The 57671-nt window shown below is 47.0% G+C and carries 51 protein-coding genes (2 of these 51 running past the window's edge); 44 read left to right on the plus strand and 7 right to left on the minus strand.

Annotated features, from left to right (window positions below):
- The 18 genes from SGRA_RS14615 to SGRA_RS14710 form a co-directional block, all read left to right on the plus strand.
- A protein-coding gene (locus tag SGRA_RS14615) for an STAS domain-containing protein (protein WP_002657047.1) crosses the window boundary here: on the plus strand, positions 1–292 show its 3' portion. 68 nt of this gene lie to the left of the window's left edge; 292 of the gene's 360 nt are visible here — the last part of the coding sequence; the start codon falls outside the window, past its left edge; its stop codon occupies positions 290–292.
- Complete coding sequence (locus SGRA_RS14620) at positions 292–690, plus strand: anti-sigma regulatory factor (protein ID WP_015693536.1); 399 nt, start codon at positions 292–294, stop codon at positions 688–690. Before SGRA_RS14615 ends, SGRA_RS14620 begins: the two co-directional genes overlap by 1 nt.
- Positions 687–1289 (plus strand): SpoIIE family protein phosphatase, encoded by a 603-nt coding sequence (locus tag SGRA_RS14625; RefSeq protein WP_015693537.1) that lies wholly within the window; start codon positions 687–689, stop codon positions 1287–1289. Before SGRA_RS14620 ends, SGRA_RS14625 begins: the two co-directional genes overlap by 4 nt.
- 7 nt (positions 1290–1296) lie before the next feature.
- Complete coding sequence (locus SGRA_RS14630; protein ID WP_015693538.1) at positions 1297–2925, plus strand: ATP-binding SpoIIE family protein phosphatase; 1629 nt, start codon at positions 1297–1299, stop codon at positions 2923–2925.
- Positions 2926–3418: 493 nt separating this feature from the next.
- Positions 3419–5668 (plus strand): SulP family inorganic anion transporter, encoded by a 2250-nt coding sequence (locus SGRA_RS14640; protein ID WP_015693540.1) that lies wholly within the window; start codon positions 3419–3421, stop codon positions 5666–5668.
- A gap of 4 nt (positions 5669–5672) precedes the next feature.
- Entirely contained in the window at positions 5673–6473 is an 801-nt protein-coding gene (locus SGRA_RS14645) for a queuosine precursor transporter (RefSeq protein WP_015693541.1), read from the plus strand.
- A 28-nt stretch (positions 6474–6501) separates the two neighbouring features.
- The gene (locus SGRA_RS14650) at positions 6502–7239 is read left to right on the plus strand and encodes a chromophore lyase CpcT/CpeT (protein ID WP_015693542.1); all 738 of its coding nucleotides are present in this window, start codon (positions 6502–6504) and stop codon (positions 7237–7239) included.
- 283 nt (positions 7240–7522) lie between these two features.
- Positions 7523–9796, plus strand: coding sequence for a methyl-accepting chemotaxis protein (locus SGRA_RS14655; RefSeq protein WP_015693543.1), 2274 nt, complete (start codon positions 7523–7525; stop codon positions 9794–9796).
- A gap of 1 nt (position 9797) precedes the next feature.
- Positions 9798–10301, plus strand: coding sequence for a chemotaxis protein CheW (locus SGRA_RS14660; protein WP_015693544.1), 504 nt, complete (start codon positions 9798–9800; stop codon positions 10299–10301).
- A 324-nt stretch (positions 10302–10625) separates the two neighbouring features.
- Positions 10626–11009 (plus strand): response regulator, encoded by a 384-nt coding sequence (locus SGRA_RS14670; protein WP_015693546.1) that lies wholly within the window; start codon positions 10626–10628, stop codon positions 11007–11009.
- Positions 10990–12039 carry a chemotaxis-specific protein-glutamate methyltransferase CheB gene (cheB, locus tag SGRA_RS14675; RefSeq protein WP_015693547.1) on the plus strand — a complete coding sequence of 350 codons (1050 nt, stop codon included), beginning with the start codon at positions 10990–10992 and terminating at the stop codon, positions 12037–12039. The genes SGRA_RS14670 and cheB overlap by 20 nt, the downstream gene beginning before the upstream one ends.
- 179 nt (positions 12040–12218) lie before the next feature.
- Positions 12219–13874 carry a chemotaxis protein CheA gene (locus tag SGRA_RS14680; RefSeq protein WP_015693548.1) on the plus strand — a complete coding sequence of 552 codons (1656 nt, stop codon included), beginning with the start codon at positions 12219–12221 and terminating at the stop codon, positions 13872–13874.
- Positions 13867–14355, plus strand: a complete 489-nt coding sequence (locus SGRA_RS14685; RefSeq protein ID WP_015693549.1) for a hypothetical protein — start codon at positions 13867–13869, stop codon at positions 14353–14355. The genes SGRA_RS14680 and SGRA_RS14685 overlap by 8 nt, the downstream gene beginning before the upstream one ends.
- Positions 14356–14358: 3 nt before the next feature.
- Positions 14359–15201: a CheR family methyltransferase gene (locus tag SGRA_RS14690; protein WP_015693550.1), complete on the plus strand. Its 843-nt coding sequence runs from the start codon at positions 14359–14361 to the stop codon at positions 15199–15201.
- On the plus strand, positions 15198–15980 hold the full coding sequence (locus tag SGRA_RS14695; RefSeq protein WP_015693551.1) for a CheR family methyltransferase: 783 nt from the start codon (positions 15198–15200) through the stop codon (positions 15978–15980). Before SGRA_RS14690 ends, SGRA_RS14695 begins: the two co-directional genes overlap by 4 nt.
- A 351-nt stretch (positions 15981–16331) precedes the next feature.
- Positions 16332–18965 (plus strand): TonB-dependent receptor, encoded by a 2634-nt coding sequence (locus tag SGRA_RS14700; protein ID WP_015693552.1) that lies wholly within the window; start codon positions 16332–16334, stop codon positions 18963–18965.
- Between the two features lie 377 nt (positions 18966–19342).
- Positions 19343–19732, plus strand: a complete 390-nt coding sequence (locus SGRA_RS23845; RefSeq protein ID WP_015693553.1) for an RIP homotypic interaction motif-containing protein — start codon at positions 19343–19345, stop codon at positions 19730–19732.
- Positions 19733–20051: 319 nt separating this feature from the next.
- Complete coding sequence (locus SGRA_RS14710) at positions 20052–23327, plus strand: UvrD-helicase domain-containing protein (protein WP_015693554.1); 3276 nt, start codon at positions 20052–20054, stop codon at positions 23325–23327.
- Here the strand turns inward: SGRA_RS14710 and SGRA_RS14715 are convergent.
- Entirely contained in the window at positions 23324–24778 is a 1455-nt protein-coding gene (locus SGRA_RS14715; RefSeq protein ID WP_015693555.1) for a toxin-antitoxin system YwqK family antitoxin, read from the minus strand. The genes SGRA_RS14710 and SGRA_RS14715 overlap by 4 nt on opposite strands.
- Before the next feature lie 264 nt (positions 24779–25042).
- Here SGRA_RS14715 and SGRA_RS14720 point away from each other — a divergent pair, with 264 nt between their 5' ends.
- The 12 genes from SGRA_RS14720 to SGRA_RS14775 all read left to right on the plus strand — a co-directional run bounded on the left by SGRA_RS14720 (position 25043) and on the right by SGRA_RS14775 (position 33951).
- On the plus strand, positions 25043–25603 hold the full coding sequence (locus tag SGRA_RS14720; protein ID WP_015693557.1) for an RNA 2'-phosphotransferase: 561 nt from the start codon (positions 25043–25045) through the stop codon (positions 25601–25603).
- Positions 25604–25785: 182 nt separating this feature from the next.
- Positions 25786–26256 carry a DUF2452 domain-containing protein gene (locus tag SGRA_RS14725; protein WP_015693558.1) on the plus strand — a complete coding sequence of 157 codons (471 nt, stop codon included), beginning with the start codon at positions 25786–25788 and terminating at the stop codon, positions 26254–26256.
- Position 26257: 1 nt separating this feature from the next.
- Positions 26258–26986, plus strand: a complete 729-nt coding sequence (locus tag SGRA_RS14730; protein ID WP_015693559.1) for a DUF5672 family protein — start codon at positions 26258–26260, stop codon at positions 26984–26986.
- Positions 26983–27801, plus strand: coding sequence for a hypothetical protein (locus SGRA_RS14735; protein WP_015693560.1), 819 nt, complete (start codon positions 26983–26985; stop codon positions 27799–27801). Before SGRA_RS14730 ends, SGRA_RS14735 begins: the two co-directional genes overlap by 4 nt.
- 3 nt (positions 27802–27804) lie before the next feature.
- Entirely contained in the window at positions 27805–28278 is a 474-nt protein-coding gene (gene rlmH, locus SGRA_RS14740; protein WP_002657003.1) for a 23S rRNA (pseudouridine(1915)-N(3))-methyltransferase RlmH, read from the plus strand.
- An 8-nt stretch (positions 28279–28286) separates the two neighbouring features.
- Positions 28287–28958, plus strand: coding sequence for a rhomboid family intramembrane serine protease (locus SGRA_RS14745; protein WP_015693561.1), 672 nt, complete (start codon positions 28287–28289; stop codon positions 28956–28958).
- 193 nt (positions 28959–29151) lie between these two features.
- Complete coding sequence (locus SGRA_RS14750) at positions 29152–29925, plus strand: hypothetical protein (RefSeq protein WP_015693562.1); 774 nt, start codon at positions 29152–29154, stop codon at positions 29923–29925.
- 46 nt (positions 29926–29971) lie between these two features.
- On the plus strand, positions 29972–30730 hold the full coding sequence (locus tag SGRA_RS14755; RefSeq protein ID WP_015693563.1) for an aminotransferase class IV: 759 nt from the start codon (positions 29972–29974) through the stop codon (positions 30728–30730).
- A gap of 363 nt (positions 30731–31093) precedes the next feature.
- Entirely contained in the window at positions 31094–31735 is a 642-nt protein-coding gene (locus SGRA_RS14760; RefSeq protein ID WP_015693564.1) for a hypothetical protein, read from the plus strand.
- A 6-nt stretch (positions 31736–31741) separates the two neighbouring features.
- On the plus strand, positions 31742–32332 hold the full coding sequence (locus SGRA_RS14765; protein ID WP_015693565.1) for a hypothetical protein: 591 nt from the start codon (positions 31742–31744) through the stop codon (positions 32330–32332).
- A gap of 81 nt (positions 32333–32413) precedes the next feature.
- On the plus strand, positions 32414–33631 hold the full coding sequence (locus SGRA_RS14770) for an exonuclease SbcCD subunit D C-terminal domain-containing protein (RefSeq protein WP_015693566.1): 1218 nt from the start codon (positions 32414–32416) through the stop codon (positions 33629–33631).
- An 11-nt stretch (positions 33632–33642) separates the two neighbouring features.
- A complete protein-coding gene (locus tag SGRA_RS14775) occupies positions 33643–33951 on the plus strand; it encodes a hypothetical protein (RefSeq protein WP_015693567.1) in 309 nt (102 codons plus the stop codon).
- A 39-nt stretch (positions 33952–33990) separates the two neighbouring features.
- Here the strand turns inward: SGRA_RS14775 and rpoN are convergent, their stop codons facing one another.
- From rpoN to SGRA_RS14810, 5 genes are all read right to left on the minus strand, one after another.
- Positions 33991–35514: an RNA polymerase factor sigma-54 gene (rpoN, locus tag SGRA_RS14780; protein WP_041329945.1), complete on the minus strand. Its 1524-nt coding sequence runs from the start codon at positions 35512–35514 to the stop codon at positions 33991–33993.
- A gap of 544 nt (positions 35515–36058) precedes the next feature.
- Positions 36059–36958, minus strand: coding sequence for a UbiA family prenyltransferase (locus tag SGRA_RS14790; protein ID WP_015693570.1), 900 nt, complete (start codon positions 36956–36958; stop codon positions 36059–36061).
- Between the two features lie 615 nt (positions 36959–37573).
- Entirely contained in the window at positions 37574–39550 is a 1977-nt protein-coding gene (gene gyrB / locus SGRA_RS14795) for a DNA topoisomerase (ATP-hydrolyzing) subunit B (RefSeq protein ID WP_015693571.1), read from the minus strand.
- Between the two features lie 269 nt (positions 39551–39819).
- On the minus strand, positions 39820–41004 hold the full coding sequence (locus SGRA_RS14805) for a sensor histidine kinase (RefSeq protein WP_015693573.1): 1185 nt from the start codon (positions 41002–41004) through the stop codon (positions 39820–39822).
- Positions 41005–41187: 183 nt separating this feature from the next.
- Positions 41188–42840: an amidohydrolase family protein gene (locus SGRA_RS14810; protein WP_015693574.1), complete on the minus strand. Its 1653-nt coding sequence runs from the start codon at positions 42838–42840 to the stop codon at positions 41188–41190.
- A gap of 161 nt (positions 42841–43001) precedes the next feature.
- Between SGRA_RS14810 and SGRA_RS14815 the strand changes: the two genes are divergently transcribed.
- From SGRA_RS14815 to SGRA_RS14845, 6 genes are all read left to right on the plus strand, one after another.
- Positions 43002–43967 carry a hypothetical protein gene (locus SGRA_RS14815; RefSeq protein WP_015693575.1) on the plus strand — a complete coding sequence of 322 codons (966 nt, stop codon included), beginning with the start codon at positions 43002–43004 and terminating at the stop codon, positions 43965–43967.
- A 365-nt stretch (positions 43968–44332) separates the two neighbouring features.
- Complete coding sequence (locus tag SGRA_RS14825; protein WP_015693577.1) at positions 44333–45787, plus strand: nicotinate phosphoribosyltransferase; 1455 nt, start codon at positions 44333–44335, stop codon at positions 45785–45787.
- 12 nt (positions 45788–45799) lie between these two features.
- On the plus strand, positions 45800–46522 hold the full coding sequence (locus tag SGRA_RS14830; RefSeq protein WP_015693578.1) for an NUDIX hydrolase: 723 nt from the start codon (positions 45800–45802) through the stop codon (positions 46520–46522).
- Between the two features lie 12 nt (positions 46523–46534).
- Positions 46535–47158: a bifunctional nicotinamidase/pyrazinamidase gene (gene pncA, locus SGRA_RS14835; protein ID WP_015693579.1), complete on the plus strand. Its 624-nt coding sequence runs from the start codon at positions 46535–46537 to the stop codon at positions 47156–47158.
- Between the two features lie 306 nt (positions 47159–47464).
- Positions 47465–48580: an AAA family ATPase gene (locus tag SGRA_RS14840; protein WP_015693580.1), complete on the plus strand. Its 1116-nt coding sequence runs from the start codon at positions 47465–47467 to the stop codon at positions 48578–48580.
- 2 nt (positions 48581–48582) lie between these two features.
- A complete protein-coding gene (locus SGRA_RS14845) occupies positions 48583–49269 on the plus strand; it encodes a hypothetical protein (RefSeq protein ID WP_015693581.1) in 687 nt (228 codons plus the stop codon).
- Positions 49270–49289: 20 nt separating this feature from the next.
- On the opposite strand, the gene SGRA_RS14850 is transcribed toward SGRA_RS14845, so the two are convergent.
- Positions 49290–49880 (minus strand): START domain-containing protein, encoded by a 591-nt coding sequence (locus SGRA_RS14850; RefSeq protein WP_015693582.1) that lies wholly within the window; start codon positions 49878–49880, stop codon positions 49290–49292.
- A 754-nt stretch (positions 49881–50634) separates the two neighbouring features.
- Here SGRA_RS14850 and SGRA_RS14860 point away from each other — a divergent pair.
- The 8 genes from SGRA_RS14860 to SGRA_RS14905 all read left to right on the plus strand — a co-directional run.
- Complete coding sequence (locus SGRA_RS14860) at positions 50635–51273, plus strand: TetR/AcrR family transcriptional regulator (protein WP_015693584.1); 639 nt, start codon at positions 50635–50637, stop codon at positions 51271–51273.
- An 8-nt stretch (positions 51274–51281) separates the two neighbouring features.
- Entirely contained in the window at positions 51282–52385 is a 1104-nt protein-coding gene (locus SGRA_RS14865) for a ferredoxin--NADP reductase (protein WP_015693585.1), read from the plus strand.
- A 3-nt stretch (positions 52386–52388) separates the two neighbouring features.
- Positions 52389–53459, plus strand: a complete 1071-nt coding sequence (holA, locus tag SGRA_RS14870; RefSeq protein WP_015693586.1) for a DNA polymerase III subunit delta — start codon at positions 52389–52391, stop codon at positions 53457–53459.
- A 4-nt stretch (positions 53460–53463) separates the two neighbouring features.
- Complete coding sequence (locus SGRA_RS14875) at positions 53464–54081, plus strand: hypothetical protein (RefSeq protein WP_015693587.1); 618 nt, start codon at positions 53464–53466, stop codon at positions 54079–54081.
- Between the two features lie 326 nt (positions 54082–54407).
- Positions 54408–54971 (plus strand): L-threonylcarbamoyladenylate synthase, encoded by a 564-nt coding sequence (locus SGRA_RS14885; protein ID WP_015693589.1) that lies wholly within the window; start codon positions 54408–54410, stop codon positions 54969–54971.
- Positions 54972–55042: 71 nt separating this feature from the next.
- Complete coding sequence (locus SGRA_RS14890) at positions 55043–56473, plus strand: CCA tRNA nucleotidyltransferase (RefSeq protein ID WP_015693590.1); 1431 nt, start codon at positions 55043–55045, stop codon at positions 56471–56473.
- A gap of 6 nt (positions 56474–56479) precedes the next feature.
- Complete coding sequence (locus SGRA_RS14895; RefSeq protein WP_015693591.1) at positions 56480–56941, plus strand: hypothetical protein; 462 nt, start codon at positions 56480–56482, stop codon at positions 56939–56941.
- Between the two features lie 409 nt (positions 56942–57350).
- Positions 57351–57671 carry the start of a YHYH protein gene (locus SGRA_RS14905; protein WP_015693593.1) on the plus strand. 669 nt of this gene lie beyond the right edge of the window, so the window shows 321 of its 990 coding nt (coding positions 1–321); the start codon lies at positions 57351–57353; its stop codon lies off the right edge, out of view.

Raw genomic sequence — 57671 nt, forward strand, 5'->3', positions numbered from 1 at the left:
GCTAACAGCTCCTGCCTTGAACGCCTTAAAAGATCGCCTTTTTAATCAGATCCAAGGCCAAAACTACAAGGGGGTAGCTTTTGACCTCTCTGGTTTGGAGCTCATCGATGCAGAAGAACTAGAAAGTCTGCTGCAACTGATGCGAACGCTCAAAATTGTAGGTTTGGTCCCTGTGCTTTGTGGCCTCTCTCCTGGTCTAACCGCCACTATTGTCGGTCTAGACATTTCTTTTGATGCCCTAGCCGTAGAGGCAGATCTTAAATTGGCCCTAGAATACTTATCTAAGTTATAATGGAACTTGTTTTTAGACAACATATTCGTACAGAGATGGACCTACATCTCACGATCCATAAAACAAGCAATTTGCTTAAGGATCTAGGCTTTCCTACTATTGCAGTAGCTAAGCTCAGTACTTCTGTGTCTGAACTGGGCTATAATATTTTGAAGTATGCCAAAGAAGGCTATTTTAATGTAGAAAAGATCAACTATCCCCGCCTAGGCGTAAGGGTGGTGGCCATAGATCAAGGACCAGGAATTGAAGATATTGAGGCCGCACTACAAGATAGTTTTAGTACTTCCGGAACCCTAGGCCTTGGCCTTCCTGGCGTTCGCCGAATGATGGATGAATTTAACATCAAAAGCGAGTTTGGTAAGGGAACCGAGGTGAGCATCGTAATTTATAAATCATGAGTTGGGTCAGACGATATGAGGACGAATACTTCCAGTTGCACTATTCTTGGCGAAATTGCCGAGGAGAGCAGTGCTGTGGAGATGCAGTACTGGTCCACAGAGAAGAAAGTTCTATCTTCTTGGCCCTGATTGATAGCCTTGGCCATGGCCCAAAAGCCGCAGAAATGTCAGATAAGCTTAAAGACTATCTGAAAAAATATCACTATCTTCCGCTAGACGAATTGCTCCAAAAGGCTCACCGCCACTTTGAAGCAAGCCGAGGCGCAGCCCTAGCGGTTTGCCGCCTGCATGAAGATGGTCGCTTAGAGTATATCGGACTGGGCAATGTCGTGGTCCGAATTCTCGAACACCAACAAGAACAATTGCTGGTGTCTAAGGATGGCGTGCTGGGCCAAAGAGCCCGGCAGTTCCAAATCACTGAACATCAATTGCTGCCAGGATATGCCCTGATGATGTATTCGGATGGTATTAAAGGACGCCCCCTTTACCGTAAGAGTTGGCCCCTCAGAGGAACGCCCGAACTCTTATCAGATATTATCGAAAACTATGGACGTAGCTATGATGATCTCTCTATAGTCTACCTTAACCTCCTGAAATAACCTGCTTATGTTCTTGCACACTAGCCATATTCGAATACAAGCCATAGAAGATATTTACCACTTCAGACATAAAGTCTTTAGTGTGGCAGAGTTGCTGACTGTAGACGCTATTACAGTCACTACCCTAAGTAATTCTATCTCTTCCTATTTGCGCAAATTGCCCTACCCCCAAGAGGTAGAGGTGCAGCTCAAAGGCGATGGAGAAAAAATTACACTCAGCGTTCAGGTGCAAAGATCGGCTAAGGAAGAACGCCTCTTGGCTGCTTTCTTTGACGAAATCCAACCCACCAATAATAGTAGCGAGCTCTTGCTAATCAAGCATTTTCGCCTCAGAGAAGATTTTGAAGGAAAGTTCCGCGCCGCCTCTAATATCCTAGACCTAAAAACAAAGGAGGAGCTGGCCCAAGAATTACTAGAGTCTTCAGAAAATCTCCGTAAGGCTACTTTGGCCAAAGCACGGATGGAAAACGAGCTGAATGTAGCCCGCGATATCCAACTCAGTATGCTGCCGCTTAGCTTTCCCGCTTTTCCCAATAAAGATGAAATTGAGGTCTTTGCCCAACTTATCCCCGCCCGAGAAGTAGGAGGCGATTTCTACGATTTTTATTTCCTCGATGATCGCCACCTCGCTATCGTTGTCGGAGACGTTTCTGGTAAAGGCGTTCCCGCCGCCCTCATGATGGCGGTCTGTAAAACGCTGCTCAAATCAAGAGCAAGTACAGAGCAATCTACCGCTAGTATTCTCACTTATGTGAATACCGAAATGGCTAAGGATAACCCCAAGTCGATGTTCGTGACGCTCTTTATGGGCATTCTCGATGTGCAAACTGGGCAGTTTACTTATTCTAATGCGGGACACAACCCCACTTATATCCGCCGAGCCGATGGCGAACTCGAACGCCTGAGCAAATTGCATGGCCCCGTTTTGGCCGCTATGGAGGGCCTCGTCTATCGAGAGTCTACCATAGAACTCAAAACCGATGATCTGGTTTTTGCCTATACCGACGGAATTACAGAGGCCCACAATGAAGCTAATGAGCTCTTTTCGGATGAGCGCCTACAACAGTTGCTCAAACAATATCCCGATGAACAGGCCCAGCCTACCGTAGAACGCATTGTTCAGGCTACCCAAATTTTTAAGGGAGAACGAGAGCAGTTTGATGATATTACAGCCATCGCCCTGAGCTTCTTAGGTAAGGGCCAAGCCGTGGCCACCTACGATAAGGAGTTCTGTATCAAGAACGAAATCTCTGAGGTCCAACGAGCCATGATTATCTTTGAGGAGTTTGCCCATGAGCACCGCATCCCTATGCCGGTTATGCTCAAGGTCAATATTGTCCTCGATGAACTATTATCTAATATTATTAAGTATGGCTTTGAGGATGAGGATCGCCTCCAACTCATCGACATTAAAATAGAGTTGCAAGCCGGCAAGCTATTACTCGAAATTTCGGATCGTGGCCTGCCTTTTAACCCCTTCCAAAAAACGCCGCCCGATTTGAGCAAGTCGATTGAAGAGCGCGAAATTGGTGGCTTGGGGATCCATTTGGTCCGCAAACTGATGGATGAGCACTCTTATAAACGCAAAATTGATCAGAATGTCGTACTCATGATTAAGTACAATATTTTTGAGTAATTTTTGGGGCCTCCGCAGCTTCGCTGCGGCACTCCCTTGCGGGGCTCGCAGGTCTGCTCGGCCCTGCGGCGGCTTTGCCGCCTTGGTCTGCCGCTATGCGGCACCCCTACAGGCAGCTAGGCCTGCGGGCGCTAAAGCGCCCTGTAGACTGCTCCTCCCTTCGGTCGTCGAAGTAGGGCAGTCTTTCCCTATTTTAGCCCCTAGCGTTTTCTATAGCTTCCTCCCCCCCAATATTCTGGCTTTTGGGCCAGAGGCAGGGCGGCGGCTATTGGCTGAGGGATGGAAAGTGGTGCGGCGAAGCCGCAGACCCAAGTTTTTGAGCGCAGCGAAAAAACTGCAGGGCCGAGCAGACCTGCGAGCCACGACAGAGCCCGACCCAAGGCCGTAGGCCGCAGGGGCAGCCCCAAAAAAAACAAAAAACAAAGAAGAACAAGCAGTCTGCAAAACGCAAGCTGATGCAAAGACCCCATTATTCGCAGTATGGAAAGCAGATATGATAGGACAAAAATTTAGGCAAGAATGGCGTAGCAACTGGCTGCAGGCCAAACCTTCCTGGCAAGAGGATGGCGTGGCTGCATTTAGTATGGCTATGGTCACCATACCGCTTTGCCTAGGGATTGCCCTAGCTTCGGGAGTTCCGCCCATGGCCGGTTTATTTTCGGCTATTATGGGTGGGTTGATTGCCACTCTTTTTCGGAGTAGCCAATTGACCATGAATGGCCCCGCAGCTAGTTTAATTGTAGTCACCCTGAGTTGTATAGAGCTCTTGGGCGATGGCAATGCCTTGGCGGGATTTCGGTATTTTTTAGCGGCCACAGTAGTAGCTGGAGTGTTTTTGATGCTCTTCGGCCTTCTTCGTTTGGGCCGTTATGGAGATATATTTTCTAGATCGGTTATTTATGGTGTTTTAGGCGCTATTGGGCTGATCATTTTGGGTAAACAGATGCCGGTGGCCTTAGGCGCCGAGAGCTGGGCCCTAACGCCCATGGAGAGCTTGGAGGAGATTCCAGAGCTCTTTTTGCGCCAAAACCCTATTGTGGGGCTGATTACCTTGGGCTCGGTGGCCCTTTTGGTTTTGCAGGCCTATACCAAAAACCGTTGGATACAGATGATTCCGGGCCCAGTTTGGGTTATTGGTTTTAGTATGATTATGGCTTATCTGCTCAATTTGGATGAGCCGCATACGGTGGAGGCTATGGGCCAAAGTTTTGCTTTGGGCCCAGATTTATTGGTCAATTTACCTGAGGACATTTGGGAAAATGTGGTCTATCCCGACTTCTCAAAGTGGGACCATTTTTACTTCTGGCAGATTGTGGTCACCATTACCCTGATTGTGTCTATTGAGACCGTGATTTCGGCCAAGGCCATGGATAAAATTGATCCTTTGGGTCGACAAACCAATCTGAATAAGGATCTCTTTGCTTGTGGATTGAGCAGTATTTTTTCGGCCTGTGTTGGTGGCCTGCCCGTGATTACGGCCGTGCCTATGTATTATGGGGCAAAAACCAAATGGGCCAATTTATTTCAGGCCTTGATGTTGGTTGTTTTTGTGCTCTTTTTGCCTGTATTTGCTCGGGGGGTGCCCTTGGCTGCACTGGCCACCTTGCTTATTTTTACGGCCTATAAATTGGCCTCTCCAAAAATCTTTAAGGATACTTTTCGCCTAGGTTTAGAGCAGTTTGTGGTCCTTATTTCGACCCTGCTCATGATTCTATTTAACGGCTTACTTTGGGGAATTGCCTTTGGTTTTGCCGTGACTATTTTCTTGCAGTATAGCCAATCTAATTTAGAGTTTAAGCAGTTTTGGCGTTACCTTTTGCGCCCCGATATTCAGGTAGAAGAGCGGGCCGATGGGCAGATTTATGTGGCCATTAAGGGCGTCATCAACTTCATCAATATTTTACAGCTAAAAAATACGCTGCGTTCGGCCAACAAAAAGGACCTCTTGATTTTGGACCTTTCTAATACTCGTTTGGTAGACTCGGCGGTTTTGGAGTACCTCAATGAGGAGGTAGAGCGCTATGATTTGCCCAACCTCAACTTTGATATTATTGGTTTAGATGCGCATGAAACCTCTTCGCGTCACCCCAATGCCATGCACGTATTGCCCGAAAACAAAAAGCCACAGCTGACCAAAAGGCAGCAGGCTTTGGGCGAATTGGCAGAGGCAAAAAGCGGGCAATTTTGGCCCGAGCTGAGTTGGGAGGTGAATATGCTCAAGCAGTTTAGTTTTTTCCAGACTCGGCCCATTGAATATAAGCTCAATATGGCTAAGGGGAACTACCAACTCTTTTTTGAATGGGAGAGTTGTGATTTGACCTTTGCCCAGGGGGCGCTTTTCAATGCGCAGGCCTATCATAGTAGTATTATCTTGTTGCACCTTCCCTTTAATGCACCGCTTTTTGTTTTGGAGGCCGAAAAAGGTCCCACTAAAATAGGCGCGCAATTATCGGTTTATAAGGATGTCAACTTTAGATCCCATCCCCAATTTTCGCATCGCTACCTCTTGCGTGGCCCCAGCGAAAAAGATATGCGTGAGTTTTTTGATACGGATTTGCTCGACTTTTTGGAGAGCCAGCCCACGCACTATATCGAATCGAACGGAACCATGATTTTCATAATGCACCAGTTGCGCTTTGCCTCTTTACAAGAAATGCGAGAAATGCACAATTTTGCAGAGGAACTCTCTAAAAAGCTCATGTTGAGCTGGCGCAAACAAACTCAAGCACAATTAAAATCTTAGGAACATGAATCATATTATTCAATATAAGGCCAACCGTTTATTTTTGGTCCTAGGAGGTTTCTTTATTGCCAATGCAATTATTGCAGAATTCATTGGCGTGAAAATCTTTTCTCTAGAGGCTAGCGGTGGTTTTGACCCCCTAGGATTGATGATTCTAGGCTATGAACTCAATTTAGATCTTACGGCTGGTGTTTTACTTTGGCCCGTTGTTTTCATTATGACCGATGTCATCAATGAGTATTTTGGCGCCAAAGGGGTGCGCTTCCTCTCGCAGGGGGCCGTGGTCCTTATTCTCTACGCCTTCTTAATGGTCTTTCTGAGTATTGCACTGGTGCCCGCTAGTTGGTGGCCAGGCAGCCGAGCAGGCAATGGAGGACCAGAAGATATGCAAATAGCATTTCAAGCTATTTTTGGACAAGGACTCTGGATTATCGTGGGCTCGCTCACCGCCTTTTTAGTGGGCCAAATTGTAGATGTAATCGTTTTTCAACGCATCAAAAGAGCAACCGGAGAAAGCCGCATCTGGATGAGAGCAACCGGCTCTACCCTGGTATCTCAACTCATTGATAGCTTTGTAGTCCTTTATATCGCTTTTGGCCTAGGCGCCGATTGGACCTTTGACCGCATCATTGCTGTAGGAACCGTTAATTATATTTATAAATTTACTGTGGCCATCCTCCTAACGCCTTTGCTTTATTGGATGCACCACATTATTGATAACTATTTGGGCAAGAAATTAGCTGATGAACTTAAACATACAGCACTTCTCCCAGCCAAGGAATCATCTTCAAAAGAAGGAGAGTAGTCTCCATCAATAACCGATCATCAATCTTATGCAGAAAAAACAGCTATGGGCGATCTTGCTCTTGGTATTTGCTTTGGCCGCTTGTACTGGCGGTAAAAAAGCAGGCAGTTCACTTTATGAAAAGTCAAGCAAAACTCCAGAGGAGATCTCCAAAATATTTAACAAATTTGACCGCCTAAAATCACAGCTAGTAGGCCACTTTAGTAATCGTCAACAACTTTTAGAAGAAAATAGCGCCGAACCCCCCCAAGAGTTTGTGGTGGTTCCCATTTTTCAATATGACCGCCCAGGAGAGTTTTGGGTCTATCTCGAACTATTTTCTCCCGATATGAAAGAAAGCCCACTCGATCAACGCATCGAACAATATGTGCAAATTGATCGCGATAGCTTCCGCCAAGAGGTGTATTACCTCAAAGAACCCGAAAAGTATATCAATGCCTGGAAAAAAAGCAAGTTCCCTAAACTCGATATCCGTAAGGACCTGATCAAAAACCCCGCCTGCGACCTGACAATCATTCATCAGGAACACAAAAAAGGAAGCTTCAAAACCCTAATGCCGGATGAGGTAACCTGCGAAATGCTTACTTCTACTACGGCTGCCCGCTATGTCGACCTCATGTATGAAACTACCGATGAGGGCTATACCATGTGGTTTACTTTCTATGATAAGAATAAACAAAAACTCAAGGCTACAGAAGGCCCCGGCCTGTCTTTCCTCCGCCTTAATCCTGGCGATGAAGGCTATATTAAAGTAGGGAAGAATTAGTCTAAACCATTTGAAAGTCTAATTGTTTTTGCTTATTATTAAATGAGCATTCAAAAGATACAAAGGCCTCGCTCTGCGAGGCCTTTGCTATTTCTGCCTCCCCAGATACTTTATGTATGAAGTCTTGCTAGCCCTTTTGTCTAAAGAGAAATTTACTGGCAGAATAATGCGAGTAAAGAGCACCCCTTTAGCTCATTTTCTCGTTAAACAAATAGAATGTATTCCCCCATTCCCGCCTCTAAAGAAGCACTTACTTTTTTAGAGAGATATAGAAAAAATTAGCATGAACTATCAACAAATTTATGAGCAGCTCCCTACGCCTGCAATTATCCTATCCGAAGACCTTCGGATAGCGCTAGTAAATCAAGCTGCTACAGAATTATTAAAGCAGGAGGCAAGCCAACTCATTGGCGAGTATAGCAGCATTTGCCTGCCTTTTGTGCCGCAGGCCCTACAAGCTTACCGCAAAGGAGAACGGCAAGCAAAAGTCTATGAGCTTTATGGCTTATTTGAAGGCGTATCTCATTTGCGCGTCCATATTCAAGAACTGAAAAATGAGGCAGAAACTAAACGCTATCTGCTTTTCCTCGAAGACCAAAGCGAACAGGCCCAAATGCAAGCCGGCTCTCAAGCCCTGCAATTGACCATCGATAAGTCTTTTGGCCGTATTGAGTTTGACCCTCTCGGAAATATCCTCTATCTCAATGATAATTTTGCCCAACTCATGGGCTTTAATTCTGCCCAAGAGGTCATCGGTAAACATCACTCTATTTTTGTGAGCGATAGCTACAAAAAATCTATAGCGTACCAACAGTTTTGGCAGTCTTTGGCCCTAGGCCAAACCCAAGAAGGGGAGTTTAAACGCCAAAATATCAAGGGCGAAGATGTCTGGATCCAAGCCGCTTATACCCCAGTCAAAAACCAAGAGGGAAAGGTGAGCAAGATTGTTAAAATTGCCCTAGATATCACAAAACAAAAAGCTATTTCACTCAATGCAGAGGCCCTCCGAGAAACTATAGATAGCTCTTTTGGCCGAATTGAGTTTGATCCAAATGGAAATATCCTAGATGTTAATGATAATTTTGTCCAACTAATGGGCTATCACCATAAACGAGAGTTACTCGGCCATCATCATTCTATGCTGGTGGACCCCGACTACCGAAATAGTGATAAATATCAGCAGTTTTGGGCCGACCTCTCTATGGGCCAAAAACAAGAAGGGGAGTTCCGCCGCATCTCTAAAACAGGAAAAGATGTTTTTATCCTAGCGGCCTATACTCCCGTAGAAGATGAATCGGGCCGAGTGACTAAGGTGGTCAAAATCGCTAATGATATTAGCCGCCAAAAAGAGGTGGTCCTAGAAGTCAATCGTGTGGTGGCCGCCGCAGGCCAAGAAGGTAATCTGGGCGCCCGACTCAAGCTAGAAAATGCAAGTGGCGACTGGCTAATGCTGGTCGATTCTGTCAATATGCTGCTCGAATCTGTCTCTACACCCATCGGCCAACTTGGCAAAATTATCGACCAATTGGCTGAGGGCGACCTCACTGGCCAATTCGATATCGAAGTCCAAGGCGATATCCGCAATCTTAGCGAAGGAATCAACCAAGCTATCCTTAGCCTCAATGGCCTGCTCACGAATACGGCCCAAATTGCTGATCTGCTGGCCACTGCCTCAGAAGAAATGCTGACCAAAGGCGAGGAAATGCAAAGTACAACCAAAGAAGCCGCTTCCGCAACTCAACAAATGGCCCAAGGAGCCCAACAACAGGCGCAACAAACCGATGAGGCCAGCAAACAAATGGATGAGCTGCTCAAGGCCGCTAACCTGATGAAACAAAAGGCCGAGCTGATTAACCAAGCCGCTCATAAGGGCCAAAGTTCTTCCTCAGAAGGCCTGGCTACCCTAAAACTTATGGTCGATAATATGGAGTCGATCCGCCAATCTGCCCAAAGTACAGCCCAGTCTATTTCGGTGCTCTCCAACCGCTCCGAGGAAATTGCAAGCACGCTCAGCATTATTACCGATATCGCCTCGCAAACCAATTTACTGGCCCTAAATGCCGCTATCGAAGCCGCTAGAGCCGGTGAAGCCGGCCGAGGTTTTGCCGTGGTCGCCGAGGAAATTCGCAAACTGGCCGAGGGCTCCCGCCGCTCTGCCGTCAATATCGAACGCATCATCCGAGAGGTCCAAAAGGATATCTATGCCGCTAGCCGAGCTATCGAGCTGATGGAGGAAAATGTGAAGTCGGGCGGAGAAGCTTCTAAAGAGGCTGAAGAGGTCTTTAAGGATATTCAAGAGTCTAATAACCAAACGTTTAGCCTCTCGGAAAGTATCGTCTATTCTAGCAACCAACAAAAGGAGGCTATTGATGCTACGGTCCGAAATATCGAGAAAATTGTCGTGGTCGCCGAGGAAACTGCCTACGGTACCGAACAGGTCGCCAATTCTACCCGAGTGCTCAGCCAAGGGATGAATGAGGTTTCGGCAACCAGTAAGGACCTGGCCGAAGTGGCTACCCAACTCCAAGAGAATATTCTGAAATTTAAATTGAGATAATATGCCCAAAGAGGAAAATCAACAGGCCTATATCTCGCTGGATGAACTGCAACAGGCCGCCCAAGAGGAACGCAAAAAAATGACCGACACAACCAAAGGTCCGCAAATCCAATTGGTGAGCTTTGAGCTTGGAGAAACAACCTACGCCCTCCCCATTTCGGCCGCTAAAGAAGTGCTGCCCTGCCCCCCTATGGCCAAAATTCCCAAGGCGCAGGCCCATATCCAAGGGGTGGTCAATGTCCGTGGAGAGATCCTTGCAGCCATCAATATCTTTAACTTGCTCGACCAAAAAATAGGGGCCGAACAAAAGGCGGATTTCTTTCTGGTCCTCCAACAAAAGGATAAAAAACAAGGCCTACTCATCCCCAAACTGCCCGAAACCCTCAAGGTGAATCTCCAAGATCTCCAAAAAGCAGATGGGCTCTTCCAAAATAATCCTTATATCAAAGCCCTTTTTCAAAGCCCAAAAGGAATTGCGGTGCTTCTAGATATTGATAAAATTTAAGCTGCTGTTTTGGGGCCTCCCGCCTTCGGCGGGCGGTTACTCCCTTCGGTCGTCGAACTGCGGCCTAAAGGCCTTGTTGTCGCTCCGCAGCTCGCTGCTGTTTTGGGGCCTCCGCAGCAAAGCTGCGGCGCTACGTTTCGCAGCTCGCTATTCGCTCGGCCCTGCGCCAGCAAGCTGGCTGGGTCTGGCCCCTCGGGCCACTGCTGCACATCGCTAGGCCAATACAAAGGGCCTTTGGCCAAAAAACTCGCCAAGGCTCGCCAAAAAATAAAGGGCTAGCCCCTAAATTCATTTTTAATTATCCACCCTCCTCAAAAATCCATTATGAAAAAGAAAGTCTTAATTGTAGACGATTCGCTCTATATGCGTAGCCTGATCCTCAAGTCTTTTCAGGCTGCAGAAGAAGAATATGAAGTGGTCGGCCAAGCCGCCAATGGCGAACAAGCTATTGATTTGGCCATGGTCCTAGAACCCGACCTCATTACCCTAGATAATATCTTGCCCGATATGATCGGTAGCGATATTCTAGAGGTCTTCCAAGCCGAAGAACTAAACGCCAAAGTCATTATGATTAGCGCCGTAGGCCAAGAGTCTGTTATTCAAGATTGCCTCAAATTGGGGGCCTCTGCCTATTTGGTCAAACCCTTTACCCCAGAAGAATTACTCGATACCGCAAATAAATGCCTCAATGACCAAATTACCGAATAAGCCCAAACGCATCTTATTGGCCGAAGATTCGGCTGTGATGCGCCAGCTGATTCGTTCTTGGTTGGGCAATAATCGAGGCTATGATATTGTGGGCCAAGCCAGAGATGGTAAGGAGGCCGCAGAAATGGCCGCCAAATTTCAACCTGATTTGGTCCTGATGGACCTTTTTATGGGCGATTACGACGGCCTTTATGGGGTAGAGCAAATTATGAAATCAAATTGCCCTTGTCCCATTTTGTTGCTCTCTGCAGCCAGCCAAGGCGAAGAGCTTTTGCTCAAAGCCTTGGCGGCTGGGGCCACCGATGTACTGGCCAAGCCCTCTTTGCGCGATGGCAATTTGCAGCATTTTGGTCTAGAGTTGGACCAAAAAATTAAGGCGGCCCTAGCCACTAATTTGGCCCAAAAACCACAGGCTTTTGCTAGCCAAGCCAAACACTCTTTTTCAACAGATTTGCCCTACGAAATGCTATTGTTGGGCGCTTCTACTGGCGGTCCCGCCACCCTAGAGTTTATTTTGGCCCAATTGCCCGAAAATTGGCCGCTGCCTATTGTTATTGCCCAGCATATGCCGCAGGCCTTTTTGCCCGCTTTTGCCAGCCGCCTACAAAAGTTGTCGAAACTAAAGGTGAGTCTGGCCCAAAATGGAGAACGCCCAAAACCCAATCAGGTCTATTTGGCCCCTGGAGATCATCATTTGCTCTTGCGGGGAATTCCTAATGACTACCTTTTTGCTTGGAGCCAAAGAACGCATCCTTCCTATAATTACCCTTCTGTAGACGCCCTTTTTGAGTCGGCCGCAGAGGTGATTGGAAAAACTCTTTTGGGGGTTTTGCTCACGGGAATGGGGTCCGATGGGGCCAAAGGCTTATTGGCCATTAAGGAGGCTGGCGGCTTTACGATCAACCAAGATGAAGCTAGCTCTAGCATTTATGGAATGCCCCGAGCGGCTCAAGAAATAGGCGCCAGCCGAAGGGAGTTGTCTCTCTCGGCTATTCCGCCCTTTTTGGTCCAATTACTAGATATGGAGTAGGCGGCAAAGCCGCCTTGGCCGCAGGCCAACTGGCCTAGCGATGTGCAGCAGTGGCCGTTAGGCCAGACCCAGCCGCCGCAGGCGGCGCAGGGCCGAGCGAAGAGCGAGCTGCGAAACGTAGCGCCCGCCGAAGGCGGGAGGCCCCAAAAAAACAGTTAAACTCAGTAAAAGCAAAACAGTTGGAAACAGGAGATGAGTACAAGGCGATATTTTTAGCAGAAGCAGAACAGCAGCAGGCGGAACTAGAAGCCTTGTTTTTGCAGCTAGAAGCTAGTCCCGAGCGCAAAGACCTCTGGGCCCCTATTTTTAGGTTGACGCACACCCTAAAGGGGAATGCTATGGGCCTAGGTTATGAGGGCATTGCGGCGGTGAGTCATCTTTTGGAAGATTATTTTAAGGCCCTACAGGCTGGAGAATTTCCGCTTTGGCCCGATGATATTGCGCTTTTTTTGCGAAGCAGTGACCTACTTTCTGATTTAATTGCGGCCATTCGGACGGAAGAAAAACTAGCCTATAAAGGCTTTAGCACCAAGCTAAAAGTAGCTTTGCGAAAGGCCAAAAAGCGGGAAAATAGGGTGGAGGCGCTGCCTACCTCTGAAGAAAAAGAAGCGCCTAAAGAACCCGCCGAAAACCTATCGGCTCCTCGAGATATTCGGCTTTCGGACCATTTGAAAGTGCCCGTAGAACGGCTAACGCAGCTGCTCAATTTGGTGGGAGAGCTCAGTATAGAAAAGGACCGATTGATGTTGGAAGATCAGCAGGAAAAAGGCAATGATTATCGCTTTTTGACCCTACATCGGCTGAGTACAGAGCTGCAATACCAGATTATGCAACTGCGGATGTCTGAGTTGCAGTTGCTCTTTGCCAAATATCCGAGAATCTTGAGCGACTTGTGTCGACAAACGGGCAAAAAGGCCCGCCTAGAGATTCGGGGAGGACAGACGGAGATTGACCGCAACCTTTTGCCCGTTATTGCCGATGCCTTACAACATTTATTGCGCAATGCGATGAGTCATGGCATAGAAAAGCCCGAGGAACGCCTATTGGCGGGCAAAGAGGAAGTAGGGACATTATTGTTGCAGGCAAGGACCAATAAGGACCAGGTTGTTATTGAGTTAACTGATGATGGAGCGGGCGTAGACCGTAAAAAAATTGAGCAAAAACTCATTGAATTAGGTTGGCTAACTGCGGCCCAGCTGGCCAAATTGAGTGATGAAGAATGCTTTGAATACCTCTTTAAATCGGGTTTTTCTTCGGCCAGTGAATTGACTGATTTGGCGGGTAGGGGAGTGGGCCTAGATGCGGTTCGGAATGCCCTACAATCTTTGGGGGGCAAACTGAGTTTGTCCACCGTTTTAGGCAAAGGAAGTACCTTTTGTTTACAAATGCCTTACTCTATGGCCATGCGCACCGTGCTTCTTTTTGAGCAAGGCGGACAAAGCTTTGCCCTGCCTATTGATATGGCGGATTTAGTGCTGAGCATTAGGCGCAAATCTTTAGAGTGGGTGGGCCAGAACTGGATGTGCAACTATGAGGGCGACTTTTATCCGATTCGGGCTTTGGCCCAGGTATTTGGGCAAAAAAAAGAAGGCATCGCCGAGCTAGATGCAGAGGCGGAGCTTCAGCTCTTACTTTTGCATTATGGAGATCAGCGAATGGCCCTTTGGGTAGATCGTTTGCAGCAACAAAAAGAGATTTTTGAACGCAAATTAGCTCCTCCCTTAGACCAACATCCTTTGTTTAGGCGAGCTGCGATTTTGGGCAATGGCGAAGTTTGTTTGCTATTGACCATAGACACACTATTTGAGGACTTCAAGCGAGAACGGGATGCGTAAACAAGAAGAATTTAGTCAGTTGCTATTGGCTGCTGTACCAAAAATGCTCGAGCTTTTGCAGAGCTATAGTGGGAAAAAGGTAAACTACTTGGGCATAGACTGTCTGGACCAACTTCCGAAGGAGGGGAGTTGTTGGCAAACCCAGCTGAAAGGCCCAATTGTAGGCGCATCTTTTTTGCTCATTCCTCAGGCTTGGAAACAAGCAATTTTGGCCCAAGCAGGAGCGGCTGTCTCTGCCGAAATGGAAGAAGCCTTTTTTATCGAACTGGACAACATCCTTTCGGGGAACTTTTTGGCCAGCTTTGCGGACCATTATGAGGGCTTAATTTATGGTTTACCCCCAGTATTTAAAAACTGGAAAGAGATAAGCGCGGAGAGTTGGTCTTTTCGCTTATCTTTTAGCGCAGTGGGCCTCCCCAAGCCAGTCTGTATTTATTGGACCGTAGCTGGGGAACAGCTACCCAAAAATAGGATAAAATAAGCCATGAAGTTTTCTACACCTGCTACAGCTAGCGATGAAGAACTAGCAGCTTTTATTTCTGCAGTTAAACAGCGTTTTGGTATGGATTTTAGCGGATATGAAGCAAAATCTTTAAAACGAGGACTTTCTCGCCTGATGCTGCGTTATGATTATACCCTACTCACACAGCTTTGGGGACATATTTTGAAGGACCGCCAGATGATTCAGCATTATGTAGATGAATTGATGGTCAATTTAACGGCCTTCTTCAGAAATCCAGAGCTCTGGCGAGGATTAAGAGATGAACTCTTGCCAGAGTTTAAGTCTAGAAGGTCCATGAAAGTTTGGCATGCAGGCTGTTCCTCTGGCGAAGAAGCCTACAGTATGGCGATTTTGCTCAAAGAGAGCTACTTTTTGCAACAGGCCGAAATTTGGGCCTCTGATCTTAGCCAGAAAATGCTGGATCGAGCAAAAAAGGGCTGCTATTATAGCAATAGCCAAGGCCGCTTTTTTAAAAACTATGAAGAGTTTAGCCCTCGCAATAGGGCCAAAGCTTACGTTACTTTAACAGAAGACCAAAAGGACTTCTGTATGCACCCTAACTTGAAGAAGAAGATTAACTTTTTTCAACACAATCTTGTCCAAGACGATTACCCCCAAGACTTCGACTTGATTTTGTGCCGCAATGTCATGATTTACTTTGACGAGCGGCTCAAAATGAACAGCCTCAAGCGTTTTCATCAAAGCCTTAAGCCAAATGGCTATTTGATTATTGGCTACTATGATGTACTCCCCAAAGCTGGACAAGATTATTTTGAACCCTATTGCTTGAGCCGTCGAATTTATAAAAAGAAGGAATTATTATGATGGTAAGAACCGAAGAAATTGACTCTCTGCTTTCTGGTTTGGCCAATAAATTTGGTGCAGACTTTAAAGGCTATTCCCCCAGTTTTCTAAATGAAAGAGTAGAGTTGCTGATGGAAGAAGAACAGATTAACTCTATTTTTTCGCTTTGGAGCCAAATTTTGCGCAATGCCGATTTGGGCCAAAGAACGATTCGCTTTTTGCAGGCTAGAGATAATAGCTTTTTTCACCCCCTTTCTCAATGGCGACACTTTAAGCAGTTGCTAGAAGAAAAAGCAAGCGGAAACCTATGCATTTTATATATGCAAGTAGGAAGAGGCGAGGGCCTGCACAGTTTGGTCCTTTTGCTAGAGGAAATGGGGCTGTCGGCTAAGATTGAGGCCACAGATGCAGACCCTAGCCTTTTGAAAATTGCCAAAAAAGCAGAATACCCCAATTTACAAAAGGAATTGACAATTAAGTTTCGTTTGCTTTTCCCTCAGGGCGATTATAAAAAGTACCTGAGTAGCTCTAGCCCCAACCGCCTTAGCTCGCGCTATCAGAAAAACTTGAGCTATAGCAGCCGAAATTTCTGCAAGATGGTCCCTAGCCGAAATAAATATGATCTCATTATTTGTTCGGAGGTGATTAAACGCTATGATGAACAAAACCGAAAAAAGATTTTAGACCATTGCTATACGGGCCTGAAAAAAAATGGCCTGCTTTGCTTAGGTCCCCAAGATGAAATTACGGATGAAGCGGATTTTATGCCTTTGGGCATGGGGATCTTTCAAGCGAAGTAATTGGTCCAAAAGGAGCAGGCGCAGCCGCCAAGGAATTTTTCCTTGGCGGCTTTTTTTGTGCTGGGCCGAGCGAAGCGAGGCCTTGCCGCGCCCAAAGGGCGCAGCCGGCCTAGGGGCCTGTAAGGGTGCCCCAAAGGGGCAGACCGACTTTTGAGCGAAGCGAAAAAGGAGGGCCGAGCAAGCCTGCGAGCCCTGCAAGGGCCCGGCCGCCGAAGGCGGCAGGCCCCAAAAAATCAAAACAGAAAAAGGGACAAAGAAAAACAGTTCTGTATCTTGCGAACTAGGCCCTAGCTACGTTGATCAAAAGTATGGGCCGCCAATGCGCTCTTTCTCTCTGCACAAAAATAAATTATGTCTCGCTTAATATTTTTCTTTTTCTTCTTGGCTTCGCTCCCCTTATTGGCCCAAAAAGGCCGACTCATCGGCCAGCTAACCGATGCGCAAACAGGAGAGCCGCTGCCCTCGGCTTCTATTAGTGTGTACCTCAATGATGAACTGCTCATTGGGCTGGTGACGGATATGGATGGCCGATATGACCTGAGTTTGCCCGCTGGTCCTCGGCTCAAACTCATGGCTAGTTATCTGGGTTTTCAACGTTATGAGAAGCGAGGCCTGCGCCTAAAAGAGGAGGAAGTTTTGCGCCTAGATATTGCCCTGCAAACCCTAGATGATGCCGTTCCAGAGGTGATCGTAGAGTCGTTTTCGGATAAGGAAGCGGATGCTTTGCGGGTATCTAGAGAGGATATTCAGAATATTCCAACGACGACCATGAGCCTAGAATCGGTGCTTTTATATACTGCGGTAGGGGTGGCCAACCGCAACGAATTTTCTTCTCAATACTCGGTGCGAGGGGGGAATTATGACGAAAATCTGGTCTATGTCAATGGTTTTGAGATTTATCGCCCGCTGCTCATTCGGTCGGGTCAACAGGAGGGCCTGAGCTTTCCCAATCCCGATATGCTCGATGAATTGGCTTTTTCTTCTGGGGGCTTTAAGGCCGAGTATGGCGAAAAAATGTCTTCGGTCTTAGATGTCCGCTATCGCCGCCCTAGCCGTTTTGAGGCCAGAGCAAGCGGGAGTTTATTGGGTGGATCGCTCTATTTGGGCGGCCGAACAGAGGGGAATAACGCCCTGACCTATACGGTGGGCGCCCGCTATAAAACGACCCAGTATTTATTGTCGAGCCTAGATATTAAGGGGGAGTATGTACCCCGATTTTTAGACCTGCAGACCGATTTGATCTATGATTTGGGCAAAAACTGGCAAATAGAAGCTATTGGAAATTATAATACGGCCCAATTTCAACTGATTCCCGAAGAATCGGCCAGCACAAGCGGCTTATACAATTATGCAATACGCCTCAGCTCGCTTTTTGAGGGCCAAGAAATTTCTAGCTTTAATACCTATATGATGGGCACGGCCCTAGCCTATAGCGGAGAGCTGAAGGTCAAAACGATTCCAGAAAAAAAGCTGACGATTCAAGAAAATAGCCGCCACCGCATCTTGTTTTCCAACTACCAATCGCAAGAGGATGAACGCATTGATGTGATCAATAATTATCGCTTGGAGGAGGTAGAAACGGGCCTGGGTGCCGATAACTTTGGCGATGTGGTGGGCACTTTGGCCTATGGCGAAACCCATCAGTATGCCCGAAATTACCTGACCGCCAATGTGATTCAGGCCAAATATGTGGGCGCTTATAGCCATGAGCGCTTCAATGACTCGACTTTTACCGAAAGCAAACAGCTCTTAAAATGGGGCTTGACCTATAAAAATGAGTTTATCCGCGATGACTTGAAAGAGTGGACCAGCTTCGATTCTTTGGGCTATACGCTCCCTTTTGATACGACGGCCATGCCTATTTTTGAATACATTCGGACCGATACGCAGCTGTTGACGCATCGCTTTTCGGGCTTTCTACAAAATACTTGGGAGTATAAAAATGATCAGCACTTTTTGCGGACCACCCTCGGCCTGAGGGCCAGTTATTGGAGCCTGAACGAAGAGTTTTTGCTGGCTCCCCGCTTTCAGCTCTACTATAGCCCGCTTTCGCAGCATCATGCCATGAGCGATACAGCCCATTGGAGCAAGGATTTGACCTTTAAATTGGCCGCCGGGGCCTATCATCAACCGCCTTTTTATCGGGAGCTGAGGAATTTGGAGGGTGAAATCAATACTTCGGTCCGCGCACAGAAATCCGTGCATATTTTGGGCGGTCTCGTTTGGGATTTTAGCTGGTATAAGCGCAAATTTAAGCTGATTTCAGAGCTTTATTATAAGCATCAATGGGACCTAATTCCCTATGATGTGGACAATGTTCGGATTCGCTATTATGGCGATAATTTGGCCAAGGGCTATGTTACGGGCTGGGATTTTCGCCTCAATGGAGAGTTGGTTAAAGGCCTAGAATCTTGGGTCAATTTCTCTTTGTTGCGCGCCCGCGAAAGCTTTGATGGCGTAGCGCATAAGGTCTATACCCTAGAGGGCCAAACTGTCGATACTAGCAGTGTGGATTATGTCTCTAAACCCACCGATCAGCTCTTCATCTTCTCCATGTATTTTCAAGATGAGCTGCCCGGCGCCGAGTGGTTCAAGGTCAATATGGCCTTTACCTTGGGCAGCGGCATGCACTATGGGGTGCCCAAAGACAATATTGTGGCCCGAAATCTCTACCGCTATTCGCCCTATCATCGCATCGATATTGGCTTTAGTCTCGCGCTTTGGGACCGCGCCAAAAAGGCCCAAGAAGCCTATAAAGACAAGAATTTATCTATGGCCATGGCCGAACAAGCCCTCAAAAAAGATAGCAAAAATCCCTTCCGTTATCTGCGCTCGGCCTGGCTCAGCCTAGAGGTCTTCAACCTGATGGCGGTGGGCAATGTGGCCTCCAATACCTGGGTCAAGGATTTTACAAATACCAGCTATGCTATCCCCAATTATCTCTCTTCTCGCCGCGTGAACCTGCGCTTTCGTCTAGATTTTTAATGGGTTTTGGGGCGTTACTCCTTTCAGTCGTCGAACTGCGGACTAAAGTCCTTGTTGTCGCAGCTCGCTGCTGTTTTGGGGCCTCCGCTGCGGCTTCGCCTTGCGGCGCTACGTTTCGCAGCTCGCAGGTCTGCTCGGCCCTTCGCCGCCTAGGGCGGCTTGGTCTGGCCCTGCGGGCCACTGCTGCACATCGCTAGGCCGCTCAACAGTTATGTTTTAGCTGGCTCTCCTGCTTCGGCCCCCCAAAAGGCGCAAAACTTAGGTTTTGCGCCTTTTTTTAGGGCTATGGCAGAGGCCATTCTTTATATTACTAAAGGTTTTGTTAAAGTTATTTACAACTGAACTTATTCAAAGAGCTAGGAAATGACCTTTTTAGTATGGTTAATAATGCAGTAGACATCATTAACCATAGCTCAGAGGTCATTGATGATCTACCAGCTATCATTAACTATAGCTCAGAGGTCATTGATGATCTACCAGCTATCATTAACCATAGCTCAGAGGTTGTTAATGATCTGCCAGCTATCATTAACTATAGCTCAGAGGTCATTGATGATCTACCAGCTATCATTAACCATAGCTCAGAGGTTGTTAATGATCTGCCAGCTATCATTAACCATAGCTCAGAGGTTGTTAATGATCTGCCAGCTATCATTAACCATAGCTCAGAGGTCATTAATGATCTGCCAGCTATCATTAACCATAGCTCAGCGGTTATTGAGCGACCGTTCAGGATTTTGTGGTTTCTATGGCCTAGCGATGTGTAGGGGTGGCCGAAGGCCAGACCAAGGAGCCGAAGGCGACGCAGGGCCGAGCAGACCTGCGAGCCCCGAAACGTAGCGCCGACGACCGAAGGGAGGCGGAGGCCCCAAAACATCTGCGAGCTGCGACAACCAGCCCCTACAGGGGCGCCAGTTCGACGACTGAAAGGAGTAACGCCCCAAATAAAAATAAAAGAGACAACAGTTGCAAAACCCCAAAATAAGGGATAACTTTATTGCGTATAAAAAACCTAAGTTTTCGCAAAAAAGAAACAGAAGGATAAGGACCTAGCGGTTTATAACTGCTAAAGAAGACAGATGAGCTATGCAAGAAAAAATGCAACTGAAAATTATATCGGCTGGAGCGGGTAGTGGAAAGACCTACACCCTTACTCAACAAATGGCCGAACTGCTGATCCCCAAAGATGGACAGCCCGCCGAAGTGCGGGCCTCGGGGATTTTGGCCACCACCTTTACCAATAAGGCTGCTGCTGAGTTGAAAGAGCGGGTGCGGGTCAAATTATTGGAGGAAGGCATGAGCCAAGAAGCCGATGAATTGGGCCAAGCCATGATTGGGACCGTGCATGCGGTGGGCGTACAGTTGCTCAAGCGCTTTGCCTTTGAGGCGGGGCTTTCTCCCGAAATGGACATCATTGCCGAAGGGGAGCAATCGCAGATTTTTAACCAATCGCTATCGACAATTTTGACCGAAGAGCGCAGCCTGCAAATGGAAATGCTGAGCAAGCGTCTAGGTTATGAAGAGCAGGGCTTTTATGGCCGAGATTGGCGCAGCGATATCCTCCAACTGACCGATTTGGCCCGAAGCAACAACCTAGATGCGGCAGCTTTGGAAGAAAGTGCTACGGCTTCTGTACGTAGTCTTTTGGCCCTTTTGCCTAGCCGAAGCGCCAAGACCGCAGCGGCCTTAGATCAGCAGTTGCGCAGCTATTTGGAAAATACTTTGGCGGCCGTTTTAGAAATAGAAGATGGGACCAAATCTAGACAAACCCTCATCTCCAAACTGCGAAGTTTTCAGAATAAACTTCGCGCTCGGGGCTATCTGCATTGGTCGGAATGGGTGGCCTTGGGCAAAGCCTGTGGTAAGGCCCCAAAAAAATGTAAGGAGGCCGTAGAAGAGCTCAAAGAATTGACCGATGGGCATGAATCTCATCCCCAGTTTCAGGAAGACCTCAGTCAATATATCGAGCAGCTTTTTAGCTTGGCGCAGGCGGCTATAGATGAATACGAAACCTACAAAACGAGTCGAGGCCTAATTGACTACACAGATATGGAGGTCTATATCCTCAAACTTTTAGAACAGCCCTTGGTGCGGGAAGTGCTAGAGGAAGAACTAGACCTTTTATTAGTCGATGAGTTTCAGGATACCAACCCCATTCAGCTCAAAATCTTTTTGGACCTCAGCCGTTTGGCCAAGCGATCAATTTGGGTGGGCGACCCCAAGCAGTCGATTTATGGCTTTAGAGGGGCCGCCCCCGAGCTCATGCAGGCCGTCGTAGAACAGGCCAGTGAAATGCAGGTATTGGGGAACTCTTGGCGCTCTCGGCAGGATTTGGTCCACTTTACCAATGGGCTTTTCTGCAAAGCGTTTCCAGATTTAGGGGAAGAGCGGGTCGCCTTAGAGGTAGCTCCGCCCTTTAAGAAAGAGCTAGAGCCTCAGGGCTTGGGCCATGCCTTAGAGCATTGGGTCATTGATTTTAAGGAAGGCAAAAGACGGCCCGGAAAACCTTGGCCGCATCGGGCCTTGGCGCATGCTATTGCCCAACTCTTAAAAGAGGGGCGGATGATTCGGCCCAGAGGGAAGGGCCAAATGCGGCCATTAGAGGCGGGCGATATTGCCGTACTTTGCCGCTCCAACCAAACTTGTCAGGACCTCGCCGAGCAACTGGCCGAAGAAGGCCTAAAAGCCTCCATTGCCCGAAAGGGCTTGCTCAAAACGCCAGAAGCCAGTTTGTTGCATGCCTGCCTAAAGTTTATTCTCAATCCGCAAGATAGCTTATCGGTAGCCGAGCTCAAACTCCTCTTAGAGGCGCAAAGCTTGGAGGAAATCGTCAAGGATCGCCTAAAGTATTTGGAGCGAGAGCAGGAGCAGAAAAAGTATAAACTTTGGGGGGAGTCGGGACAAATTAAGCGCTTATTGCATTTGGCCCAACAACTGCCCGAAATGTCTGCCACCGAAATTGTCAATCTGGTCATCGAAAAGATGAACCTCCGCAATGTAGTGGCTCGCTGGGGAAATGCCAATCAGCGCTTTGCCAATTTGGATGCCCTACGCAGCAAGGCCCTAGAATATGAAGAAAACTGCAACCGTTTGCATAATGCGGCCACCTTGGGGGGCTTTCTCTTGTGGTTGGACCATTTGGAGCGGGAGGGCTTGGATGCGCAGGCCTCTAGCCAAAGCCAAGATGCCGTCAATGTATTGACTTATCATAAAAGTAAGGGCTTAGAATGGCCTTTTGTGGTTTGCTATGAGCTAGAGAAATCGCTGCGGGAAAACTACTTTGGCTTTCAGCTGATTTCAACCCAAGAAGAGGTCGATTTGAAAAACCCTTTGGCCAACCGCCTGATTTCTTTTTGGCCCAATCCCTACGGCAAACAGAGTCAGAAAACCAATTTGGTCGAGAATATCAAGGCCTTGCCACAGACCGCCCTGCGCAAAAAGGCGCAGTTGCAGGAGGAATCCCGCTTGCTTTATGTGGGGGTAACCCGTGCCCGAGATTATCTGGCCTTACCCATCTTTTTGCAGCAAAAGAATTGGGGCCTCAATTGGCTCAACCGCAGCTTTCATCTGGGCGATGAGGAAATGCAAACCGTAGATCCCGATAGCGATTTTTGCATTTGGGATTGGAAGGGCAATGCCCTGCCCGTTCAGCGGATGCAATTGGAGCTCTTTAAGGAGATTGATCCCTTGGAACTGGAGCGAGAAGAGGAGGTTTTCCCTTATTTGCAAGCCTTTAAGGGGGAACAGGACCATTTGGCGGCCCAGCCCGAAACGGCAGAGCAGCTGATGGGCGAAATTGAAATGCCAATTTTTGGAGAGTACCCCTATGTACCTGGTTTGCCCATAGAAGATATTAGCGAAGAGGAGGAAGAGCGTTTGGGCCAATTGCTACAGCTCTATTTGCGGGCCGATCAATTGGATTATGCCCTGAGCTTGAGAGAACAAACCGCCCAACAACTGCTAGAAGATTTTGAGCTCAAGCATCAGCTCAATAGCTTGCAATTGATGCGCTTGAGTCAGCAGTTTCATCAGAGCCTAAGGGCTTTTGGACCTATGCAGCTGCATCGGGCCAGAAGGTTCCGCTTTCAGCAAGACCGACAGGTTTTTAGGGGGCAGGTAGACTACTACTTCTTTTCTGAAGAGGAGGAGCGGCAAATCTTAATGCTGGATGTTTTGTATACTTATGAGGGCTGGAAACAAAAAAGCCACCGCATCAGAGAAGCGGCAGCTAAATTGTATGCAGCCAAAAACGCCTTGGCCCAAGCGGGCTATAGCGCTAGCTGCTATTTACATTTTCCTCTTTCGGGCCTCTACGTAGAAGTAGCGCCTAGTTTAGTAGGAGAGGAGGAAGAACCCTTTTAGTCTTCCAATTCCTTAAAGGTATAAGGGTCGATTTTTCGGCCCTTATTATTTTCCATACGGACCAAAACCCCATCTTTGAAAAAATACTTGAAACGCAGATAACCAACGGGGTCATTTTCAACCCATTCGCCAGTTTTGGCATAGCTGCGTTCTTTGCGGCCCGTTAAAGGATTATACTCAATGATGAGTTTGGGCAGGTATTTCCCCTTAATATGTTCTTTGCCATTGATATGGTACTGCACATACTCCCCAATCCGAACGCTATATTGTTTGCGAGGAGTTAGTTTTTTGATGCGGAATTCCTTGGCCAAGCCATAGCTGAGGTACTCTTGCCAGCGTTCTTCCAAACTATCGGCAGAAACCGAATAATCTACTTTGTCAATCCATTGGATGGCGTTATAATTCAGGCGCTCAAAATCTTGGTCCACCAATTTGAATTTATATTCATAAGGAAGCTCAATCTTATAAAAGAGGGTATCCATATCTTTTTGGTCCTTCAAAATCGTATGTGCGCCCTTGGCCCTAATTTCTCCACTTTCATAATAGCTGGTAAAAAAGCCCAGTTCTAGGCCATCCTCATAGGCAGTGCTATACTTGGGCGTACCATCATCATAGTAAGTCTTAAAGACTCCTTGGCGTTTGCCGTCATTAAAGGTTTCTTGTCGGAAGGGTTCGGCATCCAAAGTAGTTTTCCAAAGGCCTGTTCTTCGGCCTTCGCCATCATAGTAGCCGGTGGCCACTAGTTCGCCCCCATTGAGGCCTCTTTTGTATTCAATCCAGCGGCCTTCACGTAGGCCATTGAGAAAAGAGCCCGTTCCGACCAGCAATTCTTCGGTTCCAAAACGGGGGTGTCGGTCCACCTTATAGTATTCCATTTTTCCGCTGGCCCGTTCTTGGCCAAAGTCAAATTCTCCTTTAATGTGGACATTTCCCTTATCAATATAATAGTCATATTGCCAGCGGCCCGTTTTTTGGCCATTGCTATAGCGGCCTTTGGCCATTAGGCGGTCATCCTTAAACAGCAGCCATTCGTCTTGTCGGATGCCATTGAGGTATTTACCGGCCGCTAGTTTATCGTCTAAGTGGTTATAGATAATCCAGACGCCATTCATGCTGTCGTTAGTAAATTTGCCTTTCATTTTGACCTTTGTTCGGGAGTCTACTAGCTCCCAGCGGCCATTTTTTACGCCATTTTCATATTGGCCCACCACATCGGGTTCATCGGCATATCGGCCAATTGGAGAGATGTAAAAGCGCCAGCGGCCTTCTTTTTCGCCATTTTCGTTATAGCGGCCTTTGGCCAATGGTTTCCCATCTTTTCCCTTGATAATCCAGTAGCCAATTCTTTGGCCCTCGGCATTGATTTGGTTGTATTTGGGCCGTTTTTTTTGGGCCTCTACACTGCTCATACAGAAAAGGCAGGCAAGGCAGAACATGATGGTTAATCGCATAGATGAAATAGTTTCTTAATATATTTTTTTGGGGCTGCCCCTTCGGCCCTTTGGGCCTGCGGGTCGGGCTGTGCCGCAGCTCGCTGCTCGCTCGGCCCTGCGGCGGCTTCGCCGCCTGGGTCTGGCCCTTCGGGCCACTGCTATCCATCCCAGGCCACTAGGCCGGGCTTTGGGGCAAGCGCTAGGCAGTTTGTTGTAAAAAAGAGCCTTAGTGGGGGAACGTTTTGGGCAAAATTCTTCATTATCAGCGCAAAAAAACGAAAAATGAATAGAAGATTAGTAAAAACCTCTAAGTTCCTAAGTTTAATTCTGCGTCATCGTCCCGAGCTATTGGGGCTAAGCCTAGAAGCTGGCGGCTGGCTCGATGTGGAGCAGCTTTTAGCAGCGGCCAAGGCCCATAATAAGGAATTAGATAGGGAGTTGCTGGAAGAAGTGGTCTGCAAAAATAACAAAAAGCGCTTTGCTTTTAATGCAGAAAAAACCAAGATTCGAGCCAGTCAGGGACATTCTGTAGACATCGAGTTGGGATATACGGCCCAAGCGCCCCCAGAAATTCTCTATCATGGCACGGCCCAGCGATTTTTAGACAACATTTTAAAAGAGGGCTTGTTAAAAATGAATCGGCATCAGGTGCATTTATCGGCAGATATTTCTACTGCTGAAAATGTGGGCCGCCGGCATGGCAAATTGGTCCTTTTGGTGGTGCAGGCCCAAAAGATGCAGGCCGCGGGCTATACCTTCTACCAATCGGCCAATGGCGTTTGGCTTACTGATACCGTTCCGCCAGAATACCTGCAGCTATGGGCAGGCGGCCCTTCGGCCTAGCGCTGTGGAGGGGTGGCCGAAGGCCAGACCGAAGGCGGAACGAAGTGGAGCCTGAAGGGCCGAGCAGACCTGCGAGCCCCGCAACATAGCGCCGCAGCGAAGCTGCGGAGGCCCCAAAAAAACAGCAGTATAGACCCACAATATTAAAACAATCCGTATTTTTAGGCCCTAATTTCAAGATTATGAAAGAAGAGAAAAAGGAAAAAGAGTTCATCAACCCGATTGATCCAGATAAAATTGCAGAAAATCCGCACCTTTTGCCTTATGCGCATACGGTGGGGGGCGCTGTGATCAAGCCGATGGACAAGGGGCGGACCAAGGGGCTGTCTGTGCAGGCCATGCAGGAGCAAACCAAGATGCAGCTGTCTCAGATTGAGGAGCAGATTAAGCTCTTGGCCATGCAAGCCAAAAAATTGCAGGATCGGGTCTCGGTTTCGGAGATGATTTATGGGGCCGATATGAACTTTAAGCCTTTAATTAACCACATTTACCACCTCTATCAGCGAGAGAATGGGGAGGCTGTATTGTCTATGGTGGGTCCCGATGAATGGGGCTGGGCCGGGCATAAGTTTCACCGCTTTTTGGCTACCGTAAAGCTGTTGGCCGACCATACTTGGGAGATTTTGAAAGAGGCCGATCCAGAAGAAGAATAAGATGAAAACTGCTATTGTTTGCATTCCGATTTATCGGGAGCAACCCACAGATAATGAACTGCTTGCCCTTAGGCAGGCTGTTCGTGTTTTGGGCAAGCAGCCCTTTAGTTTTATTGCGGCAGAGGGCTTTGATGCTGCCCCTTATTTGGCCCATGCGCCCAAGGCTACAGTAGAATATTTTGAGCCTGCTTATTTTGCTTCGGTAAAAGGCTATAATCGCTTGATGCTGAGGGCCGATTTTTACCGCCGTTTTCAAGCTTATGACTATCTGTTGATTTATCAGCTAGATGCCTTTGTTTTTCGCGATGAATTGGCCCATTGGATGGCCCAAGATTATGACTATATTGGGGCGCCTTGGATAGAGGCCCCGCCTAGCCCTGTAGACAAACGCCCATTATTTAATTTGGCCAATATGATGAAGGGGCAGGTAGGTAATGGGGGCTTTTCGCTTCGAAAAATTGAGCGGTTTATTCAGGCGGCCAAGCAATGGGGCGGCCTTTTGCGGGCCACGGGCAAAAATGAAGATTTTCTCTGGGCCTGTGTGCTGCCTTATTTCATGAAATTTAAACGGCCCAAAGAAGCCGAAGCCCTGCGCTTCGCCTTTGAGCTTTCTCCAGCAAAAGCCTATGCCCAAAATGGGGAGCAATTGCCTTTTGGTTGCCATGCTTGGGAGAAATATGAGCCCGAATTTTGGGCCCCTTTTATTCAGGCCGAAAAAGATAAGTTATGAGAGTTTTAGTTGCTTTTGTTTTGCTGTTTGGCCTCTTTAGTTGCGGCCAAAATGGACCAAAAGAAAGTATAGAAGCAGGGGGAGGCATACATTATTATGCTCGACTGAATACGGAGCAGGACTTTAGTATTCAATCGGGACAGCAGACCCTAATTCAACTGAGTTTGGAGGGTGGGTCTAGCAGCCTTTACCTCATTTTTGATGGCCCATTATTTAATTTTGCCCTAGATAGTAGCTATACCTTCCCTTCAGAGCAGATTGAGGCCGTTTTGACGGGCCTAGACAGCACGGGCTTTGTCGTCAACCGCAATTTGTCGGGGAGTTTTCAGCTCCACTCGCATGAGCAGTTTAAGCAATCTAGCGGCAGCATGCAGCTGAAAATCCGCTTGGGCCTAGAAGAATATAAGGAGCTGGAGATCCCCAATTTCCAATTGAGTACGCCCTTTTTGCATGCGGCTTATTTGGGCCAGCCTATTCGCTATGAGGAAACTTTTGATAGCCTAGAACAAACCGATATTTTTCCGCTTTTGCAGGGCCAATGGCGCTTAGAAGATCATGTCTTTTTTGATGGCGCCCGCCAACAATGGCGAGACTATTTTCATTTGCCCGATAGCATCTTTTGGCAAATTAGCGATAGCCAATTAGTGGTGCCTATGCAAGCGCCCTTGTACCTGGAAGAGCGCCGCCTTTCTTTTGATAATGCCCAGAAAAAACGGCAATATTTTGCTATCAATAAGCTAGATAGTCAGTCGCTCTGGATCACCAACTTAAATGTCCGTAGCAAGGACCGTTATTTTTTTCGCCGCCAACGCTAAGAGATGAAACTAGAATTTTGGATGGTTGGGAACACCGCCTTCAACTACCTCAAAGAGGGAATGGATATTTATGAAAAGCGCCTCAAGCATTTTGTTCCCTTCGAGAGCCGCATTATTCCCGATATTAAGGGGGCCAAAAATATGCGAGAGGCCCAAATTAAACAGAAGGAGGGCGAAAAGATTTTGGCCAAACTAGAGCAGGGCGATTTCCTGATGCTACTGGATGAGCGAGGCAAGCAGTTTGACTCTCTGGCTTTTTCTGCTAAACTAGAACAGCAGTTTCAATTGAGCCACAAACGCATCATTTATCTGATTGGTGGAGCCTATGGCTTTTCCGATGAGGTCTATGCCCGCGCCAATGGCCGCTGGAGCCTCTCTAAACTCACTTTTTCGCATCAAATGGTCCGCCTTTTTGTGCTCGAACAACTCTATCGGGCCATTAGCATCCAAAGGGGCTTGCCCTATCATCACGCTTAATTTCTATTATGAATACATTGCTTTTATTCAGTAATATCTTGACCGAAATGCCCGTAAATCTGGCCATTTTGGTCATTACGGTCATCATTTCTCTCCAAGCTTTTCAGAAGCGGGAGATTTACGCACAGCTCATTTTTAATCCGGCGGTCATTGCCAACCGCAAGGAGTGGTACCGCTTTTTTAGCTCGGGCCTCATCCATGCCGATGGGATGCATCTGGGCCTCAATATGTTTGTCCTTTATCAGTTTGGGGGACAGGTGGAGCAGGTTTTTTCTCTTGTTTTTGGCAATATTTGGGGCCATATTCTCTATCTTTTGCTTTATGTTTCGGCCCTAGCGGCCTCTTCTTTTTATAGCTTTGAGAAGCATAAGGACAACTATGGCTACAATGCATTGGGGGCCTCTGGGGCGGTTTCGGCGGTCTTGTTGGCCTATGTACTTTTTGCGCCCACCAGCACGCTTTTGCTCTTTTTGATTATTCCCACTCCCGCCATTGTGGCCGCTTTGGGCTATTTGGCCTACTCGCATTATATGAGCAAAAATGGCAATGACAATATTGGGCATGATGCTCACTTTTGGGGGGCTGTTTGGGGCATTTTCTTTACCTTAGCCTTTGATTTTGCTTGGACGGGAGGCGCCATTGCTCAGAATTTTTATTACGAATTGGCCAATTGGTTTTAGGGGCCTCCGCAGCAAAGCTGCGGCGCTACGTTTCAGGGCTCGCAGGTCTGCTCGGCCCTTCACTTTTTTTCGCTTTGCTCAAAAAAGTTTGGTCTGGCCTTCGGCCACCCTTTCACATCGCTAGGCCGGGCGGGCTTCGCCCGCCTCTAGACGCAAAAAAATAGAGTACAGAACATTGAATCCGCATAAAATCATGTCTACACAGAAATTAGCAGAGCGCTTGGCCCAGTTGGAGGCCAGCGATTGCAGCACCAACTTGGCTGAGGCCAAAATTTACTGGACCAATAAGGAGGGCCGGGTTTTGGCTCATGCCCGCACGGCACCCATTATGTCTTGGGCGGCCACCAACAAATCGGCGGCTTGGGCCTTTAGCCTTGGGCAATTTATAGATGCCGAGGTAGACTGTTTTCAGCCCCAAAATAATAAATCGGAATACATTGGTAATATTCCAGAAGACCTAGCCCAAGAAATGGCCTTTGCCGAGGCCCAAGCCGCCGATGTTCCACATTTTTATGTGGCCGCCAATGGGGCCAATATGCTCTACTTGGCCATTTATGATTATAAAGAGGAGAGTTTGGTCCTTAGTGCAGAGGATTGGCAGCGCAAACGCCGCTCAAGCATCGGCTACAACTTGCAGATGCTCATGAATATGGTCGAAATTTTAGAAATTCGGAGCCGCTACAAGGAGGCTTATGGCTTACTTTGGCAATTTACCCAAAGTCTGGACAACCAACTGCAGCAAAAGCACATCAAGGAGGAGTTGGCCCTTTTGGAGGAGGTCCAAAAGCTGCGAACTTCTGTAGACCGCTGGCTAGAGATTTTGCCGCCAGAGCTAGAAGCCGAGCAAAAGCACTCTTTCTTTTCTATGGCCCGTTGGAAGGCGCCAGACCGCACGGCTAGAGAAGAAGTGGGGGCCTTTATGAAGCAGGCGGCTTCTAAATGGGGGCGTTTATTGAAACAATATTAAGTAATTTGGCTTTGGCGTTTTTCCAAGGCCATTTTCATGTATACTCATGAATAACAGAGGGTTTAAGTATGGGGATGGGGTATTTGAGAGCATTCGAGTAGGGCCCAAGGGGGCGCCTTTGTTGCCTTGGCATGAGCGGCGGCTGCGCCGCAGTTTGGACCAATTGGGCATTTTGGCCCCAGAGGATTTTCAATTAGCCTCATTTATTCGTTTGGGCGAAACTTACCGCCTTCGGTTGAGCTGCTGGCGGGCAGGAGGTGGCCTCTATACGCCCGAAGAGAACGGTTTGGCCTATGCGCTAGAAGAGCAGCCGCTGCAAGCGGCTGCTTTTCCCTGGCCCAAAAAGGGGCTGCATCTGGGCGTTTATAAAGGGCAGTCCATAGCGGCGGGTGGCCTATCTTTTCTAAAATCATTGAGTGCCCAGACCTATGTGATGGCAGCCAAATATAGGCAGGAAGCGGGTTTTGACGACTGTATTTTACTAAATGCTTGGGGCCGTGTAGTAGAGAGCGTGGCGGCCAATATCTGGATTCGGAAAGGCGAGCAATGGGCCACGCCGGCTCTTTCGGAAGGGCCAGTAGCGGGGGTGTTTCGGGCCTATTTGTTGGATGTATTTAGGCAGCAGGGCGTAGTGGTGGAGGAAAAGGCCCTCAGCATAGCGGATTGTCTGGCCGCGGATGAAATTTGGTTAACCAATGCGGTGCAGGGGATCAGTTGGGTGCGGGAGTTTTTGGGCCAGCGCTATACTTGTTCTTGGGCGGAGCTTTGGCAGCCTAGGTTGAATGCTCGGCTTTGGGGGAAATAGCAATTGGTCCAACCTCCCCGAAGGGATTCCTTAGGGAATCCCGAGGAGGGGAGGGTGGGCGGGGACATATTGACGGATGAGGAGCGTAGCGAGGAATACCACTTTTGCGGTGGACAGGCCCGAAGGGCCGCAGGCTGAGGGATGGTAGGGGGTGGCCGAAGGCCAGACCGAGCTTTTGAGCGCAGCGAAAAAGCGAAGGGCCGAGCGAGCAGCGAGCCCCCGCAGAGCCCGACCCGCCCAAAGGGCGGGGCAGCCCCAAAAAACAGTTCATAAAAGATGAAACCCTTTAGCAGAAATAGGTTAAATTTGGGAATCTCTTAACAGAATGCCCATTTGCGGATGCGGCCAACGAACAACATCAACATGATTAGAAAATTTAGTGTACTTATTTTTGCGCTATTCCTATTGACCTCTTGTGACCAGCTAGCTAAAGAAGGGGGCGAAGGGGAAACCGTGGATGAACAAATGCCCGAAGTAGAGGTTAAAGAATACAAAGTAGTAGCGCCGCCAGCGGGTTGCCAGCTACCTAAAACGGTAGCCGATCTGGATGGTGGATTGAAAAAAATATTTTATCAGTTTAACAAGAACAACCAGGGGAGCTTGGCCCTTTTTGGCAAAGAAATGCAGTTGGGCAAAAAGGAAATGGTCGTTATTGTGGACTATATGCAATACAAAGATATGGACTGCGAAGAGGACCAGAGTCGTTATGGCGTTGGGGTACGTTTATTTTTGCATATAGAAAAAGCCAATCGAAAAATTGACTTAAACAACCTACCACAGCTAGCGGCCAACGTACAGCTAGGTCGGGCCTCGGTGCGCTATATTTTTCAGACCATTGGGGTAACGGGGCCAAAAATCAACGACATATTGCCCAAATCGAACACCAACACCTTTGATGTGGAGGGCTATGCCAATGTTATACGGGCCGTAGACCAAGTGCAGAGCCTCATTCGCGATGGTATTGATGGGGTAAACATTGCTCCCCAGGCTATTCCGACTAATTAGAAACAGATGCACAGCATAGAACCTCATTTTCGTTGGCGAGACGAATATATGGCAGAGCAAGACGAGCGTTCGCCATTTTATGGGCGGGAGTATAGTGAATTCTATTTTGAGAATAAGATTTACAACTACCTGATTCATCCGCAATGGGATGAATTTGGCTCGGAAACCCTCTATCTCAAAATTCTTTTTGTGGATTATGAGCGGGGCTATGCTATTATTGAGCTCATTGGGGAGTGGAACGACACCCTCAACAATGACATGGGCTGTTTGAAAGATGAACTGCTGGACCTTTTGCAGGGGGAGGGGATTCGTTATTTTCTGCTGATTATGGAAAATGTATTAAATTTTCATGGCAGCGACGATTCCTACTACGAAGCCTTTGTAGAGGATTTGGATGAGGAAGAAGGCTGGTGCTGTTTTTTGAATTTGCGGCAGCATTTGAGTGATGAAATGGAGGCCCATGATCTTCATGAACATATTTATTTTGGGGCCCCTTTTAATGAATTGAATTGGCGGCCACAAAAGCCCTTGCATCTCTTTTTGCAAATAAAGGAGAAAATAAGGGCCATGGATGAGCCCGTTTATTTTTTGGATTAGGGGAGAAAAAGTATTGATTACAAGCGCTCGCTCAACAAAAAGCGAGCGCTTTTTTGTTTCTTGTGCAATAAAGCAACAAAGATGAAAGTACTACACACTGCCGATTGGCATTTGGGCCATAAATTATTCAACCAAACTAGAGAAGAGGAACACGCGGCTGTTCTTCAGCAGATTATAGACCTTATCATTGCCGAAGAAGTGGAGCTGCTCCTTATTGCCGGCGATATTTTTGACCAACACCTGCCGCCCAATTATGCGCAGGCACAGTATTATAATTTTCTCAAAGCCCTACAACAGACCTCTTGTCATACGGTAGTGGTGGTGGCGGGCAACCACGATTCCTTTAATTTTTTGGATAGTAGCAAACTGCTGCTAGATAGCTTTAATATAAAGGTATTGGCCAATTTGCCCGAAACCTTAGAAGAACAGCTCATTGAGGTCCGAAACCCCCAGGGCGAACTACAAGCTTATGTAGCGGCCGTCCCCTTTCTAAGAGAAAGAGAGCTCCGACAAGGCCAAATGCTGCCCTATGAAGAGCGAATTAAGGCGCTCCGTTTGGCTATTCGACAGCATTATGCGGATTTAGCCACTTTACTAGCCGATAAAACAGCACTGAATATTCCGCTCATTACTACGGGGCATTTATATGTGGACCAAGGACAACGAGATGGCCGCAGCGATTATATCCATATTGGTCAGGCCGATCTTTTTCCCGCCCAAGATTTTCCCGCCCTTTTTGATTATGTGGCCCTAGGGCATTTGCACCGCCCACAAAAATTAGGGGAGCAAGGACGGATCTGTTATTCGGGCTCTATCTTACCCATGGATTTCAATGAGATCAATTATGCCCAATCTGTGCAGTTGCTGGAGTTTGAGGGCCGAAAGTTGGTCCAAAATAAAATGAAACCCTTAAAGCTGCTTCGGCGTTTAATCTTTTATAAGGGCGATGAGCAAAAAATTAGGGCCAAATTAGAGAAACTACCCGCTCAAGGCGAAAAAGTAAGTGATTTACTCAAGCTAGAACTAGAAGTGCCACAGTTTTTGCCCGCTCTAGAACAAGAGTTTCGCAAAATACTGAAAGGCAAAGCCGCCGAGCTAATTTCTATGCAGCAAAAGTCGGAGCTCAATAGCCGGGAAAAGACGGCTAAAGGTCCAGAAAAAGACCTAGCAGAATTAAGCCCAGAAGGACTATTCGACCTTTACCTGCAAGAAAAAGGAACCGATCCCAAAGCCAGCCAAGCGCTACAAAAAAGCTTTGGCGAGTTGCTCTCTTGGATGCAAGAACAAGATCGAGATTAAAGCCGATAAGGATGTCAAAAAGAATTTTTTACCAATTAGGAGTGGCCAGCCTGAGCCTTTGCAGCTTTTCGGCCCTCTATTTTCTAAATTTTAAGGCCAATCCCTCCGAACGCGAACTGATGCAGGAGGGCAAACGCATTATTATCCGAGATCCCCAAACCAATAAACAACGAGTCATTATTATTGCGCCTCCACACCAACGCCTAGATAGTAGCAGTGGCCGAATGTTGCCCCGAGAAGAGGCCAATGGCCGCCTACCCGATGTGGAGTTTCTTAAATTGATGCTGAAAAAAGGAAAAGACGGTACCCCCGTTCTATAAACCAAAAAAGCCCTGATCTTCACGATCAGGGCTTTTTTCTTAAATTTCTTTACGCAAACGAGCCACCGGAATATTTAACTGCTCTCGGTATTTGGCTACCGTTCTTCGAGCAATATTATAGCCCTTATCTTGTAAGGCCGTTTTTAGTTTCTCATCAGAAAGGGGCTTGCGCTTGTTCTCTGCCTCAATGATTTCGGTCAAAATTTTCTTGACCTCTAAGGTAGAGACCTCCTCTCCAGATTGGGTCTGCAAAGACTCTGAGAAAAAGCTCTTGAGCCGCTTGGTCCCAAATTCAGTTTGTACGTATTTGCTGTTGGCCACTCGCGAAATGGTCGAGATATCTAGACCCGTAATTTCGGCAATGTCTTTTAGAATCATGGGCCGCAAGCGCTTTTCATCTCCCGTCAAAAAGAAGTCTTCCTGATAGTTCATGATGGTGTACATGGTCCTAAACATGGTGTCCTGACGCTGACGAATGGCATCAATAAACCAACGAGCAGCATCAATTTTTTGCTTGACAAACATGATGGCTTCTCGCTGTTTTTTGTCTTTCTTGCTGGCACTATAGGCCTCTAGCATATTTTTATATTCCCGATTGATCCGAAGTTCAGGAGCATTGCGGCTGTTCAAGCGCAGGTCTAGCTCTCCGTTTTTGTTCTCAATAATAAAGTCGGGCACTACATATTTCTTAATCTTAGAAGAAGAAGCGTAAACGCTACCGGGCTTGGGGTTGAGTTTCAAAATTTCATCGGTAGCCTCTTTGAGGTCCTCTCTAAAAATATTGAGTTGGCGAATCAGCTTTTTGTAGTGCTTTTTAGAAAAGGGCTCAAAGTAGTCTTTGATAATGCGATGGGCCAATTTGAGGCTCTTCATTTCCTTTGCATCATAGTATTGCTGCACTTCTTCAGACTGTAGTTTGCGGTCCAATTGCAAAAGCAAACATTCCCGCAAATCTCTGGCGCCAATTCCAGCGGGCTCAAACTGATGAATCACCTCCTCCAAAACACGCAGGATTTCAGCCTCGCCAAAACGAACATTTTCGGCAAATAATAGGTCATCGGCCAAGGCAATAGGCTCTCGCCGCAAATAACCGTCATCATCCAAGCTGCCCATAATCTGCCGCGCAATTAATTCCTCCGATTCCGTCAGCTCTCGCATGCCCAACTGCCGCTCTAGCTGTTCCTGAAAACTAGATTCTACAGCGGCGGGAATGGTCTTTTCTTCTTGGTCGGGCGAGTAATTATTGACCTCTAATTTATAAGAAGCAACATCATCGCCTAAATACTCTTCCAAATAATCCTCAAAATCGGGGTCATTGAGCTCTTCTTCTTCCTCTTTTTTCTCCGATTCCTCATTTCCAATCAAATATTCTTCCTCTAAGGGGTCTTCTTTTTCTTCTTCCTCATTTTGGTGCTCATCAATTTCTAGAGCAGGGTTACCTTCTAGTTCCTGTTGGACCCGCTGTTCTAGCATATCGGTGGGCACTTGCAAAAGCTTCATCAGCTGAATTTGCTGAGGCGATAGCTTTTGCATCATCTTCTGAGATTGCTGTTGCTTGAGCATATATTTATCGTTTAAATAGGCTGTGCGAAAAGGGTTGTAGGGGCTATATACGCCCGCTGGCTTACTAAAGTTACTATTTTTAGCCCTTAAAATCAAATTTAAGTTTTCATTTGGTAAGATTTTTGATTAGGCGGCCGCTTTTTGGCAAAAAAAAAGCAGCAACTTCTTATCGCTGCTACTTTGGTAGGGGAGGGGATTTGTAGGTTTTGGGGCCCGCGGCCAGCTTTGCTGGCCGCCGCTATGCTGCGCCGCTCGCAGGTCTGCTCGGCCCTGCAGCCCTTCGGGCTTTGGTCTGGCCTGCGGCCACGGCTGCGCAGCGCTGGGCCGCTCATCGGTATTTTTTCAGTTGATTTATCTTCTTTGGCCTTTTGTTTTTTATGGCCTCCTACAGGCCCGAAGGGCCGCAGGCTGAGGGATAGATAGTGGTGCGGCGAAGCCGCAGACCGAGCAAAATGAGCGCAGCGAAATTTTGCGCAGGGCCGAGCGAGCAGCGAGCCACGACATAGCCCGACCCGAGCGAAGCGAGTGGGCAGCCCCTAAAAATCTATAGAAAAATATAGACAGATAGCAACAAAAGGTAGCAATAGAGGAGGCATTGGATGAGGTAAGTTTTGCCGTCGGCCTGGGGGCTGCGCAAAAACCAGAGGCGGTACATAATATATAGATGCGTAGCCAATGCAGGCAAGATTAAAGCAAGATCTAGCCAAAATAGGCCCTCTTGCAACTGAAAATAGACGATTCCAACACTAAGCGACATAATGGCCCAAAAGCTCATCGTAATAATTCGAGCATTTTGATCGCCTACTAAAATAGGGAGGGTTTTGCGGCCCGTTTTGCGGTCGCCTTCTACATCTCTAAAATCTTGGGTGCAAGAAGTCAGGGCCACCCAAAAAGAAATTAAGCTGATCCAAATAATGGCCGAGCTGCTAAATGGACCAATAATTTGCCAGGCGGCGCCTAGCTGAGCAGCCGTGCCCAAGCCCATAGAGACAAAATTTTTTGTGATCCAGTTTTTATCCCAGCCGCGCAAATTGAGCATATAGGTAACAATTACCCAAAGTACAGACCAGTAAAATACGCCCAAAAAGGCGCCTAAAATTAGGTAAACGGCCGTGCCTAAATAATAGCGAAAATAAGCGCCTTGCTCGTTAATTAGGCCAGAAGGCAAGGGCCGAAAAGGCTTGTTGAGCTTGTCTTCTTCTATGGCCTCCAATTGATTACTAATATCAAAAGGATATATGTAAAAAATAAAGTAGCAAAGTCCTAGGCCAAAATAAGCCAGGCTCTGAAGATTAACCGAAGCGGCCGAAAAAAGCGCCACTAGCATAAAAATACTAGCCGATACCACCGAGACCAAAAGGTCGGTTTTTGTAAATTTCCAGAGGAGTTCTACTTCCCTAGAAAAAGCAAAAAATAACTGGTTAAATGAGATTTGTTTGTTCATAGGGCTTTGTTTTTCTTTATAATACGCAAAAAACAACCCAAATGCAGATAAAATTCTGTCTTTTTATTCTAACTAAGAATTAAGTTTGGTTAATTCTTGTCACTCTTGCTTTGCTTTTTTGTCCTTTACTGTCTTCACTATTTCCTGTCGTTAACTACAATTAAAATGAATTTTGTAGCGTAAATCAATTGATTATCTGCATTTTATTTAGGTCTTATAGTTGTTTATGACAGTTTTAGTCAAAATGTTACCCTAAAAACCAGATTTTTTTTAAATCAGCTTAACATTTCTTTTACAATTTAGAAGTCATAAAAAAGCTGAAAAAGTGTTTTTTGCCCATTTTTGACTCCAAGTAATTGATTATGAGTTGTTTTTGTAGGTTTAGGCTGGCTCAACTTCCTTTTTGTCCTATTTTAGCAGCTTGCTTGCCCAGAGAAAATATTTGCGCCTTTATCTAGCTGTAGCTAAAAAATACTATAGATCTATAGTTGCTGTGACAACTTAGAGACTTAACTTACTGCTCCGCTTTTGCTGCTTTTGTGTCAGCCTAGGACAAAAAAAAGCGAACTTCCCAATTCGGAAAGTTCGCTTTTTCGCTCTATCTAGGCCTAAATCCTAGGCATCAACATTAGCATATTTTGCATTTTCTTCAATAAACTTACGGCGAGGAGGCACGGCATCTCCCATCAGCATACTAAAGGTTTCATCGGCCATTTCGGCATCTTCAATCTGTACCTGACGAAGGGTACGGGTTTCGGGATTCATGGTGGTTTCCCAAAGTTGCTCGGCATTCATTTCACCCAGACCCTTATAGCGCTGTACGCCAACGCCCTGTCCGCCTAATTCGGCTACCGCCATTTGGCGTTGTGCTTCATCCCAGCAGTAAACTTGTTTTTTGCCTTTCTTGACCAAGTAGAGGGGGGGCGCAGCAATATAAACATAGCCGTTCTCTACCAAGGGGCGCATATAGCGGAAGAAGAAGGTCAAAATCAAGGTAACGATATGGCTACCATCTACATCGGCATCACACATAATGACGATTTTGTGGTAACGCAATTTCTCGGTATCCAGATAACGATCGCCATCTTTTTCGGCTATGCGTACGCCTAGAGCCGTAAAAATATTTTTGATCTCTTCATTCTCGTAGATTTTATGCTCCATGGCCTTCTCTACGTTCAAGATTTTACCACGCAAAGGCAAAATAGCCTGAAACTCACGGCTGCGGCCCTGTTTGGCCGTTCCACCCGCCGAGTCTCCCTCTACCAAAAAGATTTCGGAAAGGCTAGCATCTCTAGACGAACAATCGGCTAGTTTACCGGGCAGACCAGAACCCGTCAATACGTTTTTGCGCTGTACCATTTCTCTGGCCTTGCGGGCTGCTGTACGAGCACGAGCGGCCAAAATCACTTTGTCAATGATTAGCTTGGCAATAGAGGGATTTTCTTCCAAATAAATGGCAAAGGCCTTACGCACCGCCCCCGAGACAATAGAATTGACCTCTTGGTTGCCCAATTCGCCCTTGGTTTGTCCCTTAAACTGTGGGTTAGGCACTTTTACGGCAACTACCGCCGTGAGGCCCTCTCGAAAATCTTCACTAGAAATAGTCGCCTTGGCCTTGGCAAACAAACCTGTCCGCTCTCCATATTTCTTGAGCTCATGGCCCACCGCTCTGCGGAATCCAGAAACATGCGTTCCGCCTTCAATCGTATTGATATTATTGACAAAAGAGCGAAGGTTCTCCCGATAAGAGTTGTTGTACTGAAAAGCCACCTCGACAAATACACCCTCTTCTTCTCCCATCACATGAATAGGCTCGGGCAACAAAATATCTCGGTTGTTATTGTTGTCCATTTCCTGAACAAACTCCTTAAGCCCTCCTTCAGAAAAGAATTCCTCCCGCTTGAAACTGCCATCTTCCTCCAATTTGCGCTCATCAATGATGATCAAACGCAAACCTTTGTTCAAATAGGCCAATTCCCGCAAGCGCTTGGCTAAGTTTTCATAAATATAATTGGTAGCCGAAAAAATACTGGCATCAGGCAAAAAAGTCACTTTGGTCCCCGTTCGCTCCGTCTGCCCAATCACAGCTACCTCGGTTTGCGGAATCCCACAGCTATATTCTTGCACATAAACCTGCCCCTCGCGATGCACCTCCGCCTTCAAAAAGCTAGATAGGGCATTCACACAAGAAACCCCCACACCATGCAAACCACCAGATACCTGATAGGTCTTTTTATCAAATTTTCCACCAGCATGCAAGACGGTCATGACCACCTCCAAGGCTGATTTTTTGAGCTTCTGATGCATGCCCACGGGAATCCCCCGACCATTATCAAAAACACTAACCGAATTATTGGGGTGCACCGTAATCGTCACCTCATCGCAATAACCCGCCAAATGCTCATCAATCGAGTTGTCCAAGACTTCCCATACCAAATGATGAAGGCCTTTGCTATCTGTGCTACCAATATACATACCTGGCCGCATACGCACGGCCTCCAAGCCTTCCAGCGCCTGAATATTATCGGCGCCATAGTCCGCATTCTGAACCTCGGGCTGTTGTTGATCTAAGTTGTTTTTATTTTCTTCCATAGCTACAAAAATACAAAAAATAAATGGCTTATGCCAGCCTTTTTAAAAGCAAAAAAGATCCGTCTAGGGCTTCTTTTTTAGCGCTTCTCTATCTCGGTTTTTTTATTTCTTTTTTGGGGCTGCCCCTCGCTTCGCTTGGGTCGGGCTATGTCGCAGCTCGCTGTTCGCTCGGCCCTGCAGCCGCCTCTGGCGGCTTGGGTCTGGCCCTCTGGGCCACTGCTTTCTATCCCTCAGCCTGCGGCCCTTCGGGCCTGCAAACCGCAGAAGGCCTAGCCTAGGCTTGTGGGCAGCTGGATCCTAAATATGGTCCCTTCTCCAGGTACCGATTCTTTTACATAGATGCGCCCATTATGATATTGTTCTACAATTCGCTTAGAGAGGGAGAGCCCTAGGCCCCAACCTCGCTGTTTGGTCGAAAAGCCCGCCTGAAAAATCTTTTTATGCAGCTTTTTGGGCATGCCTTTTCCACTATCCTGAATTTCAATAATTACTTGCTGCTGAACCTGATAGACCCGCAGGGCAATTTCGCCATGTCCATCCATGGCATCTAGGGCATTCTTAAAGAGGTTTTCAATGACCCAATCAAATAAAAGTCCATTGATGGGCGCTAAAATAGGGGCCAACTCCTCAAAGTTGGGCGCAATAAACTGCACTTTTCTAGAGGCCCGCTCTTTACTATAGGCCAACAGTTTTTCTAGGCGAGGCAAAAGGTCTTCCTCTTTCAGTTCTGCCGAAGCCCCCAATTTAGAAAAGCGATAGGCCACCTGATTGAGCAGTTCTACATCCTTGGCCATTTCATCGGCCATCATGCCCAGATTTTCATCTTCGGGATAAAACAAACGAATGTTCTCTATCCAGCCCACCAAAGAGCTGGTGGGGGTCCCCAACTGATGAGCCGTTTCTTTGGCCATGCCCAACCAAATGCGCTCTTGCTGCAAATCTTTAAGGGCCTTAATCGATAAATAGGCCATAATGATAAAGGCCAATAATAAAGCAAACTGCAAATAAGGCGATACCTCTAAATAGGTAATCAATTTAGATTGCCGAAAATAAACGTAGTTTTTAAGCTGTAGTTCGGGCACCTCATAAATAATAGGCTGGCTCTTTTCTCTCAGTTTTTTTAGCTCCTTCTCAAAGTATTTTCGGTCCTTGGGCCAGCTTCTATCCCCATAGTTGCGCACATCAATAATGCGGTAATCCCCATCCACCAAAATCATGGGAATATCTTCATTCTCGCTAATGATTTGGCTCTGAAAACTGAGGTCGCAATTGTTGGCCGCTTTTAAAATGCTTTCTTGGGCCTGGGCCCAGGTACGCATGCGCTGCCGCTCTGCCGTTTCTAGTTGCTGCCCAATCGTAATATTAAAGTAAACAGAGCCCAAAAGGACCAATACGCAGCCCAAAACAAGGGCAAAGCGCCAGCTGGCTGTCTGAAAAAATTGATTGATATTCATAGCTAAATGCTCGTATTGGATCCCTACAGGCGGCAAAGCCGCCGCAGGCTGAGGGATGGAAAGGGTGGCCGAAGGCCAGACCGAGGCAGCAAAGCTGCCGATGGGCCGAGCAGACCTGCGAGCCCGACACAGCCCGACCCGCCCGCAGGGCGGGGCAGCCCCAAAAAAATAAAAAACAGCAGCTTATTTTTGGGCTTGTGGACCCGTTAATTTAGGTTGGAGCTCTAGCTGCTTTTTAATAAAGTCATAGGCATTTTTGGACATGATCTTTTCGGTCAGTTCTTCTGGACTAAAGCCCTCCATCAGCTCTTCAATTTGGCGGCTAGTAAACAGGCTGCTAATGTTTTCGGGCTGGGCCAAAAAGGCCTCAATATCTTCGGCCAATTTGGCGGTATAAGAGGCATCGGGATAGGCCGTGAGGGGTTGCTTGATGTTATCGAAATCGGAACCCAGGGCCATAATATCCCAAACACTTTTTCGCTTGGGGTTGTAGCCACTACTTTTAGAAACCAGCTGCACCACGGTCAGTACATTGGCCATAAAGAGGTGCAACTCCGCTTTTTTGCGTTGCAAACTGCCCTCGGGGCTCATCCGAATTTCTTCTAGGGCCAGCTGGCCGCCCAAAACCGAGGCATCTAAGGGAATGCCAATTAGGCCGCCCGATTTATAAATATTAACTAGGTCCTCCTCCGAGAGGTTTTGGGTCCAGTGATTCAGATAAGAGGTATTATTTTTATTATCGTCATCTTTGCGTTTATAATTTCGCTGCTGCCAACTCAACCCGCTAATGCCGCAATGGCTACAAACCACAGGGATTTTTTCGCCCAAAATCGAGGCCCGTTCAATGGCCTGATAATAATATTTTCTAAAGCGGTAGCTCATGTGTTTCACATCAATCAGGATGCGTCGGCCTTCTCGGGCGGTAAGTTCTTCAATAATTTCTTTACCCAGGCGGCTAGGGCCATTATTGACCGCCTTGACCTTGCCAAAGACGTTAATTTCGTCGCGGCTCCAGCTATTGGCCATTCCGCCTAGGCCATTTTCATAGTTTTTGGCCAAGGAAATCCAGAGAATTGGCGTTTGGATATACTCATCGGTATTATCAGAAATAGGGAGTAGGCCCTTTAGGCGGCGAATATTTTTGCGCATCAGCTCGCTATACTCCTCCAAATTGGTAATATTTTCATCTATATATATAGAGTGGCCCAAACTATGGCCCCCATCAATGCTCAGCAAGATGCCGAGGCGGTAGGGGCTAGCCAGCACCGAGTCGAGCTGCCCAGCATTGCGGATAATTTCGTACTGATGCTTTTTGCCCTGAAAATAGTAGAAGCTTTTTTCGCCCTCAAAACGTTGCAAATACTCAATATTACCCAGTAGGTCGGCAAAATAATCCATTTCTTTTTGGCGCAAAAAGAGTTGGTTGGCCACAATGCCCGTCATGCAAGAAACGGTCGCTTTTTTATTTCGGTCATTGTAAAAACTAGAGCCATTGATGAGCGGGCGCTCTACCGGAGAAAGCGCCATGCAGCTAAGGCGGCTACGCCCCTGCGCCAGGGCCGCAAAATGCGCCTGCGAGTATTTGGGTAGATAGGGGCCGAGGGCCTGCATCATTTGGCTAGAACGGTCGTAGCCACAATCATGAAAAATGGGCTCCCAAATCGTGTAGTCCATGTCTCCAGTCCGAGAGTTATAGGGCTTACTACTCGAGTTGATATGTATATCGGCATAAAATTGCCCTAATTGCAGGGGGGGATTTGCTTGTTCTTCTTCTTCGGTTTGGGCCAAAAGAAAAAGAGGGAGAAAGAAAAGCAGAAAACCGATTGTATTTCGCATGCTGAAGCTGTATTTTGGGGCGGTCAGGCGTAAAATGGACCGTAAATTTAGGCTTTTTTGATGAACTTACTGAAGAATTAAGATCTTGTCCATCATCTTTTAGACGAAAGGCCCATTTTGCCCTAAATGAACAAATTACCTCTACCCTATAAAAAGAAAAGGTGCTCTCTTTATTTCGCAACAATCATATTATTACCGGCTTTTTTGTCTTGATTTATGGAGTTTTACTCCTTTTGCCCGTTTTTTTTCTCTCCGATACGGCTTCTTTGGCGGATTTGGGACCACTAGCGCCTTATTTTGGCGGCAGTGGACTAGGGGCCAACTTGCTTTTTTTGCTGCTCGCTTTTGTCTTGGCTTTTGGGCTCAACCAATTGGTCAATCGCTTTCGCTTGGGCCGACAGAGTACATTTTTTGTGGCCATCAGTAGCTTGCTTGGCCTGGCTTTGTTTCCAGAGAGCCTAGGCCTCTCGCCAGTCTTGCTGGGCAATTTGAGTTTATTGCTCTGTTTCTATAATCTCTACCGATCCTATGAGCAGAAAAATTCGGTGTTGCCACTTTCTAATGCCGCTCTCTTTATGGGCCTGAGCATGCAGTTTTATCTGCCTTTTGCTCTTTATTTACCCGCTTTTTTGTTGGCTTGGATCACCCTTCGACCAATCAGCATCCGAGATTTTTCCGTCATTCTGCTCTCGGGCAGTATACCCGCATTTCTGACCGGCACGGCTTATTTTCTCTTTGATCATTGGGGCGATTTTGCCCAGAGTTATGCCTTTTCCAATTGGCTGCATCGAGATTTTTCTAGCCTCAATTCTCCCTTCCTTTTGGCCTCTTTTGGGGCGGCTTTGCTGATTTTTCTCCTCTCTTGGGCCAATTTTCAAACCCTCAAGCAAAAGACAACCATTAAGGAGCAGAAGTTTTTACAACTCATTTTTATCTTTCTCTTTTTTGCCCCCTTGCAGCTCTTGGCCTATCAAGGAATACCCGCCCAACTAACCGCCTGCTTGCTCCCTATGGCGCTCTTGCTTGGGCTACAATGGCAAGCCTGGAAAAATAGCCGCTGGGCAGAGCTTTGGCAATTGCTGTTTCTGGCCATTGCCGCCCTGGCTCAATATTATCCTCTTTTTTAACTCTTCTACTGCTATTTTGGGGCTGCCCACTCGCTTCGCTCGGGTCGGGCTGTGTCAGGGCTCGCAGGTCTGCTCGGCCCTTCGCTTTTTTCGCTTTGCTCAAAAAGCTCGGTCTGGCCTTCGGCCCCCCTTATCCATCCCTCAGCCGAGGCGCTGCGCGCCTTTGCGGCGGCTTCGCCGCCTGTCCACCGCAAAAGGACCGAGAAAAATAAATAACTGAAAATCAGTGTGATGGGCATTTTTAAACCTAAAATTTCAAGGCAGTTGAACTAATTGCTAGGGTACTTAGTTTGAAAAATAAACTAAGTTAGTTTGGAAAATAAACTAAGTCTAATTATCTTGTTCGTACAAAATAAAATATCCCTATGCAAAACAGTTTAAATAAGCGCTATCGGAGCAGTTTGGCCCTGCTCACCGACCTCTATCAAATTACTATGGCCTACGGCTATTGGAAGGCGGGCCGGCAAGAAGAAGAGGCCATTTTTCATTGGTTTTACCGAAAAAACCCCTTTGGGGCCAATTATGCCATTACAGCAGGTTTGGAAGATGCCATTGCCTATATGCAAGATTTTGCCTTTTCGGTAGATGATATACAGTATTTAGGGGGCTTGAAGGGGGCCGATGGCCGCCCATTATTTGAGGAAGCCTTTTTGAATTATCTACAGCGCATGAAGTTTAGCTGTGATATTGATGCGGTGCCAGAGGGCCGAGTTGTTTTTGCACATGAACCCCTTTTGCGGGTTCGTGGTCCATTGATTCAGGCCCAATTATTAGAAACGGCATTATTAAATATCCTAAACTTTCAAACCTTAATTGCCAGCAAGGCGCATCAGGTTTGTTTGGCCGCTCAGGGCGATACGGTCCTAGAGTTTGGTTTGCGCAGAGCGCAGGGAATTGACGGAGGCCTCTCCGCTTCTCGAGCAGCTTATATTGCTGGAGTAGCCGCAAGCAGTAATGTATTGGCGGGCAAGCTCTATGATATTCCTGTAAAGGGAACTCATGCGCATAGTTGGGTGATGAGTTTTGAGGATGAGCAGCAAGCCTTTGCTACTTATGCGCAGGCCATGCCCGCTAATTGCGTTTTTCTGGTGGATACCTATGATACGCAAAAGGGAGTAGACAAAGCCATTGAAATCGGTAGAGCATTAAGAGCGCAAGGACAGGATTTACTAGGTATTCGCTTAGATAGTGGCGATTTGCGGGCCCTGAGTATTTGGGCCAGAAAACGCTTGGATGAGGCGGGTTTTGAAAAGACGAAAATCATTGCTAGCGATAGCCTGAATGAGGATAAAATTAGGACCTTAAAGGCTGGGGGAGCGGCCATTGATAGTTGGGGCGTGGGGACCAATTTGGTTACCGCCCAGAATCAGCCCGCTCTAGGCGGCGTCTATAAACTGGCTGCCTTGCGCAAGGATGCAAATAGCGAATGGGCCTATAAAATTAAGCTCTCCAATACGCCAATTAAAATCTCTAATCCGGGCGCACTACAAGTTCGCCGCTATTATTTGACCGATGGGCGGCCCTATGGCGACATGATTTGGGATGAGCTGCAAACTAGCCCTTTGGGCCAATTGCAAAGCCTAGATGGCCGCAGTATAGTTTGCGATAGCCGAAAATACGAAGATCTCTTGCAGCCCATATTTAGAAAAGGCGAACTTTGCTATAAATTGCCTAGCTTAGGCGAAATTCGCAAGGCTGCAGAACGAGATTTGGCTCTTTTTCAGGGCGTAGATTTTAAGTTGTACCCCAAGGGGCTAGAAGCGCATTTGGCCCAAACTAAAGCCGCCTTGATAGAGGGACTGAAGAATAAAAAACAATAAGGAATAAAAAATATGGCATACACCTATGAATATCCAAGACCCTCGGTTACGGTAGATTGTGTGGTTTTTGGTTTAGACGATAGCGCAGATTTGCGCATTTTGCTCATTGAACGAGCAGATGACCCTTTTGCGGGACATTGGGCCTTGCCTGGCGGCTTTGTAGATATGGGCGAAGACCTAGATTTGGCCGCCAAACGAGAGCTAGAAGAAGAAACAGGCATTAAAGACATCTTTATCGAGCAGCTCTATACCTTTGGTGCACCAAATCGAGACCCTAGGGGCCGAGTGATTAGTGTGGCTTATTATGCCCTAGTCAATTTATCGGAACATCCCATTAAGGCCGCTTCTGATGCCCGACAAGCCAAATGGTTTAAGATTTCGGAACTGCCACCCTTGGCCTTTGACCATAACAAAGTACTAGAAATGGCCTTGGAGCGACTCCGAGCAAAGGTCTTGTACAAACCTATTGGCTTTGAGCTCTTGCCCGAAAAGTTTACCCTGACTGATCTTCAGAACTTGTATGAAACCATTTTGGGCCAACAACTCAACCGCCGAAATTTTAGGTCCAAAATTCTAAAAATGGGCCTGCTCGAGCAACAAGAACGGCAACAGAATGTGCCGCACCGCCCCGCCTACCTCTATAAATTTAATAAAGAAAAATATCAACGGCTGTCTGAACGCTTAGGCGAATTCATCTTTGAAATTCGCTTTCAACCCAGAGAGACCGAAGACTAAATAGAGCAACTTATGAATGCAGTTATCTTAGTAGATTTACAATACGATTTTTGCCAACATGGCGCCCTAGAGGTCCCCGATGCCAATGCCGTGATCCCTGTCGCCAATAGCCTAATGCCTCATTTTGAGCTGGTGATAGCTACCCAAGATTGGCATCCCGCCAACCACAAAAGCTTTGCAGCCAACCACCTTTTTCGACAGCCTGGGCAAGTAATTGACCTCAATGGCTTAGCGCAAATCCTTTGGCCCATTCACTGTGTGCAAGGAAGCTATGGGGCCGAATTGGTGGACGAATTGGACCAAAGCCAAATTACCAAGATCTTCCAGAAAGGAACTGATATAGAAATTGATAGCTATAGTGGCTTTTTTGATAATGGCCATAGAAAAGCCACCGGCCTAGGCGATTATTTGAAAGAAAAAGGCGTCACAACCGTTTTTGTGCTCGGCCTTGCGCTAGATTATTGCGTCAAGTTTACCGCACTAGATGCTCAGGCCCTAGGCTTTAAAACTTATTTGGTCCAAGATGCTTGTAGAGCGGTAAATATGCAAGCAGAAGATGGAAAAAATGCAATTGCCGAGCTAAAAGCAAAAGGCATTGAAATTGTTGATAGTCAAGATGTTGTTAATTTGGTGTAGATACATCGGTTTTTAACAATTGTTAAAATTACCCCTTTTGGGGGATATTTTTAGTCTGTAATTTGACATTTACAATAAGAGCTGTATCTTTGAATTGTCTTTGTGTTTATTTGTTTGGGTTTTTAGGGGAGGCTGTCCTGAATAAGGGCAGCCTCTTTTTTATTTTTAAGTCACAAAAAGGCCCCGCTAGCTACTGCTAGCGGGGCCTTTTTTAGGATATTTAAGTATTTGTAAAAAAACGCTTATCTTGAGATAAGCTGAATAAGCAGTTTGATAACATTTTGTACAAAATAAATTTAGTATCCTATGTACCTTGATAGTCTAGCTTATCAACATAAACAAGAAGAGTGGTCTATCCAAGATATTCACTTTCTAAAGTTGACACTTTTAGTTGGCATTTCGGGAGTTGGTAAAACGCAGATTCTTCAGGCTATAAATAGCTTGGTCAAGATTAGTAAGGGGGCCAATCAAAATGGATTAGCATGGGATGTCAAATTTCGCAATGAGGGTCAGCACTATCATTGGACAGGCGAATTTGACTTTTTAGTTGATGAAGTAGAGGGCTTAGATTGGCATACCGCTGATAAAAAGAAGATGGCCAAATTGCTTCGAGAAGAACTCTGGTTAAATGATGAACTAATTACAGAGCGCAAAGGAGAGCAAATATATTTTGAGGGTGAAAAAATGCCCAAGCTCTCTTTTACAGAAAGCCTAATTTCCATTTTTAAGGAAGAAGAGGCGATCCGTCCCGCTTATGAAGGCTTTCAGAAAATTATTTTAAGAGATCACACTAAAGAAGTTGGGATATCTTCTACTGATTATAGAATGGAGGATTACCAAACTGTAGAGGAGTTAAAAGCTGCTGAACTCCCCACAATTGTTAAATTGCACTGGCTATACGAAAAAAATGATGATCTTTTTCAGGATATACAGGAGCAATTTTCTGCAGCCTTTCCTCAGGTAGAAGAGATAAAAACAGGCCGAATGGGAGAACTTAGCTCTTTTTTGGGACGAGTAATTATTTTGTCTATAAAAGAAAAAGGAGTTAGTAGTTGGATTCCTCAATATCGCATTTCCTCAGGTATGTTGCGCAGTTTGATTCATATTGCAGAGATGTACTTGTTGGAAAAAGGGACAGTGGTACTGATTGATGAATTTGAGAATAGTTTGGGGACTAATTGTATTGATATTCTGACAGAGGATTTGCTGTATAGCCAAGAAAGTATTCAATTTATAGCCACTAGTCACCACCCCTATATTATCAATCAGGTGCCCTATGATTATTGGAAGCTAGTACAGCGAAAAGCAGGGACCATTTCAACTATTGATGCTAAAGGATTAAACCTTGGAGATTCAAAACACGAACGTTTTCTTCGTTTAATTAACCTGAAGCAATATCGACAAGGAGTGCAAACAAGCTAATTATGAATTTATATATTATAGTCGAGGGGGCTAAGACAGAAATGAGGGCTTATCCAGAATGGTTGGCTAGGCTACTTCCAGAACTTAGCCGAGTTGATGACTATCAGGAGGTGCAGCATAATAATTATTACCTCTTTTCCGCCGGTGGAATTCCCTCGATCTATAATCATCTTGTACATGCTGCAGAAGATATCACAGAACTCGCAGATCGCTACGATTATTTGCTGGTCTGTATAGATAGTGAAGATTTGTCTCTTCTTGATCGAAAAGTTGCACTAGAGAAGGCATTAAAAGAGCGCAATTTTAGTTTGCCCACCAACTGTAAACTAGAAGTGATTGTCCATAAACATTGCATAGAAAGCTGGTTTTTAGGAAACCGAAGAGTCTGTAGCAGGGCGCCAGAATCAGAACGCTTTAGAGCCTTAAAAGCATATTATGATGTGGGAATAGCAGATCCTGAAGAAATGCCCTTAGCCCCAAATCAAACTGGAACTGTAGCACAGTTTCACGCCTACTACCTAAGAGAGATGCTAAAGGAAAAAAATATGCGCTATACAAAAGCAAATCCTTCTGTAGTCTTGACCACTAGCTATTTTCAAGAGATGAAGAACCGAACTGTAGAAACTAAACATCTAGATAGTTTTCGACAGTTCTTGCTGCTTTGTGAACGATTAAAAAAAGAGCTATAAGCTAAGTCACAAAAAAGGCCCTACTCCAATAAGGCCCTAAATTTTGTCATCGTTTTATAAGGTCCCTCAACCACCGATTTTTTGGCCAACCAAGCCGGAATGCTCCCCCCAGCATGGGCCACCAGCTGCTGCCGAACAAATAATTTTCCTCGGCCCATATCCTTAAAATACCAATGCCCCCGCATCTCCTCAATCCGTATAAAACCCGCCTGTCTGGCCTTCTTTTTCGGACAACTCCTAAAGTCAATCCGCAATTCTGTTGCCGATAAACGATGTATTTTATAATGCGTTACATTGTCCCGGTTTTCTATCGGCCAAGGCATATCTACCTGATAATAAACATAGAATTCATCATCAGAAACCTGCTCTAGGTTTTCATTCAATGGGGTTTCATACATCCACTTTTTGCGCATCTCTGCCCGCTTAATAGCCGCTTCTACCGCTTCTAAATTGGCCGAAATATACATTTCTGCTCGACTCTCTTTCATTTCCCAACCCGCCAAAGGGCGACTATAAACGGATATTTCTGATTTTTCTTTGGCCAATTCCCATTGCTGCCCTTGCAAAGGACCAAAAACGAGGAGGAGGGCAAATAAAACTAACTTCTTCATAGGCTTTCTTTTTGAGTACGGCTTTTTTTTATTAAACAGATGTTTAAATTAAGCTCTTCCCCCTATCCAATTCCGCAATTTTTAAAATTTTTTCTGCCTGATTCCAAAAGACTTAGCCTGTACATCCTACTGCCTACTCAAAAAATATTTGGCAAATCTAAAAAGCCGCCTTATATTTGCAGCGGAGCCAAGAGACACGGGCAGCTCCTACTGAACTCCCCCAGGTCGGAGACGAAGCAAGGGTAGGTGGTTGAGCGCCCGGTGTAGATCGGGCTCCTTTTTTTATGAGAATCATCAATAGATTATATATAAAGCCAGTTTTCTGTAAAGAGGACTGGCTTTTTCTTTTTGGGGCCCTTAACTTCATGAGGATTTCAACCCTCATTTATAGATTATCTCAAAGCGATGCCATTGTTGCGCTGGCTTTTAAGCTAGCGAAAAGGTAGCTGGGCCATGGCGCCAAGCCCTCTGTTTGGTCCAAAAAGGCTTAGGCGCAAGCGATGGGCAGGCCCGCAGGGCCTGCTTTTGGCCGCCCAGAGGGCGGCTGGCAACGGATGAGCGATGCGCAGCAGTGGCCGAAGGCCAGACCAAGGAGCCGAAGGCGAGGAAGGGCCGAGCGAGTAGCGAGCTGCGCAGCGTAGCGACCCAAGGCCGAAGGCCGCAGGGGCAGCCCCAAAAAAACAAAAAAAAATTGCGCAAAACTTGGTAACTTTAGGGCCAGAAAAAAGTTTTTTAGCCGCTACTCCAAAAATATATGGGACGAAAACCAGTCAAAAAAGAACGAATCGATGACCCTAGCCTTAAAGCTAGCTGGATCGAACAACTCTCTACGGTCTATCTTCGCAATGGATTGACCAAATTTACCATGGACGATATTGCCGCAAAATTGGGCATTAGCAAGGCCACTTTGTATAAGTATTTTGCCTCTAGAGCCGAAATCCTAGATGCGGTCGTTCGTCTGCGAATTACCGAAATTGAAGCCTTTGAGGACCAACTAAGCGATGATAAAATTACCTTTAGCGAACGCTATTTTGAGGTGATCAAAACCGCCTCGGTCATGCTGGCCGAAATGTCCAATCAGTTTCTCATTGATAGCCGACAGCTTTACCCTGAGCTCTGGGCCAAAATGCGGGATTTTCAAGACCGAGCCCTCTTTGTGGCCGAAGCCTTCTACCGAAAAGGCATTGAGGCCGGTATCATGAACGATATCAACCCTCGTCTGTTGGCCCTAACAGATAAAATGTTCATCCGCTCTGTTGCCGATGAAGCCTTTTTGCAAGAGTATGATATCTCTTTGCAAGCCGCCTTTGATAATTATTTTTTGATGAAAAGCCGAGGCATTTTTAAGCAGAGCTATCTGCAAAAAAATGCAAGGGAAGAAGAAGAACAATAAGCTTTTTTATGGATACAGCCCATCAGTTTTATACGCTTACACTAAAAGAAGTGATTTCGCTTTCTAGCGATACGGTAAAGCTCGTTTTTGAGATTCCTCAAGCGCTCAAGGAGCAGTTTAGCTATCTTGCGGGCCAATATGTTACGCTTCGTTTTGTCCTTAATGGCCAAGAAGAACGCCGAGCCTATTCGCTCTGCTCTAGTCCCGCTCTAGACCAAGATCTGGCCGTGGCCGTCAAAAGAGTGCCCAATGGCCTAGTCTCTAATCATATTAACGATCAGCTTAAGGCAGGAGACCAAATTGAGGTCATGCCTGCAGAAGGCCATTTTGTGGCCCAACCCCAAGCCGATGAGAAAAAAGATTATTTCCTTTTTGGAGGCGGAAGCGGACTGACGCCGCTTTTGTCTATCTTGAAATCAGTGATCGAGCTAGCCCCAAAAAGTCGGGTTTTTCTCTATTACCAAAATAGAACAGAAGACAGCATTTTGTTTAGAGAAGAACTAGAGCGTCTGGAAAAACGCTATGCGGGCCAACTGCTTGTTCAACATATCCTCAGCCAACCCAAAACCGAAACTTCTGGCGGTTTTATGGGCCTATTTGCCAAAAAGAACCGAAGCTGGAAGGGGGAAGTGGGACGAATTGACGCCAAAAGGGCTAGCCGCTTTATCAAGCAGCATCAGGCAGAGGATGGTCGCCCCAAAGCGCTTTATCTTTGTGGACCCGCAGGCCTGATGGATGCGGCCCAAAAAGCAGGCGAAAACTTGGGTGTCGACCAAATTCACAGAGAGTGGTTCAATGCCGATGAAGCCCCAAAAAATGAGGTAAATGCTCAAGCCAATGCCAAGGTCTATGCCCGCATCGATGGGGAAGACTTTGAGGTCGTTTTGCAAAAGAAAGAATCTATCTTAGATGGTTTGCGTAGGGTAGGGGCCGATGCGCCTTTTTCTTGTATGTCTGGCGCCTGCTCTAGCTGTATGGCCAAGATCGAAGAAGGTAGCGTAGAGATGGAACGCTGTCTGGCCCTAGATGAGGAGGAGGTCGCCCAAGGCTTTATCCTCAGCTGCCAGTCTAAGCCCACTACGCCTATTGTCCGTATCAACTTTGATGTCTAATTTATGGCTAGCCCCAAAGAAATTATCCGAGATGTTAAACAGGGCAAAATCGCCCCAATCTACTTCTTGCATGGCGAGGAGGAGTTTTATATTGATGAAATTGCCGACTTTATTGAGGCCAATGCCCTTTCTGAGGACCAAAAAGCCTTCAATCAAACTATTTTGTATGGCAAGGATACCGACTTTAAGCAGGTTCTAGATGCCGCCCGCCGTTACCCTATGCTGGCCGAACGGCAGTTGGTGGTCCTTAAGGAGGCCCAAAGTATGCGCAGTTTGGACCAACTAGAGGCTTATGTCAAAAATCCCTTGCCCACTACGCTTTTGCTTATTTTGCATAAGCACAAAAAACTCGATAGCCGCAAAAAGCTAGGCAAAAGCCTCAAAGCGGCCGAAAAAGCGGGCAAGGCGGTCCTTTTTGAAAGTAAAAAGCCCTATGAAAATGAGCTGCCCAATTGGATTCGCAATTACCTCAAGGACAAAGGCGCCCAAATAGAAGAAGAGGCGGGCCAGCTGCTGGCCGAATATCTGGGCAACGACTTGAGCAAGATCGCCAATGAGCTCGAAAAGCTGCTGATTAACCAGCCCAAAGGCCAATTAATTGGAAAGGCAGAAATTGAGAAAAATATTGGCATTAGTAAGGATTATAATGTCTTTGAGCTACAATCGGCCCTAGCCCAAAAAGATGCTCTTAAGGCCCAAAGAATTGTCAAGTACTATCAGGCCAATCCCAAAGCGGGCCCCCTGCCCATGCTCACGGGGGTGCTCTACAATTTCTTTAGTAAGGCTTATATTTGCCGCTTTCTGAGCAATCTAGATGATGTCAGTATTGCTGCAGCTATTGGCCAAAGAGCCTATGGCCGCCCGGGCCAAAAAACAAAGCGCTTCGCCGATTATCGCTATGTGCAGAAAAATTACTCTCTGCCTCAATTAGAGGCCATTATCGCCCTGCTCAAAATCTATGATCTCCGATCCAAAGGGGTGGGCTGGCCGCAGGTAGGCGACTTTTTTAACGAACAAACCGAGTCGGGCCAATTATTACAAGAATTGGTCTCCAGAATTCTACAAATTGATTAAGCTAATGAATAAGTACGAATCACTCCAACAGGCCGCCCAGGCCTATTTTGCCCAAAACCCTGAGGCAAAACAAGAAAAAGTTATCCTCCTTTGGCGAGAAGAAGGCGGCTCCAGCCTTTCTTATTATGGCGGCCAAGCCAGCCAGTTAAGGGATTGGCCCGAGCGCCAAGGCCAGCCGATGCAGCATGTTTTGCGCCTAGATTTGCGGCAGCTGCCTCAGCCCCCAGCCGATTTTCTCTCTCTTTTTGTGGCGAATCCAGCAGATAATGAGGCTTTTTTACCTTTCAATGACTCTAGCCAACTCCATTTTCATACGGGCCAGGCCGCTATGCCCAATACTCCGCCTATTGCGCCCCTTGCTAGCCAAATGATTCAGCAAAAAGCTCTGATGCTCCCTAGCGAGATTTTTGGCTGGGAAGCGCCCAATGAAGCCCTAAAGGCGATCCGCCAACAACTGTTCAATTGCTCTTACTTGGGCGGCCAACCGCTCTGGCTCCAAAGCGATGAACATCATGGCGCCTTTATTGGCCAATTTGATGAGCGACTGGCGCCAGACCTTAACCTTGGCGACTCAGGCCTCATGTATCTCTTTGAAGATACCGCCTTTTGGCAATGCTACTAAACATTTTTCGCCAGCTTTTCTTTAAGAAGGGCTGGCGCTTCTTTTTTTGGGGCTGCCCCGCCCTGCGGGCGGGTCGGGCTGTGCGGGGGCTCGCTATTCGCTCGGCCCTTCGCAGGCTTCGCCTGCTCGGTCTGGCCTTCGGCCACCCCCTACCATCCCTCAGCCTGCGGCGGCTTCGCCGCCTGTCCCATCCAAATGGACCAAAATTAAATGCGGTAAAAAGTATTAATCCTATTACTTTTGTGCGGAATATCTGGGGGAACTAAAGCATAGCTTTTTGCCCCCTTGCTTAAGGACCAAAATTTAAGACCTAATATAACTACAGAATGAAAGACGAAAAAGCAGCAATTTTAGCCTGTCTGCAAAAGGGAGGGAGCTTGCTCTATCCCACAGATACGATCTGGGGCCTGGGCTGCGATGCCCATAATGTAGCCGCTGTAGAACAGTTGTACCAGCTCAAGCAGCGCCCCGCAGAAAAGTCCCTGATTCTCCTCGTCTCCGATATCGAGATGCTGAAGCAATACGTTTTTCCCGTTCCCCCCAAGGCCGCTAAGCTCATTAGCTTTCATGAACGCCCCCTCACCATTATTTACGATCAACCGAAGAACCTTCCCAAAGAACTCTTAGCCGCCGATGGCAGCATCGCTATCCGCGTCTGCCAATCCGCTTTTTGCCAAGATTTTATCCGCGCCTTTGGCCGAGCCGTGGTCTCTACCTCTGCCAATTATAGCGGCCAAACTAGCCCCGCCCATTTTGGCGAAATCGAGCCCAGCCTCATAGCAAAAGTAGATTATGTTTGTGAGTATGGCCAAGATGATCGCCAAGAAGTGGCCCCCTCTACGATTGTCCGTATTGGACCCAAGGAAGAATTGGAGTTTATTCGACCCTAATTGGGGAGGGCGCTTAATTTTGCTATCTTTGCGCCTTCTAATCTATTTGAAAACATAGTTTGCACCTTCCTATGCAATTTGAGATGACGGCCCAAGAGGAGGCCTTGTTTAAGACTATTGCCCAAGCCGCTCAGAAGCTGGGCTTTCCTACTTATGTGATTGGCGGATATGTCCGCGACCGCCTTTTGGGCCGCTCAAGTAAGGGGAAGGACCTCGACCTCGTTTGTGTCGGTAGCGGTATCGAATTGGCCAAGGCGATCGCCAAATGCTTAAAACCACAACCTAAGGTGGTCACTTATGCCCGCTTCGGTACAGCCGCTTTGCATCATAAGGACTGGGAAATCGAGCTGGTCGGCGCCCGAAAAGAATCTTACCGCCCCGAATCTCGCAAACCCATTGTAGAGGATGGTACCCTAGAAGATGACCAAAATCGCCGCGATTTTACGATTAACGCCTTAGCCATTTCGCTCAATGAAGCCGATTTTGGCCAGTTGCTAGATCCCTTTGGCGGCCTAGCCGATCTAGAGGCAAAATGTATTCGCACCCCGCTTGCTCCAGAAACCACCTTCTCCGATGACCCGCTCCGTATGATGCGGGCCATCCGCTTCGCTAGCCAGTTGGGCTTCGAGATTGAGGAGAAGACTTTCGCAGCTATTCAGTCAGAGCGGGAACGCATTCACATCATCTCTCAAGAGCGCATTAGTAGTGAGCTGAATAAGATTATGCTTTCGACTAAGCCTTCTTTGGGCCTTAGCCTGCTGTTTAAGTCGGGCCTACTCGAGCTGATTTTCCCCGAGCTTTACGCCATGCATGGGGTAGATGAAAAAGAAGGGGTCCGCCATAAGGATAATTTCTGGCACACCCTCAAGGTAGTCGATAATATGGCCGAAAAGAGCGATGATCTCTGGATGCGCTGGTCGGCCCTCTTGCACGATATTGCCAAACCACTGACCAAACGCTATTTTAAGGGCCAAGGCTGGAGTTTTCATGGGCATGAGGCCGTAGGCGGCAAATTGGTCCCCAAAATATTTAAGCGCTTTAAGTTGCCATTGGACCAAAAAATGAAAAAGGTCCAGAAAATTGTGAGCATGCACCAACGTCCTATTCTGCTCACCCAAGACCGAGAAAATATTACCGATTCTGCCATTCGCCGCCTTTTGTTTGAGGCCGGAGACGATCTAGAGGACCTGCTCTTGATGTGTGAGGCCGATAGCACCACTGCCAATCCCAAAAAATTGGCCCGCTATGCCGACAACCTCATCTTCCTGCGCCAACGTCTGCAAGAGGTAGAAGAAAAAGACCACCTCCGCCAATGGCAGCCCCCCATTTCGGGAGAGGAAATTATGGAGACCTTCCAGATTAAGCCCTCCAAACAGGTGGGCCAACTCAAAAATGCCATCCGCGAGGCGATCCTCGATGGCCTGATTGCCAATGAGTATGAGGCCGCCCGCAATTTTATGCTAGAACAGGCTGCCGCAATGGACCTCTTTCCTAAAAAATAGTACGCCATGAATCAACTGCAAGTCAAACATTTTTCTACCTATACTCGACTAGAAGATAAGGATATCCGCACGGTGGTGGTCCTAGAAGATGAGTCGATTTGGTGGCATGCCCCTGGCTATCCCTGGCAGCCCTCTTCCAATGATGGCCTGCCCAAAGATTATAAAATTGCTCATTTTGTGGCCTACAGCCGCTCTGCTCGAGATGGCAGTCGTTATGTGGCCGTTCTAGAAGATCAATCGATCTGGTGGTTTGTTCCGGGTCATCCTTGGCAGCCTTCTTCCAGCAAAGGCCTACCCGACAATTACCAAGTTGCCGATTTTCAGGCTTTTATGCAGGACCAACAGACGGTCTATATGCTTCGGCTGCAAGACCAAACGATCTGGATGTTTACCCCTGAAAGTAGCTGGCAGCCGCTCCCGCTCAATGGTTTGCCATTAAAGGGAAACACTCAAAATTTACAGCAATAGTTATAAAGCCTCCTATTTAGGGGGCTTTTTTTGTTGGTTGGGATAATTATGGCGAATAAAAAACAAAAGCCAAACTGCAGAAGAAAAAAGCTAGAAGAAAAAAAATGGATGAGCAGGCCTAGCGATGTGCAGCAGTGGCCGTCAGGCCAGACCGAGGCAGCGAAGCTGGCGAAGGGCCGAGCGAGGAGCGAGCTGCGAAACGTAGCGCCTGCCGCAGGCAGGAGGCCCCAAAAAATGAGTATAGAGAAGAAAGATTTGGGGGAATAAAAAGCAAGCATTGTAGGTATCTGCATTGGGGGTATTTTTTAGCGGCGAAATTTTTTTAAAAAAAACAACCAAAGGGCGAAGGATTATATGGGGAGGAGGGTCTAAAGAGGTATTAAATTTAAGAATACCAAAAGCGATGATTATGAACAGATCCTTCAAAATGGCTTCCTTTTTATTTTTGGGCTTAGCAGTAGCCAGTTCGGCTTGTAAAAAGGAAGAGGAAGAAATTTCGGGCAGTGAAGAAACCGTAGTGAGTGTAGAGTCCAGTTATTTTACAGCGGCGAATACGAACACCACCGTAACGATTGTACCTTGTACGCTTTCTGATGGGACAGAAACGGATTGTTATGAGATCGTAACGACGAGTATGCCTACTGATCATCAGATGGGGCCTTGGTGTCCGGACAACATTAGCGATGATGCATCTGCTGGAGGGATTTGGTTAGAGGGGGGAGTAGTTTAT

It is taken from the genome of Saprospira grandis str. Lewin, assembly GCF_000250635.1.
GTDB lineage: Bacteria > Bacteroidota > Bacteroidia > Chitinophagales > Saprospiraceae > Saprospira > Saprospira grandis.

Excerpts from the sequence above, each read along its gene's own strand:
- rpoN (WP_041329945.1), bottom strand. The coding sequence starts at position 35,514 with ATGCTCAAGCAACAGCAATCTCAGAAGATGATGCAAAAGCTATCGCCT.
- SGRA_RS23845 (WP_015693553.1), top strand. The coding sequence starts at position 19,343 with ATGGTTAATAATGCAGTAGACATCATTAACCATAGCTCAGAGGTCATT.
- SGRA_RS14790 (WP_015693570.1), bottom strand. The coding sequence starts at position 36,958 with ATGAACAAACAAATCTCATTTAACCAGTTATTTTTTGCTTTTTCTAGG.
- SGRA_RS14860 (WP_015693584.1), top strand. The coding sequence starts at position 50,635 with ATGGGACGAAAACCAGTCAAAAAAGAACGAATCGATGACCCTAGCCTT.
- SGRA_RS14645 (WP_015693541.1), top strand. The coding sequence starts at position 5,673 with ATGAATCATATTATTCAATATAAGGCCAACCGTTTATTTTTGGTCCTA.
- SGRA_RS14885 (WP_015693589.1), top strand. The coding sequence starts at position 54,408 with ATGAAAGACGAAAAAGCAGCAATTTTAGCCTGTCTGCAAAAGGGAGGG.
- SGRA_RS14760 (WP_015693564.1), top strand. The coding sequence starts at position 31,094 with ATGATTAGAAAATTTAGTGTACTTATTTTTGCGCTATTCCTATTGACC.
- SGRA_RS14735 (WP_015693560.1), top strand. The coding sequence starts at position 26,983 with ATGAGAGTTTTAGTTGCTTTTGTTTTGCTGTTTGGCCTCTTTAGTTGC.
- SGRA_RS14825 (WP_015693577.1), top strand. The coding sequence starts at position 44,333 with ATGCAAAACAGTTTAAATAAGCGCTATCGGAGCAGTTTGGCCCTGCTC.
- SGRA_RS14650 (WP_015693542.1), top strand. The coding sequence starts at position 6,502 with ATGCAGAAAAAACAGCTATGGGCGATCTTGCTCTTGGTATTTGCTTTG.
- SGRA_RS14625 (WP_015693537.1), top strand. The coding sequence starts at position 687 with ATGAGTTGGGTCAGACGATATGAGGACGAATACTTCCAGTTGCACTAT.
- SGRA_RS14750 (WP_015693562.1), top strand. The coding sequence starts at position 29,152 with ATGTCTACACAGAAATTAGCAGAGCGCTTGGCCCAGTTGGAGGCCAGC.
- SGRA_RS14770 (WP_015693566.1), top strand. The coding sequence starts at position 32,414 with ATGAAAGTACTACACACTGCCGATTGGCATTTGGGCCATAAATTATTC.
- SGRA_RS14620 (WP_015693536.1), top strand. The coding sequence starts at position 292 with ATGGAACTTGTTTTTAGACAACATATTCGTACAGAGATGGACCTACAT.
- pncA (WP_015693579.1), top strand. The coding sequence starts at position 46,535 with ATGAATGCAGTTATCTTAGTAGATTTACAATACGATTTTTGCCAACAT.
- SGRA_RS14745 (WP_015693561.1), top strand. The coding sequence starts at position 28,287 with ATGAATACATTGCTTTTATTCAGTAATATCTTGACCGAAATGCCCGTA.
- SGRA_RS14670 (WP_015693546.1), top strand. The coding sequence starts at position 10,626 with ATGAAAAAGAAAGTCTTAATTGTAGACGATTCGCTCTATATGCGTAGC.
- SGRA_RS14845 (WP_015693581.1), top strand. The coding sequence starts at position 48,583 with ATGAATTTATATATTATAGTCGAGGGGGCTAAGACAGAAATGAGGGCT.
- SGRA_RS14840 (WP_015693580.1), top strand. The coding sequence starts at position 47,465 with ATGTACCTTGATAGTCTAGCTTATCAACATAAACAAGAAGAGTGGTCT.
- SGRA_RS14710 (WP_015693554.1), top strand. The coding sequence starts at position 20,052 with ATGCAAGAAAAAATGCAACTGAAAATTATATCGGCTGGAGCGGGTAGT.
- SGRA_RS14875 (WP_015693587.1), top strand. The coding sequence starts at position 53,464 with ATGAATAAGTACGAATCACTCCAACAGGCCGCCCAGGCCTATTTTGCC.
- gyrB (WP_015693571.1), bottom strand. The coding sequence starts at position 39,550 with ATGGAAGAAAATAAAAACAACTTAGATCAACAACAGCCCGAGGTTCAG.
- SGRA_RS14700 (WP_015693552.1), top strand. The coding sequence starts at position 16,332 with ATGTCTCGCTTAATATTTTTCTTTTTCTTCTTGGCTTCGCTCCCCTTA.
- SGRA_RS14660 (WP_015693544.1), top strand. The coding sequence starts at position 9,798 with ATGCCCAAAGAGGAAAATCAACAGGCCTATATCTCGCTGGATGAACTG.
- SGRA_RS14630 (WP_015693538.1), top strand. The coding sequence starts at position 1,297 with ATGTTCTTGCACACTAGCCATATTCGAATACAAGCCATAGAAGATATT.
- SGRA_RS14725 (WP_015693558.1), top strand. The coding sequence starts at position 25,786 with ATGAAAGAAGAGAAAAAGGAAAAAGAGTTCATCAACCCGATTGATCCA.
- SGRA_RS14720 (WP_015693557.1), top strand. The coding sequence starts at position 25,043 with ATGAATAGAAGATTAGTAAAAACCTCTAAGTTCCTAAGTTTAATTCTG.
- SGRA_RS14655 (WP_015693543.1), top strand. The coding sequence starts at position 7,523 with ATGAACTATCAACAAATTTATGAGCAGCTCCCTACGCCTGCAATTATC.
- SGRA_RS14810 (WP_015693574.1), bottom strand. The coding sequence starts at position 42,840 with ATGCGAAATACAATCGGTTTTCTGCTTTTCTTTCTCCCTCTTTTTCTT.
- SGRA_RS14755 (WP_015693563.1), top strand. The coding sequence starts at position 29,972 with ATGAATAACAGAGGGTTTAAGTATGGGGATGGGGTATTTGAGAGCATT.
- holA (WP_015693586.1), top strand. The coding sequence starts at position 52,389 with ATGGCTAGCCCCAAAGAAATTATCCGAGATGTTAAACAGGGCAAAATC.
- SGRA_RS14805 (WP_015693573.1), bottom strand. The coding sequence starts at position 41,004 with ATGAATATCAATCAATTTTTTCAGACAGCCAGCTGGCGCTTTGCCCTT.
- SGRA_RS14890 (WP_015693590.1), top strand. The coding sequence starts at position 55,043 with ATGCAATTTGAGATGACGGCCCAAGAGGAGGCCTTGTTTAAGACTATT.
- SGRA_RS14775 (WP_015693567.1), top strand. The coding sequence starts at position 33,643 with ATGTCAAAAAGAATTTTTTACCAATTAGGAGTGGCCAGCCTGAGCCTT.
- SGRA_RS14865 (WP_015693585.1), top strand. The coding sequence starts at position 51,282 with ATGGATACAGCCCATCAGTTTTATACGCTTACACTAAAAGAAGTGATT.
- SGRA_RS14765 (WP_015693565.1), top strand. The coding sequence starts at position 31,742 with ATGCACAGCATAGAACCTCATTTTCGTTGGCGAGACGAATATATGGCA.
- SGRA_RS14695 (WP_015693551.1), top strand. The coding sequence starts at position 15,198 with ATGATGGTAAGAACCGAAGAAATTGACTCTCTGCTTTCTGGTTTGGCC.
- SGRA_RS14690 (WP_015693550.1), top strand. The coding sequence starts at position 14,359 with ATGAAGTTTTCTACACCTGCTACAGCTAGCGATGAAGAACTAGCAGCT.
- SGRA_RS14640 (WP_015693540.1), top strand. The coding sequence starts at position 3,419 with ATGATAGGACAAAAATTTAGGCAAGAATGGCGTAGCAACTGGCTGCAG.
- SGRA_RS14830 (WP_015693578.1), top strand. The coding sequence starts at position 45,800 with ATGGCATACACCTATGAATATCCAAGACCCTCGGTTACGGTAGATTGT.
- SGRA_RS14685 (WP_015693549.1), top strand. The coding sequence starts at position 13,867 with ATGCGTAAACAAGAAGAATTTAGTCAGTTGCTATTGGCTGCTGTACCA.
- rlmH (WP_002657003.1), top strand. The coding sequence starts at position 27,805 with ATGAAACTAGAATTTTGGATGGTTGGGAACACCGCCTTCAACTACCTC.
- SGRA_RS14850 (WP_015693582.1), bottom strand. The coding sequence starts at position 49,880 with ATGAAGAAGTTAGTTTTATTTGCCCTCCTCCTCGTTTTTGGTCCTTTG.
- SGRA_RS14730 (WP_015693559.1), top strand. The coding sequence starts at position 26,258 with ATGAAAACTGCTATTGTTTGCATTCCGATTTATCGGGAGCAACCCACA.
- SGRA_RS14715 (WP_015693555.1), bottom strand. The coding sequence starts at position 24,778 with ATGCGATTAACCATCATGTTCTGCCTTGCCTGCCTTTTCTGTATGAGC.
- cheB (WP_015693547.1), top strand. The coding sequence starts at position 10,990 with ATGACCAAATTACCGAATAAGCCCAAACGCATCTTATTGGCCGAAGAT.
- SGRA_RS14895 (WP_015693591.1), top strand. The coding sequence starts at position 56,480 with ATGAATCAACTGCAAGTCAAACATTTTTCTACCTATACTCGACTAGAA.